Genomic DNA, 56,811 nt, shown 5'->3' on the forward strand with positions numbered 1-56,811 from the left:
GCTGGTAGCGTTCAATTTGCTTATTGAGAATTTCTCTTTTATTTTCTTCAACAAAGAAGATTCGGCTTTCTGTATCTTCACTCATCTTCTCTATTTTCACTTGTCTTTCCCGCATCAAGATCGCCACTTAGGTAATCTCGCCCCTTTGCTGAGATCTGATAACGGCCCCTTCGAACACGAACTATGAAACCGTGCTGTGAGAGTTTACTTAGTCTACGGTTTACTTCTTCTCTACTTTTATCGATGTTCTCTGCAATAATCGTCGGTGAGAGAATCAATTCAGATGAACCAAGAACTTCCAAAATCCGATCGTCAATCGGTAACTGCATCCAGTCACCGGGTCTACGCCTCGAATTAGTCACAGTCACTACCTCTATACAGTAGCTCTACTTATCATATTTCAATCACAACATAGTGACTTTAACCTCACTATGTAGTGAGAAAGAACTATACCACACGACTCCGTGATCCAATATAACGGAAGCACCTTCGCAGACCTATCGCTCTCCGATAGGTTTCGCAGAAGCGGACCTCGCTGCTAGAGACAGCAGGTCCGCGCGGGCTTCCGTGCACATACCACGAAAGCCATGTTCGACTCAACTCTGTGGGGCCTTGAACCCCGTGCACGAGCGCACGCACAGCCGCCGAAGAACCGTTTAGTTTCACTCGCAGAAACGCCCGATTTCGGGGGTACGTCCGGCCAATTCGTTCACTTTCACTTTCAGCCTGCGTACGAGCAAGCGTATTATTACAAAGCGGGTGGCCGCCAAAGTGTGATGACGACTACGCAGGTCATTTGCGATGAGAACCGGACGGACCGCTGGCAGTTCACGTGTCCTCGAGGACACCGTACGTGGGAAGCGGCGCAGAACCACTTCTGGTGCCAGCGGTGCGCGTCCACCAAGGACGTTGACGGCCGGTTCCATCAACTCCGGGATAAGGTGAGCGGCGAGCGACTTTCTCGCGAGGAAGTCGTACTCCAGAGTAACTGCGACGACGACCTCGAGCTGGAGGCCGACGCATGAGCGACGATCTGCAACCACTCTCTCCCGAGGAAGGCGTGGAGATGTACCTCGATCTCCGCGAGGGCGACGTGTCCGAAACGACGCTCATGAACCACGGCTACCGGCTGAACCCGTTCCTCGATTTCTGCGAGGAGCACGATATCGACAATCTGAACGACGTGACCGGCCGGACGCTGTACAAGTACTACAGCTACAAGAAGGGCGCAATCAAGCCGGTCACGCTGGACAACTACCTCACAACACTCCGGGTGGCCCTCGATCCGTGGGCCGATATCGACGCCGTCGAAGAGGGACTTCGCGAGAAGGTGCCGCTTCCGAACCTGAAACCGCAGGACGACGTGCGCGACCGCGTGCTCCGCGGCGACCGCGCGAAGGATATCCTGAACGGGCTGGACACGTTCAACTACGCCTCTCGGGACCACGTTATCATGCTCATCCTGTGGCACACCGGGATACGCACCGGCTCGATCTACTCGCTCGACGTGGAGGACTATGACCCCGAAGAACCGTGTCTGAAACTCCGACACCGTCCCGAGGAGGGAACGCCGCTGAAGAACGAGGAGAACGGGGAGCGCGACGTATCTCTCAGCCCACCCGTGGCCGCGGTCATCGACGATTACCTCCTGAAGAACCACTACGACGTGACCGACGAGTACGGACGCGAGCCGCTTATCTCGTCGTCACAGGGTCGGCTCTCGAAGGGTGCGTACAGAACGACTATCTATGCCGTGACGCGCCCGTGCGAGTGGGGGACGTGTCCGCACGCGGAAGTGGACCCGGACGACTGCAGACCTGCTGCTAGGCGCGATAAGGCGTCTCGCTGTCCTTCGACGGTCTCGCCGCACGACATTCGGCGCGGTGCGATCACCGAGTCGCTGAACGACGGCGTCCCGGTCGAGATCGTGAGCGAGCGGATGAACGTGTCTGTGGACGTGCTCGACAAGCACTACGACAAGCGCACGCACCGTGAGCGGATGGAGGTTCGTCGTCGTGTTCTTCGGGAGGTTCGGCAGTAGAATGTCTCCAGAATGTGGTATGCTGTCGGTATATACCAATAACATTCCGTCGGGTCCGTTTTGTGCCGTTTCGTGTGAACGAGAGGGTTCACCGTGTACCGAACCACCCAACTTCGGTCGGATGCTCACTGCACGCTACCCCCGCCGATAGCCATCAAACGACAGGTTCCGTCGACCACACGAGAACGTGTTGAAAATTAAATAACTGGCTGTCGAAATTCTACAAAACACCACGATATATCGGTTTTGGAGGGGAAATCTCCCGGGAGCAGAATCAACGTTGATAAACGAGCGGCAATTCATTTCACCCCGAAGTCGAAGGGGAGGGGTATGGGAACGCCGACAGCGGACACGCAGAACCGTCGACGCGGTGTGGGGCGGTGGCGACAGCGGCTCCGAGACGCAGTGAGATACGTCCCGCAGGGGGACTCGATTCCGAGCGAGTCGTGGCGGGCGCGTCACCGAAACATCCTCGTCTTCCTCGTGGCGCACGCGCCGCTTTTGTACTTTCTCGGGAACTTCACCGGGTCGGAGCCGTACGTCACGGGTGCGACGCTCACCGCCGCGCCCGCCGAACACGTCTTGCTCGGCGTCGGAGCGGTCGCGGGGTTGGCACTGTTCGCGTGGCTCCCGTGGCTCCCGCGCCGGATGCGGAGCGGCTTCGCATCAATCGGGTTGCTGACGTGTTCGGCTCTGCTCGTCTACTTCTCGGGCGGCTACATCGAGGCGCACTTCCACTTTTTCGTCATCGTGGCCGTCCTCGCGGTCTATGAGGACTGGCTCCCGTTCGTCGTCGGCATCCTGTACGTCGCCATCCAGCACGGCGTCTTCGGCATGGACCACCCGGAAGCGGTGTACAACCACCCCGACGCAATCGCGAACCCGATGGGCTGGGGGCTCGTCCACGCGGTGTTCATCCTCATGCTCGCGTCGGCGTTAGTCACGAACTGGTTCTCTGTCGAGCGCTCCCGCGAGGAGACCAGACAGAAGATGCAGAGCCTCGAAGACAGCGAGGAGGCGAAAGCCGAAGTCGAGCGCCTGAACGAGCAGTTGATGGTGCAGGCCGACGAACTCGCCGCGGCCATGGACGCCGTCTCGGAGGGGGATTTCACCGCGAACCCGCCCGAAGGGTCGGGTATCGAGGCCATCGAAGCCATCAGCGACGCGTTCACGGCGATGAAGCGCGACCTCTCGTCGACTATCGTCGATCTCCGAGCGTTCGCGGCGACCGTCGAGCGAACGACGCAGTCGGTCCACGACGACGCCGAAACGCTCGAACGGACGCAACGACAGCTCGCGGCCGACGTGGGGGCGTTCGCCACGGACGTGCGCGAGCAGGCTCACGACCTCGAATCCACGACGGACGAACTGAGCAGTCTGTCGGCGACAATCGAGGAAATCGCCGCGAACGCCGACCAAGTCTCCGGCGAGGCGAGCGACGCGGCGGAGGCCGCCGAGGCGGGGACGGGGACTGCGACGACGGCCATCGAGGCCATCGAGAACGTCGAACAGAGCGTCGACGAACTCGCGTCGCTGGTCGAGTCGCTCGACGACCGGATGGACGACGTCTCGAAGAGCACCGACCTCATCGAGTCGATCGCCGAACAGACGAACACGCTCGCGCTCAACGCCAACATCGAGGCCGCCCGCGCCTCGGACGGAAGCGAGGGGTTCGCGGTCGTCGCAGAGGAAGTGAAGTCCCTCGCCGACGAGACCCAAGACCACTCGGCGGCCATCGAGCGGACGATAACCGAGACAATCGAAGACGTGGCGCGCGTGCAGGCGGAGATGAAACGGACGAAGGCGCAGCTCGAAACGGGACGGTCGACGACGACCGACGCCGCAGAAGCGTTCGCGGCGGTCTCGGACATCGTCGAAAGCGTCGATATGTCGGTCGACGAGGTCGCCACGGCGACCGACGACGGCGCGCGCACGACCGAGGAGGTGGTCGACGCGATTATCGGCGTCGCCGACCGCTCGCGGGATATCGCGGAACAGAGCGACGCGCTGGCGAGCCAAGCCGAGTCCAGAGCGGCGACGATTTCGGGGGTTCGGGAACAACTCGACGACCTCAGAGGCCAGACCGGCAGCCTGCAAGCACGGCTCGAAACGTTCGACTGCGAGGTTCCGGCCGACGACTGACTTGCCGGCAGTCGCTCGGGGAACGAGTGAGAGCGAAAAAAGCGAGCGGAAAAGTCAGCCGTCAGCCGGCGTCGGTGACCGCGACCGCAGACGCCGCGGCGGTGACCGACTTTGCGCGCCGCAACCGCGACCGAACGCGGCGGGGAGCGCGGTTATTCGAGGTCGAAGCGGTCGTGGCTCATAATCTTGTGCCACGTCGCGACGAAGTCCTCGACGAACTCTTCTTCGCCGTCGTCGCCGCCGTACACTTCCGCGATGGCGCGAAGCCGGGAGTTCGAGCCGAAGACGAGGTCGAAGCGGGTGGCCTCCCACTCGACATCGCCCGTCTCGCGGTCGCGCACTTCGTACAGGTACTGGTCGTCTGAGACCGGCTCCCACTCGTAGTCCATGTCGAGCAGGTTCTCGAAGAAGTCGTTCGTGAGCGTCTCGGGCTCGTCGGTGAGGACGCCGAGGTCGGAGTCCTGGTAGTTCGCGCCCAGCGCTCGCATGCCGCCGACGAGGACGGTCATCTCGTGCGCCGAGAGGTCGAGCAGGTCCGCCTTGTCGACGAGCAGGTCCTCGGGGCGCTCGTCGACGTCGTCCGCGATGTAGTTGCGGAAGCCGTCGGCGTCGGGCTTGAGCATCTCGAAGGACTCGACGTCGGTCTGTTCCTGCGACGCGTCGGTCCGTCCGGGCTCGAACGGCACTTCGACGTCGTAGCCGGCGTCGGCCGCCGCCTCCTCGATGGCCGCAGCGCCGCCCAGCACGATGAGGTCCGCGAGCGAGACGCGGGTGTCGTCGGACCGCGCGCCGTTGAACGACTCCTGAATCTCTTCGAGGGTGCCGAGCACGTCGTCGAGCTGGTCGGGCTCGTTGACTTCCCAGCTACGCTGGGGTTCGAGGCGGATGCGCGCGCCGTTCGCGCCGCCGCGCTTGTCGCTGTCCCGGTAGGTGGACGCCGAGGCCCACGCCGTCTTGACGAGCTGGGAGACAGAAAGATCCGAGTCGAGAAGCTCGGCTTTGAGCTCCGCGACGTCCTCGTCGTCGATGAGGTCGTAGTCGGCGTCCGGGATGGGGTCCTGCCACAGCATCGCTTCGTCCGGGACCTCGGGACCGTAGAGCCGGGACGGCGGGCCCATGTCGCGGTGGAGGAGTTTGTACCACGCCTTGGCGAACGACTCTTGGAACTCCTCGGGGTCCTCTCGGAACTCCTCGAGCACCGCGCGGAAGTCGGGGTCCTTCTTCAGCGCGATGTCGGTGGTGAGCATCATCGGGTCGACGAACTGGTCGGGGAGGTGCGCGTCCGGAGCCGCGTCCGGAATCTTGTCCGCCGGCGACTCGTCGGCCGGCCGCCACTGCCACGCACCGCCGGGGCCCTTGTGCGCCTCCCACTCGTAGTCGAGGAGGTTGGCGACGTAGCCCATGTCCCACTGGGTCGGCGCGCTGGTCCACGGGCCCTCGATGCCGCTGGTGATGGTGTCGGGGCCCTTTCCGGAGCCGTGGTTGTTCTTCCAGCCGAGACCCTGTTCCTCGATGGGAGCCGCCTCGGGCTCTGCTTCGAGGTTGTCGCCGGAGTCCGCGCCGTGAACCTTCCCGAAGGTGTGGCCGCCGGCGATGAGCGCGACGGTCTCCTTGTCGTTCATCGCCATGCCGCTGAACGTCTCGCGGATGTTCTTCGCGGAGCCTTCGAGGTCGGGTTCGCCGTTGGGACCTTCGGGGTTGACGTAGATGAGGCCCATGACGGTGTTGCCGAGCGGCTCTTTGAGATTACCGTCCTCGTCGAAGCGGTCGGGGGAGGTCGTCTCCCACTCGTCTTCGGGACCCCAGCTGGGGGCCTTGTCGCCGACGTAGTCGTCGGCGCGGCCGCCCGCGAAGCCGAACGTCTCGAAGCCCATCGATTCGAGGGCCACGTTGCCGGCGAGGACGATGAGGTCGCCCCACGAGAGCTGATTCCCGTACTTCTTCTTGACGGGCCAGAGGAGTCGGCGCGCCTTGTCGAGGTTCACGTTGTCCGGCCAACTGCTAATCGGCGGGAGACGCTGGTGTCCGCCGGACGCGCCGCCGCGGCCGTCGTGGGCGCGGTACGTCCCGGCGCTGTGCCACGCCATCCGGATAAAGAGGGGACCGTAGTGGCCGTAGTCCGCCGGCCACCAGTCCTGCGAGTCGGTCATCAGCTCTTCGAGGTCGGCTTTCACCTGCTCGTAGTCGAGCTGCTGGAACTCCTCGGCGTAGTCGAACTCCTCGCCCATCGGGTCGGTCTGTTGTGCGTTCTGGTCGAGGATTTCGAGGTCTAACTGGTTTGGCCACCAGTTATGGTCAGAGCCACTCATACACCAACGGTTACCGCTTTTGAGTGATAAAATTGACTGATTTTGAATTAACTCTTGGTTATAGCCAAAGCAATCTTTTTACTTTATGAATAATTCTCAGTCGGGGAGCTCTTGACGGGGACGTATTCGCGATTGTATCGAAATAGTGACTGGTTGTGGACCGTCGATGAGCGACCCGTCGAGTGTTGTTTGTCTGTTGACTGGTCGAGGATGTCGGCCCGCAACCGAGCACGACGAAATGGGTAGCTCGCGCGTGTGACCCCGAGCGCGGCGCGAGCGGCGCGGAATGCCATCGGGGTGGTCCGGCAACCTACTGCCGTGGTGGACGCGGCGGCGCGACGGCGGTCGTCGCCACCGCGCCCATCGCCACGACAGGGTCGACGATAGGTATCGGAGCGTCGGCCCGCGCGTCGGGAATCGCGCCCGACGAGGAGATGCCGGTACAACTCGGCGCGACGACGTCACAGCCGGCGTCGACGAGGCGGTCGACCGCCGCGCGAATCGCCGCTCGCCCGTCGTCGGTCGTGAGGAAGTTCGTCGTCGCCGCGCCCTCCACGACCGTCTCGGCCGCGAGTCGGTCGCCGAGCAGGTCACGGATTGCCGACCCGGCCCCGTTTTCGAGACCGAGCGTCCCGACGCGCTCGCCGCGGGCGGACGCGACGGCCGCCACGCTCGCGCCCGCGCCGACGACCGGGATGTCGAGCGCTTCGCCGAGCGCCTCCACGCCGGGGTCGAGCGCGCAACTGATACAGAGCGCATCGACTTCGGTCGCCATCTCGCGACCGAGCGCCTCGATGTACGGGAGCGCGTCGACCTCGGCGGCCGCGTTCGGAATCCCGTCGGGGTGGTCGGGGATGCACCGCGACAGCGTCGAGACGTGCGGGTAGTGCCGCTCGACGAGTCGCCCGTGGCGGGCGACCTCCTCCGGGTCGTCCAGCGTGAGCACGCGGAGGACGCCGAGTTCGACCATCAGTTGGTACCCCCGCCGTTCCGCTCGGCGTCCGGGTCCGGGTCTGGCGAGTCCGAGTCCGAGTCCGCGTCCGCCGGCTCGTCGATGCCGCGGGCCGCGAAGAAGCCCTGCTGGCGGAGCGCGGCGAGCAGTTCGCCCTCGCGGCGATTCATGAAGCCGTTCGGCCCCCAGTAGCGTTCGAGCGTCTCCTGCCACTCGCGGCGGTCGTCGCCGTAGACGCTGTCGCCGTACATCTCGTTCATCGCGTCGTAGCAGGCGTCGAGTTGCGCCTCGGTGGGGTCGCGGTAGCCGCCTTCGTGGAGCACCGTGTCGAGCGGGACCCGCGGGGCGTTCTCGGTCGCCTCGCCGTGACGCGGGACGCCGAGACAGAGCCCGAAAATCGGCAGGACGCCCGACGGAAGGTCGGCCGTCGCGGCGACCTCGGTGAGATTGTTCAGGATGTTACCGATAGGGCAGACGCCGTAGCCGCGGCTCTCGGCGGCCAGCATGACGCCCATCGCGGCCAGCGAAGCGTCTATCGACCCCTCCAACAGCCCCATCGCGGGCGTCATGCGGAACTCGCGGTCGCGGTGCTTCAACAGCAGTCGAATCCGGCGGACGTCGATACAGACGAGGAGGAAGTGGCTCGCCTCCTCGACCTGCACGGTGCCGCGGCTACACAGCTCGTGAATCCGCTCGCGGCGGTCGGGGTCGCGTATCCAGACGAAGCTGTACATCTGGGTCGTCCCGCTGGTCGGGGCCTTCCGTCCGGCGTCGACCATCGCGCGAACCTCGTCGTCGGGAATCTCGGCGTCGGCGTCGAACTGGCGGACCGTGGCGCGGCGCGCCAACCACGGGGCGAGGTCCGGAACCTCGGCGGCCGCCGCGGCGAGTGCGGGGCGGTCCGTGCGGTCCGGGTGGTCCGGGTGGCCCGGGTGGTCTGCTTGCTCCGAGCGGTCCGTGCCCGCGCGGTCACCGACCGAGGGCGAAGGCGTGCGGTCGCTCACACGCGCACCTCGCCGTCGGCGACGACGACGTCGCCGTCGAGCGAGACCGTCGGTTCGAGGATGACGCCGTCGAGGTGCGAGTCGCAGTCGATGGTCCCGCCGAAGCCGAGGTTGTCCCCGAAGGCGACGTGGCAGGTGCCGTACACCTTCTCGTCTTCGAGGACGGTCCCGATGATGCTCGCCGCGGGGTTCGTCCCGAGGCCGAGTTCGCACACCCGTCGGGCGCAGTCGTCGCCGCTCGTCGCGTCGAGGAACTCGTCGGCGGCCGCGCCCTCGACGGACGTGATGTGCCCCGCGTCGAGTTCGACCGTCAGCGGGTCGTCGAGGACGCCGACGCCCGCGAGGCCGCCGTCGAAGACGAGCGTGCCGGTGGCCGTCCCCTCGACCGGCGCGACGTAGCTCTCGCCGGACGGGAGGTTGCCGGAGTCGCCGGGGTCGGCGATGATGCCGTCGCTCGGGATGCCGTCGCGGCCCGAAAGCGACATCGTCGCCGACGCGCCGCCGGCCTCGATGCGGGCCTCGTCGGCCGCGGTGAGCTTCTCCGTGAGCGCCGCCGTCAGGCGTTCGACCTCCTCGTAGTCGGCCGTAATCGCGCCCGCGCTGAACATCTGGTCCGTGATGCCGGGCATCGTGGCGACGCGAGCGCCGGCCTCGGTCGCGGCCTCTCGCGCTCGCGTGTGGGTCAGCGACGCGCTGGTCGGACAGACCACGACATCGGCCGATTCCATGGCGCGGGCGACCGATTCCGGCGGTTCCATCCCGTTTCGCTCCATCGGCGGAATCTCGAACAGTCCGGAGTCCAAGCCGAGGTCGACCCCCGCCTCGAACAGCGCCCGGCCGATGTGGTTCGTATCGGTATCGGTCACGACGAGGAGCGTCTCACCGGGGGCGGCGTTCATGTTCTCGGTGAGGAGCCGCGTCGCCACCTCGCGATAGTCGGCCATTCAGAGCACCTCCTCGGCGGTCTTCGCCAGCACCGACCGCCCGAGCAGGACGCCCGTACCCGTTAGCTCGCGGACGGTCGCTTTCATCTCGGGCGTGTAGCCCATGCAGTCCATCACGATGAGGTCGGCGTCGGTGCCGATGTCGGCCGCCGCGGCCGACACCTCGTCGTCGTCGGCGTACGGCGAGCCCGCGGCGGTGACGAGGTCGTAGTCGGCCCACTTCTCGAACGTCATGGCCTCCTGTTCCTCCTTGGGCATGATGACGCCGAGGGTCCCCCCGTCGAGGATGGCCGAGACCCACGCCGAAAGCAGGTCGCTCGGCTCGAAGACGGGGACGCTGACGTCGAACGACGGGAAGTGACCCGTACAGAGGACGCCGATGGCCGTCACCTCGGATTCGAGGTCGCGGATGCGCGCTCCGAGGAGTTCGACGACCGACTCGCGGTCGACGGTGACGGCCGTGCCGTCGGCCAGCCGCGAGACGTACACCGGCTGTCCCTCGCGCGGGCCGACCGCGGCCTCGACCTCGGCGGCCGAGTCGAACCGGTCGAGCGCGCCGACCTCGACGATGTCCACCTCGGGCGGGAGCGCCGCCGCGATGTCGGGCGTCACGTCGGTCCGGGGGGCCTGCCCGATGGTCACGAGTCCGAGCGTCGACATCTCAGACGCCCTCGCCCAACGTCTGGAGGCGACCCATCGAACCGTACAGCGACGTGAGGCGGTCGTACTCGGCCTCGTCGTAGAACGACGCGCGGCCGCGGGTGAAGTCCTTGGCCGTCTCGACGACGAACCCGGTCGCGTCGAGCAGGTCGGTGAGGTAGTTCGCGCCGGTCCCGCAGCCGGGGACGGGCGAGACGCTCGTCGTCGCCACGCCCACGACGGGCGCGTCGGTCGCCGTCGCCGGCTGGAGGATGCTGTTGATGTGGTGGACGTCGTTGCCGTAGGGGGTGATGTCCTGCATCGTGAGCGTGAGCGTGCTCGGCGGGCGGCCGGTCGCCCGCTCTTGGATGTCGAGGAGGCTGTCGCTCACCTTCAGCACCCAGCCCTCCTTGACCGTGGGCGTGATGGCGAAGCCGCGCTCGCAGTGGACGCGGTTGCCTTTCGTGGCGTCGACGGAGACGACCGCGTCCATCTCCTCGTCCACCTCGTGTTCGTTCATAGTACGCGTATCGACCGGACTGCCCATGAAGGGCACCGGGTCGTGCGGGGAGGTCGGCGCGTCGGGACAGACGTGCGTGGCGATGCGAACGTCGCCGGCGAGCATGTCGCCGCGCTCGCGCATCTCGCCGAGGTGGAGCGCGACCGCGAGGGCGACGATTGCCCCGTCGGCGTCGGAGACCGGGCCGAGTTCGGCCGGCCGCGCGGCGACCCCGCCGAGGCGACCGACGACGCCGAGGGTCGGCGCGTCCGGGTCGCGGCCGGGGACGACCGTCTTGACGAAGTCGGTCGACCCCTCGTCGGTCGAGATGGTCGTCACCTCGGTGTCGAGGCCGTACGTTTCGAGCGCGTCGCGTACCAGTTCGCCGTCCGCGTCGGGACGGCTGAGGATGTCGTAGGCTTGCTGAATCTTGTCGAACATGAGTGTCGTTAGTTGAATACGTGTGATTTGACCGCTTTTCCGACCGCCTGTTCCACCGGGTCGAAGAGCGCCGGGTCGGCCATCCCCGCGCCCAGAGAGAGGTTCACCGCGGGCGCGACGACGACCGCCACGGACCGCCCCTCCGCGAGTTCCGCCGTCGAGACGGGCATCCCCGTCTCGGCGTCGAGCGTCGTGATGAGGTCCGGGAACGTCGCGAGGCGCTCGCCGTCGAGGTCGAGCGTCATGTACTCGTTCCAGAAGGTGAGTTCGCTCCCCTCGATTTCGACCTCGCCCACGTCGAAGCCGCCGGTCGTTTCGAGCGCGAACGACTCGACGGGACCGACGAGCGAAACTTCGCCGCCGAGCACGTCGGCGACGCGTTCCGCGGCGTCGCGGCCGTCGTCCGCGAACCTGACCGCGCGACCGACCGCCTCGGCCTGGTCGTAGGTGTCGAGCGCCGCGTTGGCCTCGGCGTAGCTTGCCGAGACCGGGTTGCGGGCGACGGCGACGAGGCCGCCGGCGTCTTCGGCCGCGTGTCGCACGAGCGACGCCGCCGTGCCGAGTTCCGCTTCGACGACCGTCTCCAGTCGGCTGGCGGTGCCCGGCACGCCGCCGACCGCCGCCTGCACCGACTCGGCGTCCTGCGACAGCCCGATAGAGCCCATCGGCCCGGTCGGGTGCGCCCGCCCGTTGCAGGCGGCGTCGACGAGCGGGAGGCCCGTGACGGCCGACTGGAGCAGGCCGTTGACGGTGGCGAACCCGCCCATCTCGTTCGTCATCAGCGCGCCGACGGTCGTCCCGTCGGCCGCGAGTCTGTCCACCAACAGTTCGACCGCGCGCACGTAGTCCGCGGGGTCGACGTGGCTCTCGGTCGCGGCGGGCGCGCCCACGCCGCTGACGGTCAACACCACGTCCGTCGGGTCGAGGTCCGCGACCGAGACGATAGTCGGCCGGCCGTACTCGACGGCGAGTTCACCGAACTCGATACCTTTCGAAAGCGAGCCGCCGCCCCCGCCGCCGAGGACCGCGCCGCCGACCGCGATATCTTCGACCCAGTCGGTCGTTATCGCCCGCTCGCCGTCTGTCTGCGCGGGACGTGTGTCGTCCGACTGCGGGCTCTGTGCGTCGTCTGTCGGCGCGGGCTGCGCGCCGTCCGTCTGCGTGTCGTCTGTCGTCATTGGGGTGCCTCGGGGGAGTCTCCGTCGGCGGCCGTCACGCTGAGAAAGGCGTTCGGCCGCTGTCTGTCGGCGTCGCGAAGCGCCGCGGTCCCCCGCGCCCGGAGTCGCTTCATGCCCGCCGCGAGCAGGTGATACGTCTGGTCGCGGCCCATCGATTCGAACAGCCCGTCGGATTTGGCCACCGCCGTGGCGCAGACCTCGTCGTCGCGGCACGGGCGGTCGCAGGCCGAACACGCCGGCTGGGCGGCTTTGAACGCCGCCGGGTCGGACGCGCACGACCGGAGCAGGTCGTCGGTCCACGGGCGGTTCTGCCGCGCCCGCCGGAGGGCGGCGAGGCGGTCCGTGCGCTCTGCGGTCATTCCCACTCCGCGCCCTCCTCGAACCGGTCGTCGTGGAGGAAACACCGCGCGACCTGGTCCGCCCCGCGCTCGTACAGTTCGGGCTCCTCGACCGCGCAGGCGTCGAACTCGTGGGCGCAGCGCGACCGGAACGCACAGCCGCTTGGCTTCTCCCGCGGGTCCGGCACCTCGCCGTCGAGCGTGATTCGGTCGGGTTTCGCCAGTTCGTCCTCCTCGCTGATGGTCGAGATGGCGGAGAGGAGCGCCCGGCTGTACGGGTGTTGCGGCGACCCGAACACCGAATCCACGTCGCCGACCTCCACGAGCCGTCCGAGATACATGACGCCGATTCGGTCGGCGACGTTCTTCAGGAGCGAGAGGTCGTGGGTGATGAACAGGTAGGTGATGCCGAACTCCTCCTGTATCTCTTCGAGGATGTTGATGATGCGGGCCTGCACGCTCACGTCGAGCGCGCTCGTCGGTTCGTCGAGGACGACGAACTTCGGGTTGAGCGCCACGGCGCGGGCGATGCCGACGCGCTGTTTCTGCCCGCCCGAGAGCTGGCCGGGGTAGCGGTACATGAACTCCCGGGGGAGGTCCACCATGTCCAGGAGTTCCTCGACCCGTTCGAGCCGCGCCTCGGAGTCGCCGTAGTCGTGAATCTTCAGGGGTGCCTCGATAATCGACTTGACGCGGTGGCGAGGGTTGAGGCTCGACGACGGGTCTTGGTGGACGATTTGCATGTTCCGACGGAACCGCTTGAGCTCGCCGTCGGAGAGGTCGACGACGTTCTGGCCGTCGATTTCGACCCGCCCGCTCGTCGGCTCCGTCAGGCGGAGCATCGACCGGCCGGTGGTCGTCTTGCCGGACCCCGACTCGCCGACGAGGCCGAACGTCTCGCCCTCCGCGATGGAGAAGCTCACGCCGTCGACGGCGCGGACCTCGCCCGCCTTCTTCTGGAGGATGCCCTCGAACAGCGGGAAGTGTTTCTTGAGGTTCTCGACCGTGACCATCGGGTCGTCGAGGTCGCGGTCGCGCTGTACCCCTGCGGTCGGGTCGGTCGTGTACGCTGAGTCGTTCATTGGTCCGTCCCTCCGTCGGCGGAGATATCGCCGGGCGCGTCGCCGCTCGGGGCGTCGCCACCAGCGGACAACCACGGCGCGGTGCCGATATCGACCCGTTCTGCGGCGAGCGACTCGTGACGCTCGCGGGCCGGGAGCCCGTCGAACAGGTGACACGCGGTCGCGTGGTCGGAGCCGGTCTGTCGCGGGTACGGGTACGCCTCGTGGCAGGCCGGTTCCGCGTGGGGACAGCGGTCAGCGAACCGACAGCCGGCCGGCGGGTCCGTGTAGTCGGGCAGGTGCCCTTCGATGCCGTCTCCGATGCCGGTCGAGAGCGTCGGGATGCTCTCCAACAGCCCGCGGGTGTAGGGGTGCTGCGGGTTCGCGAACAGGTCGGCGGTCGGCGCTTGCTCGACGATTTCGCCCGCGTACATCACGTTGATGCGGTCGCTGACCTCGCGGGCGACGCCGAGGTCGTGGGTGATGTAGAGGACGCTCGTGTCGCGCTCCTCGACGAGTTCGTCGAGGAGGTCGAGCACCTTCGCCTCGGTCGTCACGTCGAGGGCGGTGCCCGGTTCGTCGGCGATGAGCAGGTCCGGCTCCGACAGGAGCGCGATGGCGATGAGGACGCGCTGGCGCATCCCGCCGGAGAGTTCGACCGGGTAGCTCTCGAAGACGCGCTCGGGGGCCGAGATTTCGACCTCGCCGAGCATCTCGATGGCCCGCTTTCTGTGTTCGGCCTTCGAGCCGGTCGACAGCGCGTCGCGGACGAGCTTCGACAGCGACAGGCGCGGTCGCCCCTGCCACTTCAGCACGTCCATCATCTGCTCGCCGACCGTCAGGACGGGGTTGAGACTCGTCATCGGGTCCTGCATGATCATGCTCATCTCCTTGCCGCGCCGCGAGTGGCGCTCGGCGTCGGAGAGCGAGAGCACGTCCTCGCCCTTGTAGCGAATCTCGCCCTCGGGGATGGTCGCCGCGGGGAGCAGGCCCATGATAGATTTCACGGTGACGCTCTTGCCGCAGCCCGTCTCGCCGACGAGCGCCGCGGTCTCGCCGCGGTCGATGGTGAAATCGATGCCGTTTATCACTTCGGCCGTCCCGTCGTGGGTCTCGAAGTGGACGTGGAGGTTCTTCACCTCCAAGATGGGGTCCGCCATCTCAGTCCACCTCCACGTCGAGCACGTCGCGCAGGCCGTCGCCGATGAAGTTGAACCCGAGGACGGCGAAGGAAATCGCCAGCCCGGGGAACACGGCAATCCACCAGAAGCTCGTGACGTAGTTGCGACCCTGTGCAATCATCGCGCCCCACGTCGGCGTCGGCGGCTGCGCGCCGAGGCCGAGGAACGACAGGCCCGCGCCGACGAGGATGACGAAGCCCATGTCGAGGGTCGCCTTGACCGTGATGGGGCTGACGACGTTCGGGAGAATCTCCCTGAACGTCGTCCGCATCCACCCCGACCCGAGCGCCCGGCTCGACTCGATGAACTCGTCTTCCTTTATCGAGAGCACCTCGCCCTGCACGAGGCGGGCGTACCACGACCACCACGAGAAGGCGATGGCGACCATGACGTTGAACAGCGACGCGCCGGTCGCGGCGACCACCGCCATGGCGAGGAGCGTGGGCGGGATGGCGAGGAAGATGTCCGTCACCCGCATGATGACGGTGTTCGTCGTCCCGCCGAGGTAGCCCGCGATGAGGCCGAGCGTCACGCCGATGGAGATGGCGATAGAGAGGACGATGCCGCTCATCAGGAGCGACAGACGCGCGCCGAACAGGACGCGGCTGAAGATGTCGCGACCGGTCGTGTCGGTGCCCATCAGATGCGTCGCGCTCGGCGGCTCGCTCGCCTGGTCGAAGTAGACGCCCGCGCCGGCGTGTTCGGGGAACGGCGCGATGTACGGCGCGAGGAGCGCCGCGGCGACGAGCGTCAGAATCATCGCCAGGCCGACGAGCGAGAGCTTGTTGCCCGCGAAGGTCCGAAAGCCGCGTTTGAGCTGTCGAAGCCGCTCTTTTCGGGCGGCGCTCTCGGTGTCGAGAAACGGGATGGAGGTCTTCGTGGACACGGCTATCCCTCCTCCAGCCGCACCCGCGGGTCGAGGTAGCCGTACAGCAGGTCGACCACGAAGTTGGCGGTCACGAAGCCGATACCGACCACGATGGTGACGCCGACGATGGCGTTGAAGTCCTGATAGAGGATGGCCTGCACGCCGTAGCGCGCCATCCCCGGCCACGCGAAGACGATTTCCACGAGAAACGCGTTCCCGAGGAGGAACCCGAACGCGAGGCCGACCACCGTGAGTGAACTCGTAAAGGCGTTTTGCAGCATGTACTTGTATTCGATGAGGGTGTTCGGAAGGCCGTAGGCCCGCGCGGCGAGGACGTAGTCCTTGCGCTGCTCGTCGATCATGTCCGAGCGGATGAGCCGCATCACCTGCGCCAGCGTGGCGAGGCCGAGCGCGACCGTCGGCAACAGGAGGTGCGTGGCCGCGTCGAGGAACGTCCCGAACTGGCCGGCGATGAGGCTGTCGACCAGATACAGCCCCGTGACCGCCGGCGGGGGAGCCACGCCGTCGCTGAGCCGCCCCGAGAGGGGCAACAGCCCGAGGCTGACGACGAAGACGATTTGGAGGACGATAGCGACCCAGAACCGCGGCATCGACACGCCGAACAGGGCGGTGATGCGCGAGAGGTGGTCCTGCCAGCGGTCCTTGTTGGTGCCGGCGACGACGCCGAACGGAATCGCCAGCAGGACGGCGCAAAACAGCGTGACGACGGTGAGTTCGAGCGTCGCGGGCAGGCGAGCGACGATATCGGAAAAGACGTTGTTGTTCGTCCGCAGCGACATCCCCCAGTCGCCCTGCACGACGCCGACGAGCCAGTCGACGTACTGCATCGGCAGGGGCTGGTCGAGCCCCATCTCGGCCCGCAGCGCCGCGACTTGCTGTTGCGTTGCTTCCGGTCCGAGCGCCAGCCGAACGGGGTCGCCCGGAATCACGCGGGATATCAGGAAGATGAGCACTGATAACCCGAAGATGACGGGGACCGAGTGGATGGCGCGCCGAACGAGGTAATCTACGTATGACATTGGTGAGTTAGGTCGACGCCCCGATTCGGGGCGTCGGAAACCGCCTGGAGACGGTTACTCCGCGCGACCCTCGCCGCTGCGAGTCATCGAGTGGACGTCCCAGTCGAACGACATCACGCCGCGGTACTGCCAGCCCTCGACGTTCTCGTTGATGCCGATGCGGTACGGCGGGTTGGCGATGTAGACGCTGGGCATCCCCTCGACGATGAGCGCCTGCGCCTCCTGGTAGCGCTCCAGACGAGTCTGGAGGTCGGAGGTCTGGCGCGCTTCTTCGAGCGTGGCCGCGATTTCGTCGGTGGAGTACCACGACTGGGAGATGTACGACCCGAACGAGGAGGGGTGGTACATCAGGTAGGTGTGGCTGTCCGGCGACGGCATCTTCGCCGTGTGGAAGATGTTCGTCATGTGGGCGGTCGACTCGGCGCTCGTCGCGCGGTCGGTGAGGCGGGCCCACTGAAGCGGGTTGATTTCGAGGTCGATGCCGAGTTCGTTCAGCCCGGCCTGGTTGAGAAGCCCCATCTGGCGCTGGAGTTCGGTGCCGGCGACGACGACGTGCTCGAGACCGATTTCGTTGATTTCCTCGACGGAGTAGTCCGCCCGGTCGAGGAACTCCTTGGCTCTGTCGAGGTCCTGTTCCATCGGGGCGAGGTCGTCGTTGTGGCCCGCCATCTCGCGGGGGACCGGCCCGGCCGCGACGCCGCCGCCGCCGATGATGTCGTTGACGGCGCTGTCGTAGTCGAAGGCGTAGGCGATGGCCTTCCGGACGTTGATGTCGTCGGTGGGTGCCTTCTGGCAGTTCAGCGGGAAGTGGAACAGCTGCAACTGCGGCACCTCGGGGACGCGGACGTTGTCGTACGAGTCCATCTCGGCGTACGCCTGCGTGCCCATGTACTGGTCGGTCATGTCGCCTTCGCCCTGCTGCATCGTCGTCTTGATGGTGGACTCCTCGGTGATGACCGTCGAGCGGAACGTGTCGAAGCTGTCCTCGCTCCAGCCCTTCCAGTAGTCCTCGTAGGCCGACGCCTCGATGGAGTTGCCCTGCTCCCAGTTGTCGAGGACGTACGCGCCCGACCCGGCGGAGTTGCTCTGGAGGTAGGCGTTCCCGTAGTCGCCGTCCTGCTCGTTCTCCTGAACGACGGCGCTGTTGACGATGTAGAACTGGACGAACGTCGCCAGCGCCGGCCCGTACGCCTGATTGAACTCGAAGGCGACGGTCTGTTCGTCGCGGACGGTGATGTTCGAGGGGTCGAGGTAGTCGAGCCAGAACGACGAGTAGCCGCGCTGGAGTTCCAGCATCCGGGTGAGCGAGTACGCCACGTCGTCGGCGGTCAGCGGCGTGCCGTCGGAGAACGTCACGTCGTCGCGAATCGTGAACACCCAGGTCTGCCCCTCGTCTTCGGTGTCCCAACTCTCCGCGATGTGGGCGGTCGGCTGGAGCGTCTCGGCGTCGACCGTGATGAGTTCGTCGTAGAGGTTCTGCGCCGCGAGCCCCTGCGTGTAGTCGACCTGCTCTGCGGGGTCGAGCGTCCCGAACACCTGCCCGGCGATGAAGTGGAAGTCGTTGCCGCCGCTCCCACCGCTTCCGCCGTCGCTCGTCTGTTCGGTCGCGGTCGAGTCGCTCCCGGAACTCCCGTCGGTCGTCTCGGTCTGCTGTGCCCCCTGACAGCCAGCGAGGGCGACGCTCGTCGCTCCCGCGCCGATGAGCTTCAGCAGTTTTCTGCGTTCTATGTTGCCGGTTGGCATGGAGGGTTGTGGATAGCCCATTCGTATAAACCTTTCCTAGTGAATAAACATATCGTCGATAGATTAAGTTGATTCATCTAATTATATATTCGTAATAATTGTAGAGAGGGCCGAGAACACGGGTACATAGACGAATGGGCATATCAGAAAGCGATAGATACTGATTCAGTCTATTCTCGCTCAATAGAGCACAGAGATACACAGCTAACTGTGAGATTTGTGGACAGGACTCGGCGTGCCAATCGCGAGAACGTCGCGGCGAGCGCGGTCGAGACCGGGGCGGAATCAGCGACCCCGCGGGCAGTTACTGCGGGAGAAACAGGTCGGGTTCGGGGTGTCGGAACGAACAGTGGCGACTGTTTCCGAGGTCGCTCACCGTCGTTCGAATCTCGGATTCGGTCCGGAGCGTTTCGACGAACGAAGAGTCAGTATCAGCGTCGTAAAACACGGGATAGAGGACCGCTTCCATCGTTTTCTCGGATTTCACGACGACGACGAAGATGCGAACGTTCGTGTCGCGGGCGCGGTAGACCTCGAACTGGTCGAACTCCGTATCAGCCCCCGAAACGGTCGATTCGAGCGCTTCGAGTTCGGAATCCGGAACGAGGAGCCGGAATCCGGAATCGGCGGCCGCCGCCGCGTCCGTCGTGGAAACATCCCCCGGGTGAAGGACGAGCGTCTCCCAGCCGGACTCTTCGAGCCCCGCCGAGACCTCGTCGATTTCAGTGAGGACGTCGGCCCAATCCGCGAGAGCCTTGTTCGTTCGATTGATTTTTCCGCGAACCATGTCGTCACCCTCCGTGAACGCGGAGTAAAAGTGTTTGGGGGCCGAAACGCGCGTTCTCTCGACGGCCTGCGATTTCAGTCGTCCGCCGGTCCGAATCGAATAAACGATTCGTTCACCTATTGCATCCAATTCGGAGATTTCGAAGAAACATTCATATATATGAAGCTAAGCGGTATAACCGTGAGACTAGCAATGCCCGATTCGCAGGAGTGGATGGAGGACCCGCGCGTTGTCGAGCTTCTCGAAGACCGGATGGACAAAAAGGACGTTCTCATCTTCCGCGAGCTAAACAAAGACGGGCGAATCTCGGACACGGAGCTAGCCGACCGCGTCGGGCTCTCGCGGACGGCCGCGCGGCGGCGGCGCAAGATGCTCCAAGAAGACGGCATTCTCGAAATCTTCGCGCTGTTGGTCTTTCGGGCGGCCAACTACCCCTACGCGGAAGTCCACATCTCCTACGATAACCACGCCACGAACGACGAAATCACGGCGTTCATCGAACGACTCCTCGACGAGGGGCTGGTGTACGAGGTCGCCGAATGTATCGGTGAGTACGACCTGCTGATTCGCGTCTGGCAGTCTTCTTTGAGCAGCATCAACAGCTACGTCCGCGAACTCCTCCAAGACAGCGACGTTGCCGACAGCTACACCGTCGTCCCCATCACCGACTCGTACAAGATGTTCCACCGGACGTTCTACCGGCCGGGCGAAGAGGCACCCGACGCGTCGTGACCGAGTCGCGGGACACCGCGTTCGAGAATTGGGTGTAATCCGAACGGAGTTCGGCCGGAGTTCGGTCGGTGTTGTCCCGAAATTCGGACAAGCGCTATGTCACCGTTAGCTCATGCAATAGACGGGGAACAGAACTCCCCGCCCTGTGACGGACCCCGTCGCCGGCGCGCCGCGTCCGCCGAGCACTGCCCCCTCGGTCGCTCGGCCGGTCGTCGGCCGCCGCGTTCCCCGTCTCCCCTACCGGCCCGGACCTCCGCACCGCCTCGGACCCGGTTGCCCTGCCACACCGGGCCGGAATCCCACCAATATTCTTTTGCGCCGCCGCCAGTCAAGCGCCTCGCAACTCAGTCGGCGGGCTCGACGTACCACGAGGTGCTGCGGGCGTACCCCCACCGCGAGATGTGGAGACCCTCCGCCTCACGCTGGAGCAACTCGACGAGCGACCCGATTTCCTTCGAAGACAGTCCGACCTCGTCGGTGATGTGTCTGCTCTTGAAGTAGAACGCGCCCTCCGAGGCGCGCGCCGAGAGGTACTGTTCGAGTCGGTCCCGCTTGGAGGGGGCACTATCGGAACTCATAGTTCGGGGTGCGGGCCGTGAGGTGAAATTCGGTTTCCGAACTTACGGCCAATTCGGGACCAGATGAGGCACAACTCTCACCGACTTTGCGCTGCGAGGGCGCCTGCGACGGGAGACGGGTTCAGGCGTCTTCGTCTCCGAGTTCGGTCTGCTCTGCGATGTCGTCCAAGAGGTCGAGATTGTCGTCCATCGCCGGCGTCAGAAAGAACAGCTTACCGTACTCCTCGCCGCTGGTGGTGAGAACCTCGTTTTCCGTGAGCATCTCCAGGTGGTGCTGGACGGTCTTGTAGTTCAGGTCGAGTTCGTTCGAGAGCTGGTTCGTGTTCATCGGACGCTCGTGCAGCGCGCGGATGATTCTGAGGCGGTTTCTCCCGCCGCGAGTCCCGCCGACGAGCCACCACAGCAGCTGCCTCATCTGCGTTCCCGCCTTGCTCCGCCGGTGTTCGTGACGTGCATCTGTCGTCGTCTGCTGGAGCGCCTGCGTTCTCGTGGCGTGGTTCGTCATGTCCGTGCGACCGGCGCGGTCGTCCCGCGGCCGACCATCGAGGGCGTGTTCGTCCCGCAGTTCGTCGAGTGCGTCATCTATCGAAGCTACTCTCGGAGCGGCGGATAATGGTTCCCCGAACTCGACGCAGAGTTGCCCCCGAGAGAGGCACAAATTAGACCCAAATTCGGGGGTGACAGCGAGCGTCACGACCGCCGTCGAACGGGAGACACCGACAGAGACCGCGCCACGGGAACGGACCGGCGGGAGGCGAGACGGTTCGCAGAACGGAGCCGGACGCGGCGGCGGGCGACGCGACTCGCCGCTCCGCGGACCGCCCGAACCAATACGTTTTAGGCCTACCTAAACAATGTGTCGAGCAAGCGACGAACGGACCGCGGGACGGCGACGGCCCGCGAACCAACGCACTGAGACATCATGGTCGGCACGACACTCACCCAGATTCGGACCCACATCGAATCGCTCGCGAGCGACGACGGGACGTACGAGCTCGTCTGCGGACGGACCGGAGAGCGACCCGTTCCGGTCGACGGCCTCCGGTTCGAGGACCGCGAGACCGCCGAGGCCGCCGCACGCGCGGCGAGGAAGTATCGCTCCGCACTCCGGCGGTACGACCCGAACGTCCCGTACTACGATCTCATCGTCTCGGAGCACAACAGCCACTCCGGCTTCGGCGGCGCGACCGCGACCGCGGAGGGCTGGGCGACCGCCGGGGCGACGCCCGGGCTCCCCGAGCCACCCTGCGACCTCGGAACCGACGCGGGCGGCCGAACGGAGTGCGCGGCCGACGGAGACCGCTCCGAACGGGTCGAGTTCTGTCACCGGGTCGCGGCGGCGGTGTTCGAGGCGCTCGTGGACGCCGACCACCGGGCGGTCGAGACCGCGGTGATGGACGCGTACTTCGACCTCGCGGAGACGATGTCCAGCGCGGACGACCTCTGTCTGCGCCTGTTGGAGAGCATGGCGACCGCGCTCCACGTCCACCTCGCGTCGGCCGAACAGGCGGACGTGCTGGAGCGCGCCGCCTCGAACCTCGCGTCGCGGCCCGACGCGACGAAGACGCTGGCGGCGACGCTGGCGGAGATGGAACGGCTCGACCTCGTCGAATCGTACACCTGTTCTGCGTGGCGGTCCGGCCCGGACGCGACGACGAGGGCCGCGGAACTGACCCTCGAAGGCTACGCGCTCTCGGCGCGCGAGGGGCGGCTTCCGGTGCTCCCGGTCGTCCTCGAACTCTACCGGCGGACGTCGTCGTGGAGGCCCGTCTCCCTGCACGTCACGTCAACCGAGGGCGGCTGGCACGCGACGCTGTCGGTGTCCTCCGCGTCGAGCGCGGTCGGGCTGGCGAGCGTCCCCATCCACGAACACGCCGCCGACTGACTCGTTTTTCTCTCCTCACCTCTCCACTCGTCTCACGCCGCCGCGACGGGGGGCCGGGGGTGGTCAGTGCGCCTCAGGCCCGGACGCCGCGGAGGAACCCGGTTGCGACGCCGCCGCAGCCGAGCGAGACGAGGAGTTCGAACGTCCGCACGACGAGCACCGCCGCGGTCGCCCCCGCGGCCGGCGCGCCCGTCGTGAGGCTGAGCGCGCCCGCGAGGAGCACGTCGTAGGCGCCGAGACTCCCGGGAACGGGGACGACGCTCGCCGCCTGCGGGAGCGGGATGACGGCGACGATGGGGATGAGCGCCACCGTCGTGCCGGTGCCGGCGAGCGCGACCCAGAGCGCGAGCGACGTGAGCAGTTGCTCGAAGACGCCGCTGAGCGCGATGACGCCGAGGAGTTCCGGCGCGTCTCGAAACTGGACGACGCGCTCCCAGAAGCGTTCGACCGCGTCGACGACGGCGTCGCGGCCGAGCGGGGTTCGGCGGGTGACGCCCGTGACGACGCGAACGACCGGCGTCAGAGCCGCGACGACGACCATCGACAGCGCGCCCCGCGCCCAGACGAGCGCCGCGCCGACGACCACCAGCGCGGCGACCGCGCCAGCGAGCGTCACGAGGACGAACCGGGACGCCGGCGCGTCGAGAAAGAGGACGCCGACGAGCGCGACCGACAGGAAAAGCTGCGCCGCGGATTTGACGTACTTGGCGACGCCGCGGACGCCGAGGGCCTCGCTGTAACTCGTCTCGGTCGCGACGCCGAAGAACTGCGCCATGATAGGCTCCGAACTCACCGGCCCGGCGGGGCTGAGCACGTCGAAGAAGTCGCCGGCGAACGCGAACTGGACGCTCGCCCGCGCCGAGAGCCCGCCTCGGAGGGGCCGCACCGACGCCCAGACGCCGAGGCCGTCGACGGTCGCCTCGGCGAGCATCAGAACGCAGACGGCAGCGACGGCCCACGGGGCGACGGCCGCGACGCGCGAGCCGACTTCCTCCGGGCCGACGTACCAGAGGTACGCCGCGAGCGCTCCGATGCCGAGTCCCGCGCCGACGACGAACCGAACCCCGCGTCTCACACCCGAAGCAAGCGAGGCCCGCTACAAAACCGCCGCGGCTCGCGGCCGCGCTCGGTCGTCCCCGTCACACGCCGATTCGAGGACTAAACCACGACGAGACGGCCGGTGGCCGTGGATTTATGCTCGCGAGTTCCTACTAGCCCCGATGTGGACTCCCCGTTCGAGACGCTCGGCATCGACCCGGACGCAGACGAGGACGAACTCGTCGACGCGTACCGTCGGCGGGTGAAGTCGGCCCACCCGGACCACGGCGGGTCGGCGGAGGAATTTCAGGCGGTTCGGACGGCATACGAGGCGATTCGGGGCGGCTACGAACCCGGCGACGAACTCGAACCCGTCGACACGGACGGCCGCCGACCGACCGACGAGGAGGCGACCCGAAATGGACAGCACGACGCCGATGCCGCTCGGAACGGCCACGCCGGAAGCGGGGCCGAAACCGGCGGCGAGGGCGCTGGCGGCGACGCCGGCTCGGAGCCAGAACCCGAACGGCGTGGGGCGCGAGTCGAGTTCCTCGATTACGACGTGGTCACCGAGCGCGGCTGGTCGCTCACCGACGACGACCTCTTCGAGAAAGCCGCCGAAAGCGGCCTCGACGGCGACGCCTACGGCGAGGTGTTCGTCGAGCCGCGGACCAACCTCCTGAAGGCCGCCGAGGACGCCGGCCACAGTTGGCCGTTCGCCTGCCGCGGCGGGGCGTGTGCGAACTGCGCGGTGGCGGTCGTCGCAGGCGAGGTGAAGATGCCCTCGAACCACATCCTCTCCGAGGAGATGCTGGACCAAGGCGTCCGGCTGTCGTGTATCAGCCTCCCGGTGACCGACGACCTGCAAGTCGTCTACAACATCGAACACCTCCCCGGCCTCGACGAGCTTCGGCTCCCCCCGCAGCACGCCCGGAAGATGAGTACGGGGCGGTGACGCGAACCCCCGGTGGGATGCCTCGATGACGACTTTTATGCGCGTCCTCCGCCGACCCCCGCTATGGCAATCGAGTCGGGAGACCGCGTCGCGCTCGCGTACGTCGGACGCTTCGAAGACGGGACCGTCTTCAACACCTCGCGGTACGAGGTGGCGGTCGAACACGGCCTGTTCGAGGCCCAAGAGAAGGACCGCGACGACTACGCCCCCCAGACGTTCGTCGTCGGCGCGGGCCAGATTATTCCGGGGCTGGACGAGGCCGTCGTCGGGATGTCGGCCGGCGAGGAAGCGACCGTGACCGTCCCGCCGGAAGACGCCTACGGCGAGTTCGACCCCGACCGAATCCGAACCTACGACGCCGAGACGTTCGAGGGGATGGTCGGTGAGACGCCCGAGGTCGGCCTGCACGTCCACGCCGAAAACGGGCTTCACGGCGACGTGACCGCCGTCCGCGACGACGAGGTCGAAGTCGACTTCAACCACGAACTCGCGGGGAAGACGCTCGTCTTCGACATCGAAATCGTCGCCGTCCAGTAGGCGCACCGGGCGGTCGGGGTAGTCGTGACGAGGCGATAGAACTGAACTGAACTGAGCGGCGAGAAAGAGCGTCGAACCGTTACAGCGAGCGCTTCGGGACGATTTCCGGGTCGGGCGAGTAGTTGACCGCGGCCTCGACGCGGAACACGTCGGCGAGGAGTTCCTCGGTGACGACCTCGCGCGGCGGCCCCCAGTCGTACAGTTCACCGTCCTGCATGGCGACGAGGTAGTCCGCGAACCGCGCGGCCTGCGCGATGTCGTGGAGGACGACCGCGACCGTCACGTCGCGTTCCTCGTTGAGTTGGCGGACCGTCTCCAGCACGCGGAGCTGGTGGTGTAAGTCGAGGTACGTCGTCGGCTCGTCGAGGAGGAGCACGTCGGTGTCCTGTGCGAGCACCATCGCAATCCACGCGAGTTGGCTCTGGCCGCCCGAGAGGTTGCCAATCTGCTTGTCGCGGATGTGCTCGACGCCCGCGAGGTCGATTGCGCGCTCGACCGCCTCGTGGTCGTCGTCGCTGACCTGCTCGAAGAAGCTCCGGTGGGGGTACCGGCCGTGGTAGACGAGGTCCTCGACGGTGAGCGACGTGGGCGAGTCGTGCTGTTGGGAGAGCATCCCCAACTCGCGGGCGAACGCCTTGTCGTCGTACTCGCTGATGGATTTCCCGTCGAGGTAGACGCTGCCGCTGTCGGGCGAGAGCTGTTTGGCGAGCGACTTCAGAAGCGTGCTCTTGCCGGAGCCGTTCGGCCCGACGAGCGCCGTGATTTCGCCGCGCGGGATGTCGATGCGGTCGCACTCGACGACCGGTTCCTCGCTCGTCGGATACGAGAGTTCGAGGGCGTCGCCGGCGAGCGCGCTCTCGCGGTCGGAGTCGCTTTCGACGCGCTCGTTTCCGCTCGTATTCGCGTCTGTTTCACCGTGTTGTGCCATCTGTTGGGGGTTCTCTGGTTGCTGGTTCGACATCACACTTCACCGATGTTCTGCTGTTTGCGCATGAGGTAGAGGAAGTACGGCCCGCCGACGAGGCCCGTGACGACGCCGACCGGGAGCTGAATCGGGTTGAGCGCGAGGCGCGCGCCCACGTCGGCGGCGACCATCAGCGCCGGGCCGGCGAACAGACAGCCGACGACGAGGCGCTTGTAGTCGCTGCCGACCACGTTCCGCACGAGGTGCGGGACGACGAGGCCGACGAAGCCGACGATGCCGGCGACGGCGATGCTCGCCGCGGCCGCGAGGACCGCGACGCCCGAGAGGGCGAATCTGACCTTCTCGATGGACATCCCGAGCGAGCGGGCGGTCTGCTCGCCCAGAAGCAGGACGTTGAGCTGGCGGGAGCTTCCGAGCGCGAGGCCGACGGCGATGATGGACCACGGGAGGGCCATGCGGACCTGCTCCCAGTCGGTGCCGGTGAGCGACCCGGTCGTCCACGCGATAGCGGACTGGACGACGCCGATATCGTCGACGAAGAAGAACAGCCCCGTCTGGAGGCTCTGGAAGACGGTGCCGACGATGACGCCCGCGAGGACGAGCCTGACCGGCGAGGTGCCGTTCTTCCACGCGATGAGGTAGACGAGGACGAACGCGAACATCCCGCCGAGCGCCGCCAGAAGCGGGAGGTACGCCGCGAGCCCCGAGAAGACGACGAGCGTGAGGAGAATGAGCAGCCCGGCCCCCGACGAGACGCCGAGGATGAACGGACTCGCCAGTTCGTTCCGGGTGACCGCCTGGAAAATCGCGCCGGAAATCGCGAGGTTCGCGCCGACGAGGATGGCGACGAACACCCGCGGGAGCCGGATGTTCCAGACGATGAGCGTCCGGCGACCGAGTTCGGGAAGTTCGCCGCCGAGGAGGAACACCTGCCAGACCTGCGGGTCGAAGATGACCGCCGGGTCGAAGACGGCGCGCCACGCCTCGCCGATGGTCATCGAGAACGCGCCGAAGCTGACCTGCACGAGGCCGCCGGCCACGACGACGACGAGGCTGGCGAGACAAAGCGACACGAGCGAGCCGTCAATCCACCCGAACAGCCGGGTCAGCACCGACCCGGAAGACTGTTCGGTCGGCGTCGTCCCGCTCACTGCTCGACACCTCCGAGTTCGCTCCCGTCGAGGTAGTCAGCGAGCGCCTCGTCGGGAAGCGCGTCGAGGACGCGCTCGGTGCCGATGGTCTCGACGAGTCGCCGGATGCCGCGGGGCTCCGCGGCCTCGACCTCGTGGTCGGTCCGGCGGGTGTCGAACGCCCGGTCGATGTAGGACTCGCGGAGTTCCGCGAGGCGCTCGTCGTCGAGGTCGGCGTCGTCCGGGACCTCGCCGTCGAACCACTCGCGCCAGCGGTCGCGGTCGCCCCACTCGCCGTGGAACTCGGTGTCGGCGCGGAGCCAGTCGTAGTGGGCCGCGAGGTCGCCGGGGAAGCCGCGCTCGCGCCGGCGGTCCTCGATGAGACACCGGGCGACGTGACCGCCCTGTCCGGCGGCGATGCCGACCTGCGCGTTCCGGTCGCCCGAGGGCGCGGCGACGTACAGTCCGTCGACGGGAGTCCGCCCGTCGTCGTCGGCGTAGTCGGAATCGAACTGCTCGTGGACCTCGCCGTGGTGGTCGTGCTCCTCGAACATCGCGTCGTCGTCGTCGAGGCCGCGGAGGTAGTCGCCGTCGTACCACGCGGCGGCGACGACGTGGTCGGCCTCGACCCGGCGACCCTCCTGCGTGCGGACGACGAAGCGCCGAGCGTCGGCGTCGAACGCGCCCGACTCGCCCTCGCTCGCGGCCGCGACTTCACTCTCGTCGCCCGGTCGCTCGACCGAGACGACCATGTCGGCGACGTAGTCCGCGCCGACCTCGGCGAGGTGTTCGTGCATGAGCGCGGTGAACGTGTCCACGCCGATGCCGGCGGGGAAGCCGAGGTAGTTTTCGAGGTACGCACACCGACGCAAGGCGGCGTTCCCCCGGTCGAACACGACGGTGTCGAGGCCGTACCGCGCGGTGAAGACGGCCGCGGCGCATCCCGAGGGACCGCCGCCGACGACGACCACGTCCGCCGAGTCGAGTTCAGTGCCTTGGTCGGTCACGGCGCAGACCGCCCCCGTGAGAACAACCCGCGAGCGACGTGGTCGAAGTCGGCTCCGTCTTCGTTCATACGTTTTAGGCGTCCCTAATACAATAAACCACTTTCGGATTTTAGGGACTCCTAAATCCACCGGCACGCTAAAACCGGTTCGAAGAGGCCTGAGACGCGGGAATCTTCGGAAACACTGTCCGAGAGAAACGGTAGCCGAGCGCGGCCGGAACGCCCCCTCAGCCGAGGAGGTACCGGAGCTTCGGTCGCTGGCGGACGAACTCCGTCTCTTCGAGGTACGCGTCGAGGCCGAGGATGCGGCCCGTCGCGAGCGCGCCGACCACGAGGAACATCACGAGCCCCAGCAGGTCGCCGTTGACGAGGCCGTGGCCCCACTCGGCGTTGCCGAGGTAGAAGAACGTCATGAGGAACGCGCCCCCGGCGGCGGCGAGGCGGACCGCGGCTCCGACGACGAGCCCGAGGCCGATGAGCGTCTCGCCCAACGGGACCATGAGGTTCGTGAATTCGAGCAGCACCGGCGTCTGGCCGACCCACGCGAGGAACGCGTGGACAGGGCCGGGCGCGCCCGCGGTGCCGTTGACGAGCCAGCCGGCCGCGTTAAACGGCTCGGCGCCGAGGTACTTCGTCACCCCCGCGTGGAGGAACCAGTACCCCGTGACGAGGCGGGCGAACACGAGCACGTAGCCGGTGACGCCCTCGGCGTAGTCGAACTCCATCCGGTTCCCCAGCATCTCGATTTCGCCGGTTGCGGCCATTGTCCGTCACCTCACATGTGAAGCGTGGACCGCCGGGACGTTATAAATCCGGACCGGTTTTCGAATCCTCGGAAACTGGGAATCGGCGGCCGCCCTCAAGGGTCGCGCTCGCGCCGTTCCCGTATGGGAGAGACGGACGTTGACCGGCCGAACGGCGCGAGTGGGTCCGACGGCTTCTGGGACGCGAGTCGGTGCGTCGGGACGCCGCAGTGTCCCCCTCGGTGCCCGCGGTTCGTCAGCAAAGACGGTCGTGGCCTCGTCGTCCGCCCGTACGACGACGCCGACCGAGACGCCCTCGCTGAGATGTACCGCGACTACGACCCCGACGCCCGGTCGATGGGGCTGCCGCCGACGGACGAGGCGCACATCACCGAGTGGCTCTCGAACCTCGTCGACCGCGGCCGCAACTTCGTCGCCGTCGCCGACCGAGGTATCGTCGGCCACGCCGCGTACGTGGCGAGCGACGACCCGGAGCCGGAGCTCGCGGTGTTCGTCCATCAGGACAGCCACGACCGCGGCATCGGGACCGAACTATGTCGCCACGTCGTCGCGGACGCCGCCGACGCCGGGCGCGAGGCGCTCGTCCTCCACGTCGCTCCCGATAATCAGCGGGCCGTCCACGTCTACCGCGAACTCGGGTTCGAGACGGTCAGCTCGGACGGCGCGGACACGAAGATGCGTCTCGACCTGACGCCGCCGGTCCCGCCGGCCGCACGGCCGACGACCGGCACCGAAAGCCGAGGGTGACCGGACTCCCGGCGAACCTCACTCGGGCGCGATGACGACGCCGTCCTCGTCGGCGTGGTCCATCGACACCTCGTGTCGCGTGTGTCGGGTGTGCGTGCGGGCCCACCGGCGGGCGCTGGCCTCGGAGAGGAACTGTTCGCCGTCGGGACACTGTCGACAGCTGACGACCCACGGCGAAACGTCGTCCGGGAAGTGTCCGGTGTGGCGGCGGTGGTCGAGCGCGAACTGCTCGACCGACTGGTTTCCCAGTTGTAGCTCGTCGAGTTCGTAGGAGAGGTCCCACTCCTCGCCGCACCGCGAACACGAGACGGTGGGCGTGTCGTCTATCGGGTCCGTCGGGGAGTGCGTGCGAAAGTCGTCGTCGCTCGGTGGAGACACAGGCGGGGTTAGAACCGCGGCCTCTTGTAACCGTCTGCACCCGAAGCGAGAGACAACGGACTGATATGTTTCGGAACCGACGCGGACGGGGGTCGCCGTCCGAGGCGCTCAGTCCGCGTTCGTCTCCCAGTCTCTGACCAGCGCGACGGCGAAGACGGTTAGCAGGGCGGCGATACCGGCGTTCCGCGCGAAGTCGCCGGTGTCGCCGGCGGCGAGTCGAACGACGCCGAGCGCGAGGAGGAGTCCGATGACGAGCGCGAACAGGACAGTCGCCCACGACCGCGCGTGCATGGTCGAGCAGTAGCGGGTCGCCGGCTAAAACGGTTCAGGTCGGCGCGTCGAACCGACGCGTCGGTCGCGCCGTCCGGTCGTTCGGGTCTTCCGCTCGCGCGGACCGGCCCAACTCGTCCGAGTTCAGGCGCTCGCGTCGTAGCCCGCGTCTTCGACGGCCGCGACGAGGGCGTCGGTGTCGGCGTCGCCCTCGACGGTCGCGCGCTCCGCCTCGCGGTCGGCGGTCGCGTCTTCGACGCCATCGACGCCGGCGAGGGCGTCGGCGACGCGCTGTTCGCAGTGTTCGCAAGTCATTCCGGTGACGGTGAGCGTAGTCGACATACGGTTCGACGTAGGGGCTTCTCGATTTAGTGGATTGTCCTTTCGGGAGTTCGATTACCGCTCCGATCCGACTTTCGAATCGAAAGCCGAGCGCGAGGAACACCTATGACATCGTGGTCCCTATCGGGATGCATGCGCGCGCTCGACGAAACCGACCTCCACATCCTCGAACTCCTCGCCGAAGACGCCCGTCGCCCGTTCAGCGACATCTCCGCCGAAGTCGGTCTCTCCGCGCCGGCGGTCTCCGACCGCATCGACCGCCTCCGCGAGGAGGGCATCATCCGCCGCTTCACCGTCGACCTCGACCAGTCGACGCTGTCGGGCGGGACGCCCGTCCTCGTCAGACTCTCCGTCCGCCCGGAGTTCGTCGACGAGGTCCGCGACGCCCTCCGCGCGGCCGACCCGGTCCAACACCTGTTCGTCGCAGCGGACGGGGAGGTGACCACCCACGCCCGACTCGACGGGGGGTCCGTCCGCGCCCAGTTAGACGAACTGGTCGACCTCTCGCGGGTCCGCGACTACGAGGTGAGCCTCGTGGAGTCCGCCGAGTGGACGCCGACGGTCAACGGAACCGGTTTCGCCCTCGAATGCGCCGAGTGCGGCAACACGGTGACCAGCGAGGGCGAGAGCGCCCGCATCGGCGGGTCGCTCTACCACTTCTGCTGTTCGTCCTGTCTCGGCCGGTTCGAAGACCGATACGACCGCCTCGAAGCCGGCGCGAACGACGACTGACCGGGCGGGCGGCGGTCGGGTGACGCTGGCGGCGACTGAGTGTCGGAATCGGCGCTTTCGAATCCAAAGTTCCGCCCCGCTCTGACGTTCGGTTCTGAAGGGGAAATCGAGGTAAGCGAGGGGCACGTACGTCTAGGTGAGATGAGTAGCCGAACGGCCCACTTAGACATCCGCGGAATGAGTTGCGCGAACTGCTCGCGCACCGTCGGCGAGGCGTTGGAGGCGCTCGACGGCGTGACGAGCGCCAGCGTCAACTTCGCCACCGACGAGGGGTCGGTGGAGTACGACCCCGAGGAAGTATCGCTCCGCGAGCTATACGACGCCATCGAGGACGCCGGCTACGAGGCGCTCTCGGAGACCCGAACCATCGGCATCACCGGGATGAGCTGTGCGAACTGCGCCGACGCCAACCAAAAGTCGCTGGAGTCGGTCCCGGGCGTCGTCGCCGCCGAGGTCAACTTCGCCACCGACGAGGCGCACGTCACCTACAACCCCGCCGACGCGAGCCTCGACGACATGTACCGGGCGGTCGAAGACGCCGGCTACACGCCCATCCGCGAGGACGACGACGACGAGGAATCCGCCGAGGACGCCCGCGACACCGCCCGAAACGAGGAGATTCGCCGGCAGAAGCGCCTGACGCTGTTCGGCGCGGCGCTGTCGCTCCCGCTCCTCGCGATGCTCGCGGTCGAACTGTTCGGCGGCGGCCTTCCCGAGACGATTCCCGGCACGGGCGTCCCCGTCGGCTGGGTCGGCTTCGCGTTCGCCACGCCGGTGCAGGTCTTCCTCGGCCGCGAGTTCTACGAGAACTCCTACACGGCGCTCGTGCGGAACCGCACCGCCAACATGGACGTGCTCATCGCCATGGGGTCGTCCACCGCGTACGTCTACTCCGTCGCCGTCCTCGTGGGACTGCTCGCCGGCAGTCTCTACTTCGACACCGCCGCGCTCATCTTGGTGTTCATCACGCTCGGGAACTACCTCGAAGCGCGCTCGAAGGGACAGGCCTCCGAGGCGCTCCGGACGCTCCTCGAACTCGAAGCCGACACCGCGACGCTCGTCGACGACGACGGGACCGAACGCGAAGTCCCCCTCGACGAGGTCGAAGTCGGCGACCGCATGAAGGTCCGCCCCGGCGAGAAGATTCCGACCGACGGCGTCGTCGTCGACGGCGACTCCGCGGTCGACGAATCCATGGTCACGGGCGAGTCCGTCCCCGTCTCGAAGGCCGACGGCGACGAGGTCGTCGGTTCGACGGTGAACCAAAACGGCGTCCTCGTGGTCGAAGCGACCAAGGTCGGCTCCGAGACCGCAATCCAGCAGATAGTCTCGCTCGTCAAGGAGGCCCAAGGCCGCCAGCCCGAGATTCAGAACCTCGCGGACCGCATCTCGGCGTACTTCGTTCCCGCGGTCATCGCCAACGCCCTCCTGTGGGGCGTCGTCTGGTTCCTCTTCCCCGAGGCGCTCGCGGGCTTCATCCGGTCGCTCCCGCTGTGGGGGCTCGTCGCTGGCGGCCCCGTCGCCGCCGGCGGCGCGGTCTCGACGTTCGAGTTCGCCGTCGTCGTTTTCGCGTCGGCCGTGCTCATCGCCTGCCCCTGCGCGCTCGGCCTCGCCACCCCCGCCGCGACGATGGTCGGGACGGCAATCGGCGCGCAAAACGGCGTCCTGTTCAAGGGCGGCGACGTGCTCGAACGCGTCAAAGACGTGGAGACCGTCGTCTTCGACAAGACCGGCACGCTCACCAAAGGCGAGATGACGCTGACCGACGTGGTCGCCGTCGGCCCCGCCGCCGACGGCTCCGGCGTCGTCACCGCCGACGACGAGACGCTCGACGAAGACGCCGTGCTCCGGTACGCCGCCTCGGCCGAGCGCAACAGCGAACACCCGCTTGCCCGCGCCATCGTCGCCGGCGCGGCAGACCGCGGCCTCGACCTCGCGGAGCCGGACGACTTCGAGAACGTCCCCGGCCACGGGATTCGCGCGACCGTCGACGGGAAACCCGTCCTCGTCGGCAACCGCAAACTCCTCTCGGACGCGGGCGTCGACCCCGCGCCGGCCGAGGACGCGCTCCGCGACCTCGAAGGAGAGGGCAAAACCGCGATGCTCGTCGCGGTCGACGGCGACCTCGCGGGCGTCGTCGCCGACGCGGACGAAATCAAGGAGTCGGCCGCCGAGGCCGTCGCCGCGCTCCGCGACCGCGGCGCGACCGTCCACATGATTACCGGCGACAACGAGCGCACCGCCCGCGCCGTCGCCGAGCAGGTCGGTATCGACCCCGACAACGTCAGCGCCGGCGTCCTCCCCGAGGACAAGGCCGACGCCGTCGAGTCCCTGCAAGCCGACGGCACGAGAGTCATGATGGTCGGTGACGGCGTCAACGACGCGCCCGCGCTCGCCGCCGCGTACGTCGGCACGGCGCTCGGCTCCGGCACCGACGTGGCTATCGAGGCCGCCGACGTGACGCTCATGCGCGACGACCCGCTCGACGTGGTGAAAGCCATCCGCATCTCCGCGGGGACGCTCGCCAAAATCAAGCAGAACCTGTTCTGGGCGCTCGGCTACAACACCGCGATGATTCCGCTCGCGTCGCTCGGCCTCCTCCAGCCGGTGTTCGCCGCGGGCGCGATGGCGCTGTCGTCGGTGTCCGTCCTCACGAACAGCCTCCTGTTCCGGAGCTACACGCCGGACCACGACTACCGCTTCCTCGACTTCCTGCGGCGGTAGGACAGGGCTCGTTCGACGCGTGCGAGTCCCAACACCGTCCGCCTCGCCCCACAGTTCCGAACCGTTCCGCCGCCTCATTCCGTGCCGCCGGTTCGCCGTCTGGCTTTTCCCCTCGCGCACCGAGTCTCTCGGATGATGAGTCGTCGACCCCTCGCGTGGACGGCGTCGTGGCTCCCGCTGGCCGTCGGCGCGTTCCTCGCCCTCGTCGGTGTCGGAACGCTCGTGGGAGCCCCGTGGCGCTACGCCGCCAGCGAGTCGGTTGTCGTCGTCGCGGCGTTCCAGATACTCGGGTCGCTGTCGGCTATCGCCGTCGGACTCGGAGTCGCGTGGCTCGAAGCGAGCGGGGCGCGCGAAAAACGGTGACGGACGTGGCGTTCAGTACCGCGACGGGAGGAACGCCATCCCGGTGAGGAGAACCACCGTGGTGAACGAGACGATAGTGACGCCCCAGAGGCCGTTTTCGGTCTCGTGGAAGCGGTCGATTTCTGACAGCTGCGTCTGGTAGCTGTCGTAGTTCTGCGTCAGGACGAGCGTCTCGCCGTCCGGGAAGTACGCGAGGTACTGCTGGTCCGAAATCGTCACGTTCGCCTCGTTGTCGACGGCGACCGTGTTCTCCTCGGGGGCGAACCACTCGATGGTCACGCCGGAGGTCTCGACGGCGGCGACGGTGACAGACTGGTTGTTGTAGTCGAAGGAGTCACCCTCGGCGACGGTGCGCGTCTCGTTGGCCGGGAAGTACTCGTCGACCGAGACGAGCGTCGAGTCGTTGACGACGACGTAGCGCTCGCCGTTACGGGTGACGGTCTCGTTGTCGGCGTTCGAGTCCGCCTGGAGGATTGCAGTCTCGTTGTACAGTTCGACCAGCGTCGCCTCGCTGGGGTCCGAGACGTTGGCGATTTCGACACGGTAGTCCGTGCCGTCGAGCGTGACGGTGCTCTCGTTGTCCCACGTCTCCGTGTACCGGGCCGAATCGTTCACGTACGTGAGTTCACCGGAGCGGACCAGCGTGGTCCCACCACCGTGGCCGCCCGACTCCTCCTCTTCGGTTATCGACGACACTGTGTACGTCTGGTCGCTACCGGGGACGGAGAACTCGTCTCCCTGTGCCAGCGAGTACTCTGGGTTCTCGAAACTGACCGACGGCGTCGATGCAGTCGCGATGAGCGAGTATGCACCGGCACCGATGACCAGGAAGAACACGACGGAGATGACCGCGGCGCGTCGTTGCATGGTTTCGGCATGGGCCACGCGGCGTATAACGATTACTTTTCCTCGGAGCGTGTCACCGCGTCGCGCGACCGTCGGCGGCGACTCTCACCCTCAATACAGTGGGCCGGCGGGCACTCGCGGTCGCGGATTGACGCGACTTTTTGAATCTGTCGGCCGAACGGGCGTGTCACGAGTTACGGACCAGCCGTCCGGCGACGCCGAACCGGGCGGAGGCCGTGACGCGCGAGGAGACTACGCGATAGAGCGGTGGGAGCTCGCCTCCGGTTCGACTTCCTTGACGCGCTCGACGGCGCGTGTTCCGACACCGTGACCTGACCGCCGCGCCCCTCGTCTTCGATGGCTGCCTACACCACGCCGCTGACGGGCCGACGGTTCTCCCCGTTTCGCGCCGCCCGCGACGCTGGACGTGCTCAAGAGATGTTCGACGACCCGCGAACGAGCGGCGACACGGTGATGAGCAGAAGGGACTCACGAAGATGACTCTCAGAGACGTGTGCAGTCGGAAAAACCGACGGCGGACGCTCGTATCTCACGACGGCAGCCGAGTCCGTACCGACGGCGGTGCTCGAAGGTCGATGTCACCGACAGCGCGCCGGGTCACTCCGCGGAGTCGAGAACGCAACCGAGGCGCTCGCCTAACTCCGGCGCGCTACTACGTGTGTTTCGTCCGTCGAACCAAGGGTTCGAGCGGGGAAAACGCCACTCGACGCCCTTGAGGTCGTACGCGAACTGGGCGACGATGACGCGGTCGACGCCCTCGAAACACGACTCGTGCGATAGCATCGCCACTCACTGATTCGATGCCGGGACGCGTCGCTCCGGGGCGTAACGTCCGAAAGGAAAAGCCAAGGGCCGGATTTGAACCGGCGGGGGTTCCGCTCTGCAGGCGGATGCGTTGGGCCGAACTCTGCCACCTTGGCGCAGTTACTGGTATCCCGGTCTTGTGCTTAAGCCTGACGGTGTGCGACCTGAGTCGGGCGTTTTCGAGACTCTGCCCGACGCAGTCGCTCTGTGTATGCGTGTGCGAGCGGCCGTGCGTGCCGCTCTGCATAAAATGAACAAAGCCCACTGGACACCGCGTCCAGTAGGCTTTGTGAAGTATGAATGGGGGCGGCGAACTGGATTTCCCAGAGGATCGCTCACTCCAGTACTGACCAGAACGCAGGTGAGCTTAACTTCCGTGTTCGGGATGGGTACGGGTGGAACCTCACCGCTCTGGCCGCCTTAATGCCGACCAACGGAATCGAACCGTTGCCATACCAATATCGGTCGGGCCGTCTTACCAATGTGTCCGTGCAATCCAGTTTGCGCCTGGACCCGTTCTCGGGTCTCAGTGCGTATGAATGTGGCTTGGACTGTTAGTGCTCGCGGGCTTAACAACTCGTTGCCTCGTTGCGCACACCCCGAGTCTATCGAACTCGTCTTCTACGAGTGTCCTCAGTGGAACTTCTTTTCCGTGTGGGTTTCGAGCTTAGATGCGTTCAGCTCTTACCCCGTGGTGCGTAGCTGCCCGGCATCTGCCCTCTCGGACAACCGGTACACCAGTGGCACCCATTCGTAGTTCCTCTCGTACTATACGAACGTTCACGTCAAGTTCCTTAACACCCCCAATAGATAGCAGCCGACCTGTCTCACGACGGTCTAAACCCAGCTCACGACCTCCTTTAATAGGCGAACAACCTCACCCTTGCCTGCTTCTGCACAGGCAGGATGGAGGGAACCGACATCGAGGTAGCAAGCCACCGGGTCGATATGTGCTCTTGCCGGTGACGACTCTGTTATCCCTAAGGTAGCTTTTCTGTCATCTACGGGTCCCATGAATGAACCTCGTAGGTTCGCTAGACCACGCTTTCGCGTCAGCGACACTCGTTGGGAATGTCACTGTCAGACTTCCGTTTGCTCTTGCGCTCTTCCACGAGTTCCCGACTCGCGTGAGGAAATCTTTGGGCGCGCTCGATATCTTTTCGAGCGCGTACCGCCCCAGTCAAACTGCCCGGCTACCGGTGTCCTCCGCCAGGAGTGAGAGTCGCAGTCACTAACGGGTAGTATTTCAATGCTGCCTCGGTGGCCCGCTGGCGCGGGTACCTGTGTAACGGCTCCTACCTATGCTGCACATTAGCGACCACGTCTCAGCGACAGCCTGCAGTAAAGCTCTATAGGGTCTTCGCTTCCCCTTGGGGGTCTCCAGACTCCGCACTGGAACGTACTGTTCACCGGGCCCAACGTTGGGACAGTGACGCTCTCGTTGATCCATTCATGCAAGCCGCTACTGAAGCGGCAAGGTACTACGCTACCTTAAGAGGGTCATAGTTACCCCCGCCGTTGACGGGTCCTTCGTCCTATTGTACTAGGTGTTCAGATACCCGCACTGGGCAGGATTCAGTGACCGTACGAGTCCTTGCGGATTTGCGGTCACCTATGTTGTTACTAGACAGTCGGAGCGTCCGAGTCACTGCGACCTGCTCGGTCAAGAGCAGGCATCCCTTATCGCGAACTTACGGGACTAACTTGCCGAATTCCCTAACGTCGGTTGATCCCGACAGGCCTTGGCTTGCTCTGCCAGCGCACCTGTGTCGGATCTCGGTACGAGCTTCTTGCTTGTCTTTTCACGGGCTCTAGGTACCGCCGAGTTTCCCTATCTCACCATTCGTTCGCTTCGTGCCGTTACGGCTTCCACGAATTTCGGTGATTCGACGGGGCGAAGGCCCCGCTCGGTGTTTCCTAAAGCGTCGACGTTTAGTGCAAGAAGGTACTGGAATATTAACCAGTTTCCCTTTCATCTATTTCGAATTACGGATAGACTTAGGATCGACTAACCCTCGGCTGATTGACAGTGCCGAGGAACCCTTGCGCGTAAGGCCGTCGGGGTTCACACCCGACTCTCGCTGCTACTGAGACCATGATTTTCGTTGCTGCACGGTCCACACGAGTTCTCACCCGTGCTTCCACCCATGCAGTATGCCAACCTACGGAATCGTGTCGTGTGACACGCCGCCAGGTCTCGGAGGTGGATTTGAGTCCCGATCATTTTCGACGCCTCGAACCTCGGCCGGTAAGCTGTTACGCTATTCTTAGAGGGTAGCTGCTTCTAAGCTCACCTCCCGGCTGTTTAGGGCTCGAGACAATCTTCAATCACACTTAATCCACACTTTGGGTCCTTAACCTGGCTCTGGGTTGTCTCCCTCACGGTGCACAAGCTTACCCCGCACACCGGACTCCCTGAGTCTACGACGTTCGTAAGTTCGGAGTTTGACAGGGAAGCGAACTCCTCTCGGAGTCCGGATTCCCAATCGGTCGCTCTACCTCACGAACTATCTCATCAGAGGTCATGCTTCGACATGTTTCGGTTGGAACCAGCTGTTGCCAAGTTCGATGGGCCTTTCACCCCTACACCAGAGTCACGAGAGGGTATTGTAGGACACCAACTCTAACGGGCCTCCACGCAGCTTTCGCCACGCTTCGCCCTGCTCCGGCGTAGATCACTTGGTTTCGGGTCGCATCCGGTTGGCTCCCCGCCCTTGAAGACGGTGGCCCTGGTCAAAGACTGCGGCCGTATCGGTTTCCCTATGCCTCCGGGGGTTCACCCCTTAGACTCGCCAGTCAGATGCACTCCATGGTTCGTTTTTCAAAACGCACGACGTAACATCGGCTTCACTCGAGTCATACTACGGGATCGCTCCCAGTTCTTTCGTCGAGTGACCTTGTATGCCACGTCGCTCTATCGCCAACTGATTTCAAGCCCTATTGCACCGCCCTGTTCGGGGTGCTTTTCAGCGTTCGCTCACGCTACTTGTTCGCTATCGGTCTCGAGGAGTGTTTAGTCTTCGCAGTTGATGCCTGCGAAATTCACGAGGGATATCCAACCCCCGCTATTCTGGAACAACCCCGGGATCTGGTTCTTATGTTACGGGGTTTTCACCCTGTATCACGCTCCGTTCCAGGAGACTTCACATAAGATCCAGGTCCGTTATGGGTAGTCCGTACACCACATTGCCCGAAGGCTTCGGTTTGGACTGTATCGCGTTCACTCGCCGTTACTAACGACATCGCGGATTGCTTTCTTTTCCTGTTCCTACTAAGATGTTTCAATTCGGAACGTTCCCCATTGCGCGAGGCAATTGCGTGGGGATTCCCATTCGGAGATCCTCAGTTCTTTCCCTCCATGCGGGTCCCTGAGGCTTATCGCAGCTTGGCACGTCCGTCATCGGCTCTCGAGCCGAGCTATCCACCAGCTGGCACAGTAGCCAGTTGATATAGTCACTGTGACCCGGAGAACGGGTCCAGTGGACGCCTGGATTGCACGTACACACGGTTTCATCAAATCCCCTCGGTGACGACCCGAGGCGAATTTTCGACCCTTCCCAACCTCGCTTGCGCGGGATGGTGCATCTGTCGTCAGTATCCATTCAGTCGAAACGTCTTGCCACACTTAAGGGGCACGATCGTTTCGGAGTGGAGTACTGCTTACCATGGACCCACAGGGATTCGAACCCTGGGCATCCTCCTTGCAAAGGAGGCACTCTACCACTGAGCTATGGGCCCGTGTTAGCCCTAGTAGTTCTAAGGTGTCCGAACGGGTGTCATTGGTGAACTCGGAAGATCGCGTGTGAGCCACCCCGTCGGGGTGGTCTCGGTCGTTAGGAGGTGATCCAGCCGCAGATTCCCCTACGGCTACCTTGTTACGACTTAAGCCCCCTTGCGAAGCCCAGATTCGACCACCGTGTGGTGGCCTCATCCGGACCTCACTCGGGTGCTTTGACGGGCGGTGTGTGCAAGGAGCAGGGACGTATTCACCGCACTCTATTGAAATGCGATTACTACCGAATCCAGCTTCATGAGGGCGAGTTTCAGCCCTCAATCCGAACTACGATCGAGTTTAGGAGATTAGCGTTCTCTTTCGAGATAGCAACCCATTGTCTCGACCATTGTAGCCCGCGTGTAGCCCAGCTCATTCGGGGCATACTGACCTACCGTTGCCCGTTCCTTCCTCCGCTTTAGCAGCGGCAGTCCTTCTAATGTACCCAGCCAGTCGAAACTGCTGCTGGCAATTAGAAGTGCGGGTCTCGCTCGTTGCCTGACTTAACAGGACGCCTCACGGTACGAGCTGACGGCGGCCATGCACCTCCTCTCTACAGCGTCGTGATAAGGTCATCAACCTGATCGTCATCACTGTAGTCGGAGCTGGTGAGATGTCCGGCGTTGAGTCCAATTAAACCGCAGGCTCCTCCGGTTGTAGTGCTCCCCCGCCAATTCCTTTAAGTTTCATCCTTGCGGACGTACTTCCCAGGCGGCTCGCTTCTCGGCTTCCCTACGGCACAACACAGGCTCGTAGCCTGTGTCACACCTAGCGAGCATCGTTTACAGCTAGGACTACCCGGGTATCTAATCCGGTTCGAGACCCTAGCTTTCGTCCCTCACCGTCGGATCCGTCTTCTCGAGGTGCTTTCGCCATCGGTGGTCCGTCCAGGATTACGGGATTTCACTCCTACCCCGGACGTACCCCTCGAGCCTTCCGGTCCCAAGCCACGTGGTTTTCACCGGACGCCCGCCAGTTGAGCTGGCGGATTTCCCGATGAACCTTCGTGGCCGGCTACGGACGCTTTAGGCCCAATAATATCGGTCATCACTTGAGCTGCCGGTATTACCGCGGCGGCTGGCACCGGTCTTGCCCAGCTCTTATTCCACGACCGCCTTACAGTCGTGAAAAGCGAGGACTATATGCCCTCGCACTTGGGGTCCCCTTATCGCACTTGCGTGCAGTGTAAAGGTTTCGCGCCTGCTGCGCCCCGTAGGGCCCGGAATCTTGTCTCAGATTCCGTCTCCGGGCTCTTGCTCTCACAACCCGTACCGATTATCGGCACGGTGGGCCGTTACCCCACCGTCTACCTAATCGGCCGCAGCCACATCCTACAGCGCCTGAGCGTTTCGGGGAGTCGGCATTCCAGCATGACTCCCGTATGAACTATTAGCCTCAGTTTCCCGAGGTTATCGTTCTCTGTAGGGTAGTTTGGCCACGTGTTACTGAGCTTTTCGCCACGAGTATGAACTCGTGCAACTAGCATGGCTAAATCGGACCCCAATAGCAATGACCTCCGGCAGGATCAACCGGAATGGGTCGCGACCATTTAAACCTGGTCGCGGGGTGTTGGCGGGTGAATGGCAGCGTAATGCTGTCAAATCACCGTTCAAAGGTCCGAGTTCGCGTGACATCCGTTCGGATGTCACCGAACTACTAGGGCTAACATCAGATACCGTCTTGCGGCGTACCGCAGGGGCGGAATCCTCATTTCCTTCGGACCTGAATCGAAGCGATTCGAGGGTATAAACCCTTCGAACCCCGTTCGGTTCGGGTCCGGTGAGGCAGGACGCGTTGAATCGCCCTGCAATCGCGGTGTGTCGTTCGCATTCATCCGAAATGCCTTGGACCACTTAAGGCCGTCGTATCGTGGCGACCCCCGGGAAGGTGTGTCATCCCGGTGAGCGCCTGACGACCTTGGGGTCGGGGGCGTTCGGTGGAAGCTTTCGGGGGGAGTACCCCCGTGCGCTTCTTCGCATTAATCCGAATGCCCGGGATACATAAAAGGCCGTCGAACCGATGGCGCTTCGTCATGCGGTTTCATGGCGGGGTTACTCATAAAATGATGACAGACTGTCGGGGAGAGCGATGAGTCTCGAAGGGATAGATATCGCGCGACTGGAGGCCGGTCGGTCATCCCCCGCGTCGCACGTGCGGTCTGACCGGGTGTCGGTCGCGCAAGCAGACGCTGGCGGCGCTATCTGAAAGGCGTATCGACTGCACTACGACTCGGATGCTACACGTGCGTGCGCACGATAAGAATGTGAACGTCGGTCGGATTACTCGTCGAGGTGCTCGATTCCCTTCTTGGAAACGTTTCCTTTGGTAATCTTCCCCTCCATCCAGCCGGGCTTGTCCTCGGGGGCGCTGCTGTTCCACGCCCACGCGTCGAAGATGTGGACTTTATCAGTCCCTTTCTCCCGGAGTCGAATCTCGACCGCGTCCGACTTCGCGTCGTCCTCGGAGCCGGCGGGGTCGAGTCGTCGGGCCGCCTTGAGCGCCGCCTGTCTCGGCATGCTGCCCGAAAACACACTCGTCTCTGTACCGTCCTCCTCTCGGAGCACGAAGTTTCGCTTACCGTCCTCGCGTACCATGATTTTCCACCTCTATGGCAATGAACCACATGGCACATGATAAATATATCGCCGGATTTCGACCGACGACGCCGTGATACTTATAAACTCGACCGATTTGCCGGGCCGCCGACCCCACCGAGGTGGCGACGAGTTTCGATGCGAGACGATCCGGTTGCGGCGAAAATCACCACTCCACGGAGAGACGGAGACAACACTTATGTATCCCCTGCGGCGAACCAACGGATAGACCCCCAGATGGTCCGGAAAAAGAAGCTCAGTCCGAGTGGCGCCAAAGACGAGAACGGCGAGTACCACAACGTCCACGTCAACCTCCACGAAGACGAACTCGCGGTCGCCGGGATGGAGATCGGAGACGAGGTGTTCGTCCGCGTTCGGGACGGCAAAATCATCATCCAGAAAGCGGACCCAGACCAGGTCGAACACGACTTCTAAGCGCGTGACCCGTATCGTCTCGAACCGACTCGCCCCCAGCGGACGGCCCGACAGACAGCAATGAACCCCTACCGACTCGCCAAACCGCTCCTGTTTTCGCTCCCGCCCGAGACCGCCCACCGGACCATTCACGGCCTGCTCGCGGCCGCGCGCGGCACGCCCGCCGAACCGCTCTTGGAGCGGCGCTACCGCGTCGACGACGCGCGGCTCGCCACGCGCGCGTTCGGCCTCGACTTCCCGAACCCGGTCGGCGTCGCGGCCGGCTTCGACAAGAACGCCGAGATACCCACCGTCCTCTCGGCGCTCGGGTTCGGCCACGTCGAGGTCGGCGGCGTCACCGCGGAGCCGCAGCCCGGAAACCCGCGCCCGCGGATGTTCCGCCTCCCCGAAGACGAGGCGCTCATCAACCGTATGGGCCTCAACAACGAGGGCGCGGACGCGGTCGGAGAGCGCCTCGCCGCCGGACCGCACCCCGATATCCCGGTCGGTGTCAACCTCGCGCTCTCGGAGGTGACGCCCACCGAGGAGGCCCCCGAGGACTACCGGTACACCTACGAGCGCGTTGCCGACGGCGCGGACTACTTCGTCGTCAACGTCTCGTGTCCCAACAGCGAGGGGTTCCGCGACTTGCAGAACCGCGACTCCCTCGAAGCGATTCTCGGGACGCTCGTCGACGCCGGTGCCGACCCGCTGCTCGTGAAACTCTCGCCGGACCTCCCGGACCCCGCCGTGGAGGACGCGCTCGAAGTCGTCGACGACCTCGGGCTCGACGGCGTTATCGCCAGCAACACGACCACCTCGCGGCCCGACACTCTTCGGAACCCGAACCGAGCAGAACGCGGCGGCCTCTCCGGGAAACCCATCGAGGCCGAGGCCACGAACATGATTCGCTTCATCGCCGAGCGGACCGACGTGCCCGTGGTGGGCGTCGGCGGCGTTTCGGACGCCGAAAGCGCCTATCGGAAGATTCGCGCCGGGGCCGAGATGGTCCAACTCTACACGGGTATGGTGTACGAGGGGCCGTCTATCGCTCGCGACATCAACCGCGGCCTCCTCGACCTGCTCGACCGCGACGGCTTCGACGACGTGGCCGACGCCGTCGGGTCGGGACTGTAACGTTCGCCCGCGACGACCGCTCACCGCGAGAACCGACCGCCCGCGTCTCGGTTCCGAACCGAAGACTGATTTTCCGCCCGGTCGCTTGACAAATCGTGCGCCCGCCCTCCACTCGTGTCTCCGGCGTGCTCGCGGTTCTCGTCTCGAACGCCGTCGCGCCGCTCGGCGTCCTGTTTCTCGGTTGGGCACCGGCCGCGCTCTTCGGCGTGTTCGTCGCCGAAATCGCCGCCGTGCTGTGGTGGACGCTCGTGAAGATACCCTTCGCGGCCAAGCGCCCCAACAACGCCATCGGCGACGGGGACCGGCTGTTCGGCCCGTTGCAGGCCAAACGAGGGTCGGTTTCGCTGCCCGGACCGCTCCCGCCGGGCTATCTTCGGAACGTCCCGACGCTCCTCATCGCGGCGTTCCTGCTCGTCCCGCTCGAACTCGCCGTCGCCTTCGTCGCCTTCGGCCTGACCGACCCGGTCGTCACCGACGAGGTCGCCGGACAAATCCTGCTGGGCGGCGCGGGCGTGTTCGTCGGGCGGGGTGTCGAAACGGTTACCAAATACTTCGCCGCGGGCGGCTACCGCGACCACTCCGCGCGGTCGGTGTTGCTTCCCCCGTTCAAGTTCCTGTTCGCCGCCGGACTGCTGATGTTCGTCTTCGGGCCGTTCGCGGTCGAACTCGAAAACGACGTGTTCCTCGTGGTTCTCGTCGGCCTGAAACTCCTCTACGACCTCCGCGCGCTCCAGCTCGAACGGAGCGAAACGCGAGGCGTCTTCTACCGCCTCTACGGCAGCGAAGAGACCGAGATAGAACCGATTCCGGTCGAGGAGCCGACGGGAGCGCCGACCTATCGAACCGCGCCCGCCCGCGCGGTCGCCCTCACCGATGCGGTCTACCAGAGCCTCCGGTACACGGTCACCAGCGGCGTGCTGTGGTGCTACGGCGTCGCCGCCGCGCTCGTCTTCTTCGGCGCGTGGACGTTCGCGCTCGCGCCGCTCGCCCTCGCCGCCGCGTTCGGGACCCTCCGGGGAGTCTCCCGCTATCTCGAAACCGGCCCCGTCGAGTTCCGGTGCTACGGCGACGTACTCGTCGCCCACGACGCGCTGTTAGACGAGCCGCAAGCCCGCCTCGAACGCGACGCGGTCACCGAGGTCGGCGTGTCCACCCACGCCGTCGACCGCCTGTTCGGCACGGAGACGGTGCGGTTCGAGACCGACGTGGACACGACACCGGACGTGCAACTCACGGTCCCCGACCCCGAGGAGGTCCGCACCGACGACGCGAACGCGAACCACCCGATGACGGTTCCCCACATCCAAGACGCGGCCGCGGTGCTGGCCGCCTTCGACGGCGGCGGCGAAACTGAGGCTGAAGCTGAGTCGGAGGCGGAGACGGAAGCTGAGACCGAGACAGAAGCCGAAACCGAGGCCGAGAGCGAGACACCAGTGCCGAGCCGCGACGGCTGACGAGCCGCGGGCTGGGCGACCGGGTACCGAGAAAAGAGCGAACGAAGCCGACCGAACGACCCCTCAGTCGGCGTGCTGGACGATGACGATGGCGTCGCCGGCTTCGAGCATGTCGCCGTCGCCGACGTACTCGCGGGACTCCTCGATGGTGAACATCTCGGGGTCGAGTTCGACGCCCGCGACGTGCATCACGCCGTCTTCGACCTCGTAGTCGTCGCCTTCGAGCGCGGCCTCGATGTCCGGGACCTGCGCGCCGTACTCGGGGCCGACGAGCGAGTAATCGAGGTCGACGCCGGTCACGACCGACTCGATTTCGGGCTCCTCGTCGAGGAGCTCGAGTTTCTCGATGTGCATCACGCCGCTCACGTCCTCCTCGAAGCCGTGGATGTCGCCGTACACTTCCACGAGGTCGACCGGGGCGTTCATCGAGAGCTGGTTGTCGCTTTTGTACTTACGGAGCGCGCCGACGACGGCCATCGCCGTCTCGCCGGCCGCCACGTCGGCGTCGAGGCCGAGCGGTTCGGGCCACGACTGGTCGTGGACACTCGCCTCGTCGTACATGTCGCGCCAGAGTTCCTCCGTGACGTGCGCGAGGATGGGCGCGAAGCAGGCCAGGAACCGCTTGTGGGCGGTCTGGAGCGTGTACGCCGCCGAGGGGTCGTCGCCCTCGCGGACGCGCTGTTTGGCGATTTCGAGGTAGTCGTCGCAGAACGTGTGCCAGAAGAAACTGCGCAGGCGGTCGCGCGCCTTCGAGAACTCGCGGTTCTCCAGTTTCTCCGTGACGAACTCGAGTTCGCGGTCGAGCGACGCGAGCAGCCAGCGGTCGATGGCCTTCAGGTCGTCGTGGTCGAACTCGGCGGGCGCGTCCTCGGTGAGGCTCTCGACGAGCTTCGAGGCGTTCCAGAGCTTCCGCATGAGCTTCTCGCCCGCGACGAGACCCTTCTCCTGATACGGGAGGTCGTCCCCGACGGCGCTCCCGGCGGCCCAGTAGCGGGCGGCGTCGACCGGGAACTTCTCTAGAACCTCGTCGGGAGAGACGACGTTGCCGACGGACTTCGACATCTTCTCGCGGTTCTCGTCGAGGACCATCCCGTTTATCATGACGCTGTCGAACGGGACCTCGCCGGTGTGCTCGTAGCACTTGACGACCGTGTGGAACAGCCAAAAGGAGATGATGTCGTGGCCCTGCGGGCGCATATCGAACGGGTAGAGTTCGGGCCGGTCGAGTTCCATCGCCTCCGTCTCGGGGTTCCAGTCCCACCCGGCGTTGATGAGGGGCGTGAGCGACGAAGTGGCCCAGGTGTCGAACACGTCGTCCTCGGCGGCGAACTCGTCGTGGCCGCACTCGGGACAGGCGTCGACCGGCGGGTCGTCGGAAAGCGGGTCGACCGGCAGGTCTTCGCGGTCGGCCACGACGACGTGCTCGCAGTCCTCGCAGTACCAGACGGGGAACGGAATCCCCGAGGAGCGCTGCCGCGAGATGGCCCAGTCCCACTGGAGCCCCTCTATCCAGTTCTTGTACCGCGTGAACATCTTCTCGGGGTACCAGTCCATCTGCTCGCCGGCTTCGAGGTACTCCTCGCGCTTGTCGAGCAGTTTGATGTACCACTGGTCCTTGACGAGGAACTCGACGCTCGTGCCGCAGCGCTCGTGGACGTTGACCGTGTGCGTGATGGCGCGCTTGTCGAGGAGCGCCCCGGCGTCGTCGAGGTCGGAGACGATGGCCTCCCGCGCCTCGTCGGCGGAGAGCCCGGCGTAGTCGTCGGCCTCCTCGGTCATCGTGCCGGACTCGTCGATGGCGACGCGGAGCGGCAGGTCGTGGGCCTGATACCACTCGATGTCGGTCTGGTCACCGAAGGTACAGCACATGACGAGGCCCGTGCCCGTTTCGAGGTCGACGCGCTCGTCTTCGAGGATGGGGACTCGCTGGCCGAACAGCGGAATCTCGGCTTCCTGGCCGACGAGGTGCGCGTTGTCGTCGTCGTCGGGGTGGACGAAGACGGCGACGCAGGCGGGGAGCAGTTCGGGCCGCGTCGTGGAGATGACGAACGACTCCTCGGAATCGGCCACGCCGAACTCGATGTCGTGGAAGTGCGAGCCCTGTTCGTCGTCTTCGGTCTCGACCTGCGAGATAGCGGTCTCGCACTCGGGACACCAGATGGCGGGCGCGCGCTGGCGGTACTGCCGGCCCTTCTCGTAGAGGTCGACGAAAGAGAGCTGCGAGACGCGCTGGACCTCGGGCGAAATCGTCTGGTACGTCTGGTCCCAGTCGATGGAGATACCGAGGTTCTGCATCTTCTCCGTGAACTCGCTTTCGTACTCCGCCGTGACCTCGCGGCAGAGCTTCTGGAACTCGCGTCGCTCGTAGTCCTGGTGTTTGATGCCGAGTTGGTCCTCGGTCAGGAGCTCCGACGCGATGCCGTTGTCGTCGTAACCGAACGGGAAGTACACCTCGTCGCCGCGCATCCGGTTGAACCGGGCGACGAAGTCCTGGAGGGTGAAGCCGTAGACGTGGCCCCAATGCAAGCTTCCGGACACCGTCGGCGGCGGTGAGTCGATGGAGAAGACGGTGTCGGGGTCTACCGCACGCTCCGGGTACGCGTACAGGTCTTCGTCGACCCACCTCTCTTGCCACTTCGCCTCGACGGTTTCCGGGTCGTATTCTCCGCTCGGCATTGCGTTGGCGTACCTACAACCGGGCGGACTGTTAAACGCCTCGGTTAAGTGCCCGAGGGGACGGAATTCGGCCGTGCGAGCCCCGGACTCCTCAGAGGACCGACAGCGCCGACGCGAGGTCCGAGCGCAGGTCGTCGACGTGCTCGACGCCCACCGACAGCCGCAACAGCGAATCGGAGATGCCGAGCGCGTCGCGTTCGGTCTGCGAGAGCGGCGAGTGCGTCATCGTCGCCGGATGCTCGATGAGGCTCTCGACGCCGCCGAGGCTGACCGCCAGCGGGAACTCCCGGAGTGCGCCGAGGAACTCGGCGGTCCCGTCGAGGTCGGTGTCGAGTTCGAACGACAACACGCCGCCGAAGCCGGACTGCTGGCGGGCCGCGAGGTCGTGCTGCGGATGGGACTCCAGCCCCGGATACAGCACCCGCGTCACCGCCTCGTGGGAGTCGAGGAATTCGGCGATTTCCATCGCGTTGGTCTCGTGCTGGCGCATCCGCAGGGGGAGCGTCTTGATGCCCCGGAGCGTCAGGTAGGAGTCGAACGGTGAGAGCATCGACCCCATCCCGACGCGCTGGAGGAACGTGAGCTCCTCCAGTACGTCCTCGCGGTCGGTGACGACCGCGCCGCCGATGGAGTCCGAATGGCCGTTGAGGTACTTCGTGGTGCTGTGGACGACCACGTCGGCCCCGAGCGACAGCGGGTTCTGGAACTGCGGGCTGAGGAACGTGTTGTCCACGCCGAAGACCGCGTCGCCCTCGTCGGCGATGGCCGCGATGGCCTCGATGTCGCAGAGGTGCATGAGCGGGTTCGTCGGCGTCTCCATCCAGACGAGCGCCGTCTCCTCGCGCATCGCGGCCGCGACGTTCTCGGGGTCGGTGGCGTCCACGAACGACACGTCCACGTTCAGCCGGTCGGCGAACAGCCGGGTGAGCATCGTCTTCGTCCCGCCGTAGAGGTCCTCGAACGCGACGATGTGGTCGCCCGGCCGGACCACCGCGGTCATCGTCGCCGCGATGGCCGCCGTGCCGGAGACGAACGCCAGCGCGTGGTCCGCACCTTCGAGCGCCGCGAGCCGGTGTTCCAGCGCGTTCCGCGTCGGATTCGACAGCCGCGAGTAGAGGTACTCGCCCGCGTCGGGGTCGAGCGTCTCCAAGTCCGCGTCGGGGTCGATGCTCGGCACCGCGTAGGTCGACGAGAGGTGGACCGGAACGACGACGTCCTCGACGCCCGGGGCCGGGGCCTGCCCGCGCTCGCCGTGGGTCACCGCCAGCGTCTCGCGACGAACATCATTATCGTTCATACAGAAAAAGCGACGACTCGCGTCCTAAAGGTTTCTATCGCGTTCTGACCAAATGCATGAAAAGAATTACTGGAGGCCTGGAATTACCCGAAGTTATCAAATCTCGGTTCGTGGACTCTCAAAAATCCGGACCAAAAATAATCGCTAAACGACTACGCCAGCGCCGACAGGTCGAAGCTCCCACCTTTTTCCGCGACTCGCATCGCTCGTCGCGCAAAAATCTGGACCAAAAATAATCGCCAAACGACTACGCCAGCGCCGACAGGTCGAAGCTCCCACCTTTTTCCGCGACTCGCATCGCTCGTCGCGCAAAAATCTGGACCAAAAACAACCGCCGGAAGCTCTACGCCAGCGACGACAGGTCGAACTCGAACGCCGCGACCGGCAGTTCGAGGTCGTGCTCGACGATGACCTTCGGGTGGAGTTCCCCGACGACGCCGACTTCCTCGCCGTCGATGACGACCGCGGCGGTGCGGCCGTCGATGAACGACGGGTGGTCGGTCGCGGGCGTCTCCAGGTCCGCGCCGAAGTCGCGGCAGAGCGCCGCGAGGCGGGCCTTCGCGTCCTCGTAGGTCGCGTCGTGACGGGCGAGAACGGCCGCGACGTGGCGGGCCTCGGCGACGCGGGTGTTCTCGTCGTCGTCGCGGTGGGCCACGTGGCCGATTTCCGCGAGGTCCTGCGGGTACGCCCGGTGGGTGTTGTTCTCCAGCACCATCGTCAGCGAGGGCAACACCCACGTCCGGAGCATGGTGTAGTCCTCGCTGTACGGTTCGGTGATGGAGGCGGGTTCGCCGCCGCCGAGATACTCGGAACCGACCTCGACGTCCATGCGCTCGTAGTTCTCCTCCTCCGAAATCATGTGGAAGTTGAGCAGGTCCTCGAAGCCGAGGCCGACGAGCGAGGTGCGGACGGCGTCTTCGAGTCGGGAGCGCTCGTGGCGCTGGCCGACCGTCCCCACGTCAGGGTAGCGCGGTTCGAGCTCGTTGAAGCCGTAGGCGCGGCCCACGTCGTCGACGAGGTCGAGCGGGTGGAGCACGTCGACGCGGTACGGCGGAATGGAGACCTCGTAGACGGTTTCTTCGCCCAGTTCGGCGTTCGCGTCGAGGCCGGAGCGCTCGAACAGGTCGATAACCTCGTCCAGCTCCAACTCGACGCCGAGGACCGTCTCGATGCGGTCGTGGGAGACGTGTTTCGTCTCGACTTCGAAGTCGGGCTTCGTGACGGTGCCCGTCTCGTACTGGACCTCGACGTCCTCGATGGTCGCCCCGCGGGCGGCCAGCGCGTAGCAGATGATGTTGCACATCCGGTCGATGGTCCACTGGTCGGTGCCGGTGAGTTCGACGAGCAGGTCGCGGGAGTCCGTCGAAACCTCGGTCCGGCGGCCGTTGATGACCGGCGGGAACGAAAACAGGCCGATTTCGTCGTAGATGGCCGGGTAGCGGTCGTATTCGCTCACGAGGTCGGCGTACTTCCGACCCGTCGCGTGCTGTTCGAGCACCTCGGCGGGCGTGAGTTCGTCGTTGGAGTCGAGCGCGACGAACGTGTCGCCGTCGGGTTCGATACCGGTGTACGTGATGGAGTTGCCGGAGGCGTTCTCCGAGAGCACGTCGCCTTTCAGCATCGTGAGGTCGTGGATGCCGATGGCTCCCTTGGCGCGCTTGCGGCCCATCGTCGCGTGGAGTTTCTCCTGCAACTGGATGAGCGAGTCGAGCGCCGCGTCGTCCAAGTCGACCCCGCGGACGACCGCGCCCGTGACGTAGGGGCGCTCGTCGGGCACGTCGTCGTCGACGACGAACGTCCAGTCGGGGTCGTTCGTGTTCGGCACGGAGACGCCGCGGGCGTCGCCGTACTGGTAGCGAAGCGAGCGGGCGACGCCTTCGACCGACAGGCGGTCGAGGCGGTCGGGACCGAACTCCAGTTGGAACGCCCCGTCGTCGGTGACGCCCTCGAACTCCAGTCCGAGCGCGAACAGGTCGTCTTTGAACTCCTCGTCGGACTTGTCTTCGTGGCCGGTCAGGCGGCGCAGTTCGTCGGGTTGAACGTCGACTACGGGCATTACTTGAGCACCTCCGTCTCGCGGAGCAGGTCGAGGTCGCAGAGCGTTCCGTGCACGTCGCGGATGTCGTCGAAGCCGTACATGAGCATCAGCAGGCGCTCTAAGGCGAGGCCCCACGCCATCACGTCGCACTCGACGCCGAGGGGGCGGAGCACCTCCTCGCGGAACATCCCCGAATTCCCTATCTCGATGAGTTCGCCCGTCTCGGGGTGTCGGCCGAACAGCTCGAACGACGGCTCCGTGTAGGGGTTGTAGTGCGGCTTGAACTGGATGTCCGTGATGCCGAAGTGGGAGTAGAACTCCTCGAACGTACCCATCAGGTCGCGCACCGAGAGGTCCTCGGCCATCACCCAGCCCTCGATTTGGTAGAACTCCAAGAGATGCGTCGGGTCGAGCGTGTCGTTGCGGTACACCTTCTCGACCGAGAAGTACCGCTGCGGCGGCTCTAACTCCCCGACCTCGTGACCCGAGAGGTAGCGCATCGACAGCGACGTGGTGTGGCCGCGGAGCGCGATAGCCCGCGCGAAGTCCTCGGACCACGGCGAGTGGTAGCCGTCGCCGTCGTCGCCGACGCCCTCCAAGTGGGCGTCGCGGACGCGGTCGATGAGGTCCTCGGGGATGTCCTCCATCGGCGGCACGTCGAGGGCGAAGCGGTCCCAGTGGGTGCGCGCCGGGTGGTCCTGGGGCATGAACAGGCAGTCGTTGATCCAGAAGTCCGCGTCGGCGTGCGGGCCTTCCATCTCCGCGAAGCCCATGCCGGTGAGCACGTCCTTCACGCGGTCGGCGGTCTGCCGGAGGATGTGCTTTTTGCCGCCGCGGGCCTCGGGCGCGTCGGCCTCGACGTTGTACTCGGTGAACTCCACGTCCTCCCACTCGCCGGAGGTGAGCATCTCGGGGGTGAGGCGGTCGACCGTCTCCGCCGCCTCGACGCCCTCCATCAGCGCCGTGACGCCCTCGTCTGTGAGGGTGACGGCGCGGATGGTGCGCTCGTGGCGGACCACGAGGTTCCGCGATTCGAGCTGGTCGAGCACGTCGCCGTCGACGGACTCGCCCGCGGAGAGGGCCGCGAGCGCGGCGGCCTCCTCGTCGGCGTCGGGGTCGGCGTCCGCGTCGGGCGCGAGTTCGCCCGAGTCGATGTGCCCGTAGCCCTTGCGCGCGAAGTTCGACAGCGCGATATCGACCTGCGGGCCGCCGAGGGAGGACGCGCCGATGACCTGTCCCATCGGGACCGCGTCGCCGTCGCCCGCGTCGAGCGCGGCGCGGTAGAGCCGGACCTCGGGGAGGCCCTCGTCGGCGTACTCGACGCCCTCGTCTGTCAGTTCGACGGACTCCGCCGTGGTCTCTGCGACCGAGACGAGTCCCTCGTCGCGGAGGTCGAAGACCGCGCCCGTCACCGTCTCGGGCTTCTGGTCTGTCGCCTCCGCGAGCTGTGCAATCGTTCGTTCGTCCGTGGCGCTCGCGGCGTTCAACACCGCGACCTGTGATTCCGGAAGTCGCATCTGGTTCGTTGTGGCGTTAGCCGTCTGGTGGTCGGTTAGCAGTTTCGAAGCCTCGCCGCGCTGGCGGGGCTGACCGGCGGGGTCGGTTTCGTCCGGCGGGCGCGGTGACGCCCGGCCGGAGTCCGCCGACCTCAGGCGGTCAGAAAGAAAACTCCGAACCCGTCGGTGGTCGGTTCGCTCGCTCGCGCCCCGCGCTTGGGTTCGGATACCATATGCGACCGATTGTGAGTGCCGAGTAAAAACGTTCCGCGTCGGCGCCGCGCCGCCCGACGAGCGCTCCTACGCGACGTTCCGCTCGCGGAGCGTCTCGCCCGACTTGAACCGGTCGAGCGACAGCGCCGACACGTCCACCTCGCAGGCGTCCTCGCCGAGACACAGGTCGGCGACGGCCTCGCCGGTCGCGGGCGCGTGCTGGAAGCCGTGGCCCGAAAAGCCCGCGGCGACGACGAGACCGGGGGCCGCCTCGTCCAGAATCGCGTGGTGGTCGGGCGTCACGGCGTACAGCCCGGCCCAACCGTTCCGAATCCGCGTCTCCGGGCCGAAGTAAGCCGCGGCGTCGTCGGCCCGCTCGGTCGCCTCGACCGCCCACTCCACGTCCATCGACTCGTCGAATCGGTCGGGGTCCACGTCGGGGTCCGACGCCGAGAAGTGCCCGCCGACGATGGCGGTCCCCTCCCGTTCCGGCCGGAAGTACGCCCCCGTGTCGAGGTCGATGGTGAGCGGGGCGTCCGCGGGGAGGTCGCCCTCGGGTTCCACGACGGCTATCTGGCGGCGGCGCGGCGCGAGTGGGAGGTCAACCCCCACGAGCGCCGCGACCCGGGCGGACCACGCGCCCGCCGCGACGACCACGGCGTCGGCGTCGATGGAACCGTCCGGCGTCTCGGCGCGCCAGCCGCCGGCGTCGGGAGTGGCTCCCGCATCGACCGAGCCACCGCCGTCACCGACGCGAGCGAGGTCGGTCACGGGCGTCTTCGTCCGAACGTCGACGCCGGCGGCGCGGACCGCGTCCGAGTAGCCCTGCACCGCGGAGTGCGGGTCTGCGACGCCGTCGGCCGCCGAGAACGTCGCCGCGACGAACGACTCGGTTCGGAGCTCCGGGAGGTACTCGGCGGCCTCCGCGGGCGAGAGGACGCGACTCGGCGCGCCCGCGTCGGTCTGCATGGCGACGTTTTCGCGGAACGCCGCGGCGGTCGCCTCGGTCCGGGCGAGAAAGAGGTAGCCCGAACGCCGGTAGTCGATGTCGACGCCGAACTCGTCCGCGAAGGACTCCCAGACTGGGACGCTTGCGAGCGAGAGGTCGACGTTCACGCGCGTCGAAAACTGCGTTCGGATGCCGCCCGCCGCGCGACCCGTGCTACCGCCGCCGAGCGTCCCCGCCTCGCAGACGGTGACCTCGGCCCCGCGACCGGCCAGCGCGTGGGCGCAGGCGAGTCCGACGACCCCGCCGCCGACGATGAGGACGTGCATGGTCGTGTCTGATTCGCCACCGACATGAGTGTGTCTGTCACATACTGTCGAGGGACACTGTTTTCACGCGGCCGCGGAGAGTAGTTCGGGTATGGTCCGTATTCTCTCCGCCGACGCCGTCGGCGAGTTACTCTCGCTCGCGGAGCTGTTCCCGGTCGTCGAGGAGGCGTTCGTCAAGCAGGGCCGCGGCGAGGTCGAACGCCCGCCACGGCCGCACTTTCCGGTGGGTATCGATATCGACAGAGTCCGGGACGGGACGAACGGAAACGGCGTCGCGGGCGCGGGAACGGAAACGCGCTCGGGTTCGGAACCGACGGAGCAGGACGGCCCGCTCGGCACCGGCCTCACCATGCCGGCGTACATCCACGGCCGCGAGGTGTACGCGACGAAGCTCGCGGCCGTCCACCCGGAAAACTGCGCTCACGGCCTTCCGACGGTGAACGCGCAGGTCGTCCTCACCGACGCGACGACCGGTCTCCCGCTCGCGCTCCTCGACGGGACGACGATTACCAGCGCCCGGACGGGCTGTATCGGCGGGCTCGCCGCGGAGTCCCTCGGGACCGACCCGGTCCGCCTGGGCGTCCTCGGCGCGGGCGCGCAGGCCCGCTGGCAGAGCCGCGCTATCGCCGTCGGCTCCGCAGTCGAGTCGGTGAACGTCTACTCCCCGAGCGACTCCCGCGAGGCGTGCGCCGCCGACCTCCGCGAGGACGGCATCCCCGCCGAGGCCGTCGATACCCCCGAAGCGGCCGTCTCCGGCGCGAACGTCGTCGTCACCGCGACGACCAGCGAGACGCCCGTCTTCGACGGCTCGTGGCTCGACCCCGGAACGCTCGTCGTCGCCGTCGGAGCCTACACGCCCGAGACGCGCGAACTCGACGCCGAGACGTTCGAGCGAGCCGCGCGGGTGTTCGCCGACGTGCCCGAGGAAGTGGCCGACATCGGTGACGTTCGCGGGGCCGGCATCGACGAATCCGACCTGCTTCCGCTCTCGGCCGTCTTCGAGGGCGACGCCGGCCGCGAGAGCGACGACGAGATTCTGGTGGTCGAGAGCGTCGGGTCGGCGGTGCTCGACGCCGCGACCGCCGAGTACCTCTACGAGAAGTCGAACGCCCGCGGCGTGGGAGAAGAAGTGGGGTTGTGAGCGGTCGGTAGTGTTGCCGCCTCACTAATGTTCGGCGGCCACGCCCCGTCGCTCCGTCTCGAGGTCGATATCCAGCGAGTCGAGGAGTTCCTCGGCCTCCTCGCGCTTTTCGTGGTGGTCTTCGAGGAACTCGCGCATCATCGTCGCCGCCTGCTCCTTACAGCCGCCGCAGAGGCGCTCGCCGCCGAGGCACTCGTCGTAGACCTCCTTTGCGAGTTCGTCGTCGTCGCCCGTCAGCAGGTAGGCGTACAGCTCGTACACCGGACATTTGTCGGCCTCGCCGCCGAGTTCGCGCTGCTGTTCGGCCGTGTCGCGGCCGCCGGTCGTGGCGGACTTGACCTTGTCGTAACCCTCCTCGGGCGCGTCGAGCAGCGAAATGTGGCTCGCCGGAATCGACGACGACATCTTGCCGCCGGTGAGGCCGGTCATGAAGCGGTGGTAGATGGACGACGGCGGGATGAAGCCGTAGCCGCCGTGGTTGGCTTCGACCTCGCGGGCGAGTTCCTCGGCCTCGTCGACGCCCATGTCGAACGCGTCGATGTGCTGGTCGTACCGCCGCTTTTCGCCGTCAATCTCCTCGATGAGCGCCTCGAACGCCTCGTCGGTCGCCTGTCGGGCGAAGAAGCGAATCCGCGGGCGGAGCGGTTCCATCCCGGCGTTTTCGAGCTTCTCGACCGCAGAGTCGCGGACCGACTCGGAGACGAGCACGCCCGCCGCGTCGAGGTCGGCGTCGTCGAGCCAGTCGGCCGCCTCGCCGCACCGCGGCATGTCGGCGTCCTCGGCGTACGCCTCGCGGGCGTCGTGGGCTGCCGCGACGAGCGGGCGCTCGGCGTCGTCGAGTTCGAAGCTCGCGAACGCCTCCGTCACCTTGAAGAATCGCATCCGGGTGGCGAGGTCGCGGGCGAACCGGACGTGGGGGTCCTGGTCGGGGCCGACCGGGATGACCGTCGGCTTGGGGTCGTCCAACTGCGGGTAGAGGATGTCGGCCATCTGCGTGACGACCGACTGCATGTGCGAGACGTTGGTCTCGCCGTCGAAGCCGTAGATGGACTGGAACTCCGAGAAGTTGGCCTTCCCGCCGAGTTCGAACGCGAGCCGCTGGAGGCGGTCGTTGTCCGACTGCCGGTAGAGTTCGCCCGCCTCGGGGTCGAACCCGAGCGCGATGAGCGACAGCAGGTAGTCGCGGCTGTGCTCGTTGATTTCGTCCCACGGGATGCCGCGGGCGGAGTGCGCCTCCATGTCCGCGATGAGGCCGTAGGCGTCGCCGCCCTGCTGTTGATGCCAGATTATCTCGTCGAAGACGAGCTTGTGGCCGATGTGGGGGTCGCCCGTCGGCATGAACCCCGAGAGGACGGCGAAG

At 65.9% G+C, this 56,811-nt stretch carries 50 protein-coding genes, 2 tRNA genes and 3 rRNA genes (2 of these 55 only partly in view); 15 read left to right on the forward strand and 40 right to left on the reverse strand.

What is annotated here, in order from left to right:
- Together DEQ67_RS14295 and DEQ67_RS14300 are read right to left on the reverse strand one after the other, a co-directional pair.
- Positions 1-85: the start of a hypothetical protein gene (locus tag DEQ67_RS14295; protein WP_152419052.1), read on the reverse strand. Its footprint begins 944 nt before the window's first position; 85 of the gene's 1,029 nt are visible here — the first part of the coding sequence; the start codon lies at positions 83-85; its stop codon lies beyond the left edge, outside the window.
- Positions 78-329 carry a winged-helix domain-containing protein gene (locus DEQ67_RS14300; RefSeq protein ID WP_081606166.1) on the reverse strand — a complete coding sequence of 84 codons (252 nt, stop codon included), beginning with the start codon at positions 327-329 and terminating at the stop codon, positions 78-80. The genes DEQ67_RS14295 and DEQ67_RS14300 overlap by 8 nt, the downstream gene beginning before the upstream one ends.
- Before the next feature lie 447 nt (positions 330-776).
- Between DEQ67_RS14300 and DEQ67_RS14305 the strand changes: the two genes are divergently transcribed.
- From DEQ67_RS14305 to DEQ67_RS14315, 3 genes are all read left to right on the forward strand, one after another.
- Positions 777-1,025: a hypothetical protein gene (locus DEQ67_RS14305; protein ID WP_006601067.1), complete on the forward strand. Its 249-nt coding sequence runs from the start codon at positions 777-779 to the stop codon at positions 1,023-1,025.
- Positions 1,022-2,041, forward strand: coding sequence for a tyrosine-type recombinase/integrase (locus DEQ67_RS14310; protein WP_115861281.1), 1,020 nt, complete (start codon positions 1,022-1,024; stop codon positions 2,039-2,041). The genes DEQ67_RS14305 and DEQ67_RS14310 overlap by 4 nt, the downstream gene beginning before the upstream one ends.
- A 405-nt stretch (positions 2,042-2,446) precedes the next feature.
- Positions 2,447-4,183, forward strand: a complete 1,737-nt coding sequence (locus DEQ67_RS14315; protein ID WP_115804002.1) for a methyl-accepting chemotaxis protein — start codon at positions 2,447-2,449, stop codon at positions 4,181-4,183.
- A gap of 152 nt (positions 4,184-4,335) precedes the next feature.
- Here DEQ67_RS14315 and katG read toward each other — a convergent pair whose 3' ends face one another.
- The 14 genes from katG to DEQ67_RS14385 form a co-directional block, all read right to left on the reverse strand.
- On the reverse strand, positions 4,336-6,492 hold the full coding sequence (gene katG, locus DEQ67_RS14320; protein ID WP_115861283.1) for a catalase/peroxidase HPI: 2,157 nt from the start codon (positions 6,490-6,492) through the stop codon (positions 4,336-4,338).
- A gap of 310 nt (positions 6,493-6,802) precedes the next feature.
- Positions 6,803-7,462: an aspartate/glutamate racemase family protein gene (locus DEQ67_RS14325; RefSeq protein WP_424020151.1), complete on the reverse strand. Its 660-nt coding sequence runs from the start codon at positions 7,460-7,462 to the stop codon at positions 6,803-6,805.
- Positions 7,462-8,448 (reverse strand): nitroreductase family protein, encoded by a 987-nt coding sequence (locus tag DEQ67_RS14330; protein ID WP_115861287.1) that lies wholly within the window; start codon positions 8,446-8,448, stop codon positions 7,462-7,464. Before DEQ67_RS14330 ends, DEQ67_RS14325 begins: the two co-directional genes overlap by 1 nt.
- The gene (locus tag DEQ67_RS14335) at positions 8,445-9,392 is read right to left on the reverse strand and encodes an aminopeptidase (protein WP_004041656.1); all 948 of its coding nucleotides are present in this window, start codon (positions 9,390-9,392) and stop codon (positions 8,445-8,447) included. Before DEQ67_RS14335 ends, DEQ67_RS14330 begins: the two co-directional genes overlap by 4 nt.
- Entirely contained in the window at positions 9,393-10,052 is a 660-nt protein-coding gene (locus DEQ67_RS14340) for an AroM family protein (RefSeq protein WP_008607954.1), read from the reverse strand. It abuts the gene before it with no gap.
- 1 nt (position 10,053) lies between these two features.
- Positions 10,054-10,971 carry a DUF1177 domain-containing protein gene (locus DEQ67_RS14345; protein WP_115861289.1) on the reverse strand — a complete coding sequence of 306 codons (918 nt, stop codon included), beginning with the start codon at positions 10,969-10,971 and terminating at the stop codon, positions 10,054-10,056.
- An 8-nt stretch (positions 10,972-10,979) separates the two neighbouring features.
- A complete protein-coding gene (locus tag DEQ67_RS14350) occupies positions 10,980-12,149 on the reverse strand; it encodes a DUF917 domain-containing protein (protein WP_424020152.1) in 1,170 nt (389 codons plus the stop codon).
- Positions 12,146-12,508 (reverse strand): hypothetical protein, encoded by a 363-nt coding sequence (locus DEQ67_RS14355; RefSeq protein ID WP_424020153.1) that lies wholly within the window; start codon positions 12,506-12,508, stop codon positions 12,146-12,148. Before DEQ67_RS14355 ends, DEQ67_RS14350 begins: the two co-directional genes overlap by 4 nt.
- Entirely contained in the window at positions 12,505-13,569 is a 1,065-nt protein-coding gene (locus DEQ67_RS14360; RefSeq protein WP_004063091.1) for an ABC transporter ATP-binding protein, read from the reverse strand. The genes DEQ67_RS14355 and DEQ67_RS14360 overlap by 4 nt, the downstream gene beginning before the upstream one ends.
- Positions 13,566-14,708, reverse strand: a complete 1,143-nt coding sequence (locus DEQ67_RS14365) for an ABC transporter ATP-binding protein (protein WP_115861292.1) — start codon at positions 14,706-14,708, stop codon at positions 13,566-13,568. The genes DEQ67_RS14360 and DEQ67_RS14365 overlap by 4 nt, the downstream gene beginning before the upstream one ends.
- A 1-nt stretch (position 14,709) precedes the next feature.
- Positions 14,710-15,615 (reverse strand): ABC transporter permease, encoded by a 906-nt coding sequence (locus tag DEQ67_RS14370; RefSeq protein WP_115803995.1) that lies wholly within the window; start codon positions 15,613-15,615, stop codon positions 14,710-14,712.
- A 2-nt stretch (positions 15,616-15,617) separates the two neighbouring features.
- The gene (locus tag DEQ67_RS14375) at positions 15,618-16,637 is read right to left on the reverse strand and encodes an ABC transporter permease (RefSeq protein ID WP_004063094.1); all 1,020 of its coding nucleotides are present in this window, start codon (positions 16,635-16,637) and stop codon (positions 15,618-15,620) included.
- Between the two features lie 54 nt (positions 16,638-16,691).
- The gene (locus DEQ67_RS14380; RefSeq protein WP_115803994.1) at positions 16,692-18,380 is read right to left on the reverse strand and encodes an ABC transporter substrate-binding protein; all 1,689 of its coding nucleotides are present in this window, start codon (positions 18,378-18,380) and stop codon (positions 16,692-16,694) included.
- 304 nt (positions 18,381-18,684) lie between these two features.
- On the reverse strand, positions 18,685-19,167 hold the full coding sequence (locus tag DEQ67_RS14385) for a DUF7529 family protein (protein ID WP_049916532.1): 483 nt from the start codon (positions 19,165-19,167) through the stop codon (positions 18,685-18,687).
- A gap of 192 nt (positions 19,168-19,359) precedes the next feature.
- Here DEQ67_RS14385 and DEQ67_RS14390 point away from each other — a divergent pair, with 192 nt between their 5' ends.
- Positions 19,360-19,899, forward strand: coding sequence for an Lrp/AsnC family transcriptional regulator (locus tag DEQ67_RS14390; protein WP_008577827.1), 540 nt, complete (start codon positions 19,360-19,362; stop codon positions 19,897-19,899).
- 344 nt (positions 19,900-20,243) lie between these two features.
- On the opposite strand, the gene DEQ67_RS14395 is transcribed toward DEQ67_RS14390, so the two are convergent.
- Positions 20,244-20,477, reverse strand: a complete 234-nt coding sequence (locus DEQ67_RS14395) for a DUF7123 family protein (protein ID WP_004063098.1) — start codon at positions 20,475-20,477, stop codon at positions 20,244-20,246.
- 121 nt (positions 20,478-20,598) lie between these two features.
- The gene (locus DEQ67_RS14400) at positions 20,599-20,892 is read right to left on the reverse strand and encodes an ArsR/SmtB family transcription factor (protein WP_013035243.1); all 294 of its coding nucleotides are present in this window, start codon (positions 20,890-20,892) and stop codon (positions 20,599-20,601) included.
- Between the two features lie 507 nt (positions 20,893-21,399).
- On the opposite strand from DEQ67_RS14400, the gene DEQ67_RS14405 reads away from it, so the two are divergent.
- Positions 21,400-22,362, forward strand: a complete 963-nt coding sequence (locus DEQ67_RS14405) for a DUF7551 domain-containing protein (protein WP_144858773.1) — start codon at positions 21,400-21,402, stop codon at positions 22,360-22,362.
- A 73-nt stretch (positions 22,363-22,435) separates the two neighbouring features.
- Here DEQ67_RS14405 and DEQ67_RS14410 read toward each other — a convergent pair whose 3' ends face one another.
- Positions 22,436-23,437, reverse strand: a complete 1,002-nt coding sequence (locus tag DEQ67_RS14410) for a lysylphosphatidylglycerol synthase domain-containing protein (protein ID WP_115803991.1) — start codon at positions 23,435-23,437, stop codon at positions 22,436-22,438.
- A gap of 147 nt (positions 23,438-23,584) precedes the next feature.
- Here DEQ67_RS14410 and fer point away from each other — a divergent pair, with 147 nt between their 5' ends.
- Positions 23,585-24,355 (forward strand): ferredoxin Fer, encoded by a 771-nt coding sequence (gene fer / locus DEQ67_RS14415; RefSeq protein WP_004063102.1) that lies wholly within the window; start codon positions 23,585-23,587, stop codon positions 24,353-24,355.
- A gap of 63 nt (positions 24,356-24,418) precedes the next feature.
- Positions 24,419-24,892, forward strand: a complete 474-nt coding sequence (locus DEQ67_RS14420; RefSeq protein WP_004041644.1) for an FKBP-type peptidyl-prolyl cis-trans isomerase — start codon at positions 24,419-24,421, stop codon at positions 24,890-24,892.
- Between the two features lie 79 nt (positions 24,893-24,971).
- On the opposite strand, the gene DEQ67_RS14425 is transcribed toward DEQ67_RS14420, so the two are convergent.
- From DEQ67_RS14425 to DEQ67_RS14440, 4 genes are all read right to left on the reverse strand, one after another.
- Entirely contained in the window at positions 24,972-25,853 is an 882-nt protein-coding gene (locus DEQ67_RS14425) for an ABC transporter ATP-binding protein (RefSeq protein ID WP_115861293.1), read from the reverse strand.
- Positions 25,853-26,968 carry a FecCD family ABC transporter permease gene (locus DEQ67_RS14430; RefSeq protein ID WP_004063103.1) on the reverse strand — a complete coding sequence of 372 codons (1,116 nt, stop codon included), beginning with the start codon at positions 26,966-26,968 and terminating at the stop codon, positions 25,853-25,855. Before DEQ67_RS14430 ends, DEQ67_RS14425 begins: the two co-directional genes overlap by 1 nt.
- Positions 26,965-27,954, reverse strand: a complete 990-nt coding sequence (locus tag DEQ67_RS14435; protein WP_115861294.1) for an FAD-dependent oxidoreductase — start codon at positions 27,952-27,954, stop codon at positions 26,965-26,967. The genes DEQ67_RS14430 and DEQ67_RS14435 overlap by 4 nt, the downstream gene beginning before the upstream one ends.
- 226 nt (positions 27,955-28,180) lie before the next feature.
- Positions 28,181-28,717 carry a DoxX family membrane protein gene (locus tag DEQ67_RS14440; protein ID WP_004041640.1) on the reverse strand — a complete coding sequence of 179 codons (537 nt, stop codon included), beginning with the start codon at positions 28,715-28,717 and terminating at the stop codon, positions 28,181-28,183.
- A 123-nt stretch (positions 28,718-28,840) separates the two neighbouring features.
- Here DEQ67_RS14440 and DEQ67_RS14445 point away from each other — a divergent pair, with 123 nt between their 5' ends.
- Complete coding sequence (locus tag DEQ67_RS14445) at positions 28,841-29,464, forward strand: GNAT family N-acetyltransferase (protein WP_004041639.1); 624 nt, start codon at positions 28,841-28,843, stop codon at positions 29,462-29,464.
- Positions 29,465-29,482: 18 nt separating this feature from the next.
- Here the strand turns inward: DEQ67_RS14445 and DEQ67_RS14450 are convergent, their stop codons facing one another.
- The 3 genes from DEQ67_RS14450 to DEQ67_RS14460 form a co-directional block, all read right to left on the reverse strand.
- Positions 29,483-29,842, reverse strand: a complete 360-nt coding sequence (locus DEQ67_RS14450; protein ID WP_115861295.1) for a hypothetical protein — start codon at positions 29,840-29,842, stop codon at positions 29,483-29,485.
- A 108-nt stretch (positions 29,843-29,950) separates the two neighbouring features.
- On the reverse strand, positions 29,951-30,133 hold the full coding sequence (locus DEQ67_RS14455) for a hypothetical protein (protein ID WP_004041637.1): 183 nt from the start codon (positions 30,131-30,133) through the stop codon (positions 29,951-29,953).
- A gap of 123 nt (positions 30,134-30,256) precedes the next feature.
- Positions 30,257-30,454, reverse strand: a complete 198-nt coding sequence (locus tag DEQ67_RS14460; RefSeq protein ID WP_004063107.1) for a CopZ family metallochaperone — start codon at positions 30,452-30,454, stop codon at positions 30,257-30,259.
- 132 nt (positions 30,455-30,586) lie between these two features.
- Between DEQ67_RS14460 and DEQ67_RS14465 the strand changes: the two genes are divergently transcribed.
- The 3 genes from DEQ67_RS14465 (at position 30,587) to DEQ67_RS14475 (ending at position 34,273) form a co-directional block, all read left to right on the forward strand.
- Positions 30,587-31,186, forward strand: a complete 600-nt coding sequence (locus tag DEQ67_RS14465) for an AsnC family transcriptional regulator (protein ID WP_006601050.1) — start codon at positions 30,587-30,589, stop codon at positions 31,184-31,186.
- A gap of 141 nt (positions 31,187-31,327) precedes the next feature.
- Positions 31,328-33,910 (forward strand): heavy metal translocating P-type ATPase, encoded by a 2,583-nt coding sequence (locus DEQ67_RS14470; protein WP_115861297.1) that lies wholly within the window; start codon positions 31,328-31,330, stop codon positions 33,908-33,910.
- A 132-nt stretch (positions 33,911-34,042) separates the two neighbouring features.
- Complete coding sequence (locus tag DEQ67_RS14475; protein ID WP_004063110.1) at positions 34,043-34,273, forward strand: hypothetical protein; 231 nt, start codon at positions 34,043-34,045, stop codon at positions 34,271-34,273.
- A 12-nt stretch (positions 34,274-34,285) separates the two neighbouring features.
- Here DEQ67_RS14475 and DEQ67_RS14480 read toward each other — a convergent pair whose 3' ends face one another.
- From DEQ67_RS14480 to DEQ67_RS14515, 8 genes are all read right to left on the reverse strand, one after another.
- Positions 34,286-35,140, reverse strand: a complete 855-nt coding sequence (locus DEQ67_RS14480) for a hypothetical protein (protein WP_004063111.1) — start codon at positions 35,138-35,140, stop codon at positions 34,286-34,288.
- Positions 35,141-35,737: 597 nt separating this feature from the next.
- Positions 35,738-35,923: a hypothetical protein gene (locus DEQ67_RS14485; RefSeq protein WP_004041631.1), complete on the reverse strand. Its 186-nt coding sequence runs from the start codon at positions 35,921-35,923 to the stop codon at positions 35,738-35,740.
- A 60-nt stretch (positions 35,924-35,983) separates the two neighbouring features.
- Positions 35,984-36,060: transfer RNA gene (locus tag DEQ67_RS14490), tRNA-Cys, on the reverse strand.
- Positions 36,061-36,245: 185 nt separating this feature from the next.
- Positions 36,246-36,367 (reverse strand): 5S ribosomal RNA (gene rrf, locus DEQ67_RS14495).
- Between the two features lie 113 nt (positions 36,368-36,480).
- Positions 36,481-39,393 (reverse strand): 23S ribosomal RNA (locus tag DEQ67_RS14500).
- Between the two features lie 217 nt (positions 39,394-39,610).
- Positions 39,611-39,682, reverse strand: a tRNA-Ala gene (locus tag DEQ67_RS14505).
- A 97-nt stretch (positions 39,683-39,779) separates the two neighbouring features.
- Positions 39,780-41,252 (reverse strand): 16S ribosomal RNA (locus tag DEQ67_RS14510).
- Together the 16S, 23S and 5S rRNA genes with 2 tRNA genes alongside form the textbook arrangement of a ribosomal RNA operon.
- A 743-nt stretch (positions 41,253-41,995) precedes the next feature.
- Positions 41,996-42,310 (reverse strand): non-histone chromosomal MC1 family protein, encoded by a 315-nt coding sequence (locus DEQ67_RS14515; protein WP_004044781.1) that lies wholly within the window; start codon positions 42,308-42,310, stop codon positions 41,996-41,998.
- A gap of 237 nt (positions 42,311-42,547) precedes the next feature.
- Between DEQ67_RS14515 and DEQ67_RS14520 the strand changes: the two genes are divergently transcribed.
- From DEQ67_RS14520 to DEQ67_RS14530, 3 genes are all read left to right on the forward strand, one after another.
- Positions 42,548-42,745: a hypothetical protein gene (locus tag DEQ67_RS14520; RefSeq protein ID WP_004044784.1), complete on the forward strand. Its 198-nt coding sequence runs from the start codon at positions 42,548-42,550 to the stop codon at positions 42,743-42,745.
- Between the two features lie 60 nt (positions 42,746-42,805).
- Positions 42,806-43,861 (forward strand): quinone-dependent dihydroorotate dehydrogenase, encoded by a 1,056-nt coding sequence (locus DEQ67_RS14525; RefSeq protein WP_115891789.1) that lies wholly within the window; start codon positions 42,806-42,808, stop codon positions 43,859-43,861.
- A gap of 95 nt (positions 43,862-43,956) precedes the next feature.
- Complete coding sequence (locus tag DEQ67_RS14530) at positions 43,957-45,315, forward strand: DUF6498-containing protein (RefSeq protein ID WP_255418830.1); 1,359 nt, start codon at positions 43,957-43,959, stop codon at positions 45,313-45,315.
- A gap of 63 nt (positions 45,316-45,378) precedes the next feature.
- Here DEQ67_RS14530 and DEQ67_RS14535 read toward each other — a convergent pair whose 3' ends face one another.
- The 5 genes from DEQ67_RS14535 to DEQ67_RS14555 all read right to left on the reverse strand — a co-directional run bounded on the left by DEQ67_RS14535 (position 45,379) and on the right by DEQ67_RS14555 (position 54,310).
- A complete protein-coding gene (locus DEQ67_RS14535) occupies positions 45,379-47,991 on the reverse strand; it encodes a valine--tRNA ligase (protein WP_115860765.1) in 2,613 nt (870 codons plus the stop codon).
- Between the two features lie 91 nt (positions 47,992-48,082).
- Entirely contained in the window at positions 48,083-49,288 is a 1,206-nt protein-coding gene (locus DEQ67_RS14540) for a trans-sulfuration enzyme family protein (protein WP_115801923.1), read from the reverse strand.
- 343 nt (positions 49,289-49,631) lie between these two features.
- Positions 49,632-51,344 (reverse strand): phenylalanine--tRNA ligase subunit beta, encoded by a 1,713-nt coding sequence (gene pheT / locus DEQ67_RS14545; protein WP_115860763.1) that lies wholly within the window; start codon positions 51,342-51,344, stop codon positions 49,632-49,634.
- Complete coding sequence (locus DEQ67_RS14550) at positions 51,344-52,843, reverse strand: phenylalanine--tRNA ligase subunit alpha (protein WP_115801925.1); 1,500 nt, start codon at positions 52,841-52,843, stop codon at positions 51,344-51,346. The genes pheT and DEQ67_RS14550 overlap by 1 nt, the downstream gene beginning before the upstream one ends.
- 279 nt (positions 52,844-53,122) lie before the next feature.
- Positions 53,123-54,310, reverse strand: a complete 1,188-nt coding sequence (locus tag DEQ67_RS14555; RefSeq protein WP_115801926.1) for an NAD(P)/FAD-dependent oxidoreductase — start codon at positions 54,308-54,310, stop codon at positions 53,123-53,125.
- Positions 54,311-54,401: 91 nt separating this feature from the next.
- On the opposite strand from DEQ67_RS14555, the gene DEQ67_RS14560 reads away from it, so the two are divergent.
- Positions 54,402-55,451: an ornithine cyclodeaminase family protein gene (locus DEQ67_RS14560; RefSeq protein WP_006600894.1), complete on the forward strand. Its 1,050-nt coding sequence runs from the start codon at positions 54,402-54,404 to the stop codon at positions 55,449-55,451.
- Between the two features lie 24 nt (positions 55,452-55,475).
- Here DEQ67_RS14560 and DEQ67_RS14565 read toward each other — a convergent pair whose 3' ends face one another.
- On the reverse strand, positions 55,476-56,811 hold the 3' portion of the coding sequence (locus tag DEQ67_RS14565; RefSeq protein ID WP_115860761.1) for a tryptophan--tRNA ligase. Its footprint extends 254 nt past the window's final position; the window shows 1,336 of its 1,590 coding nt (coding positions 255-1,590); its start codon lies beyond the right edge, outside the window; its stop codon occupies positions 55,476-55,478.

The organism is Haloferax sp. Atlit-48N (assembly GCF_003383015.2).
Classification (GTDB): Archaea; Halobacteriota; Halobacteria; order Halobacteriales; family Haloferacaceae; genus Haloferax; species Haloferax volcanii.

Bases quoted from the DNA above. Each gene is read 5' to 3' on its own strand.
- DEQ67_RS14355 (WP_424020153.1), bottom strand. From the start codon at position 12,508: ATGACCGCAGAGCGCACGGACCGCCTCGCCGCCCTCCGGCGGGCGCGG.
- DEQ67_RS14360 (WP_004063091.1), bottom strand. From the start codon at position 13,569: ATGAACGACTCAGCGTACACGACCGACCCGACCGCAGGGGTACAGCGC.
- DEQ67_RS14375 (WP_004063094.1), bottom strand. From the start codon at position 16,637: ATGTCATACGTAGATTACCTCGTTCGGCGCGCCATCCACTCGGTCCCC.
- katG (WP_115861283.1), bottom strand. From the start codon at position 6,492: ATGAGTGGCTCTGACCATAACTGGTGGCCAAACCAGTTAGACCTCGAA.
- DEQ67_RS14525 (WP_115891789.1), top strand. From the start codon at position 42,806: ATGAACCCCTACCGACTCGCCAAACCGCTCCTGTTTTCGCTCCCGCCC.
- DEQ67_RS14365 (WP_115861292.1), bottom strand. From the start codon at position 14,708: ATGGCGGACCCCATCTTGGAGGTGAAGAACCTCCACGTCCACTTCGAG.
- DEQ67_RS14515 (WP_004044781.1), bottom strand. From the start codon at position 42,310: ATGGTACGCGAGGACGGTAAGCGAAACTTCGTGCTCCGAGAGGAGGAC.
- DEQ67_RS14420 (WP_004041644.1), top strand. From the start codon at position 24,419: ATGGCAATCGAGTCGGGAGACCGCGTCGCGCTCGCGTACGTCGGACGC.
- DEQ67_RS14305 (WP_006601067.1), top strand. From the start codon at position 777: ATGACGACTACGCAGGTCATTTGCGATGAGAACCGGACGGACCGCTGG.
- DEQ67_RS14555 (WP_115801926.1), bottom strand. From the start codon at position 54,310: ATGCACGTCCTCATCGTCGGCGGCGGGGTCGTCGGACTCGCCTGCGCC.
- DEQ67_RS14445 (WP_004041639.1), top strand. From the start codon at position 28,841: ATGGGAGAGACGGACGTTGACCGGCCGAACGGCGCGAGTGGGTCCGAC.
- DEQ67_RS14425 (WP_115861293.1), bottom strand. From the start codon at position 25,853: ATGTCGAACCAGCAACCAGAGAACCCCCAACAGATGGCACAACACGGT.
- DEQ67_RS14380 (WP_115803994.1), bottom strand. From the start codon at position 18,380: ATGCCAACCGGCAACATAGAACGCAGAAAACTGCTGAAGCTCATCGGC.
- DEQ67_RS14475 (WP_004063110.1), top strand. From the start codon at position 34,043: ATGATGAGTCGTCGACCCCTCGCGTGGACGGCGTCGTGGCTCCCGCTG.
- DEQ67_RS14335 (WP_004041656.1), bottom strand. From the start codon at position 9,392: ATGGCCGACTATCGCGAGGTGGCGACGCGGCTCCTCACCGAGAACATG.
- DEQ67_RS14325 (WP_424020151.1), bottom strand. From the start codon at position 7,462: ATGGTCGAACTCGGCGTCCTCCGCGTGCTCACGCTGGACGACCCGGAG.
- DEQ67_RS14350 (WP_424020152.1), bottom strand. From the start codon at position 12,149: ATGACGACAGACGACACGCAGACGGACGGCGCGCAGCCCGCGCCGACA.
- DEQ67_RS14470 (WP_115861297.1), top strand. From the start codon at position 31,328: ATGAGTAGCCGAACGGCCCACTTAGACATCCGCGGAATGAGTTGCGCG.
- pheT (WP_115860763.1), bottom strand. From the start codon at position 51,344: ATGCCCGTAGTCGACGTTCAACCCGACGAACTGCGCCGCCTGACCGGC.
- DEQ67_RS14300 (WP_081606166.1), bottom strand. From the start codon at position 329: ATGCAGTTACCGATTGACGATCGGATTTTGGAAGTTCTTGGTTCATCT.
- DEQ67_RS14550 (WP_115801925.1), bottom strand. From the start codon at position 52,843: ATGCGACTTCCGGAATCACAGGTCGCGGTGTTGAACGCCGCGAGCGCC.
- DEQ67_RS14310 (WP_115861281.1), top strand. From the start codon at position 1,022: ATGAGCGACGATCTGCAACCACTCTCTCCCGAGGAAGGCGTGGAGATG.
- DEQ67_RS14400 (WP_013035243.1), bottom strand. From the start codon at position 20,892: ATGAGGCAGCTGCTGTGGTGGCTCGTCGGCGGGACTCGCGGCGGGAGA.
- DEQ67_RS14465 (WP_006601050.1), top strand. From the start codon at position 30,587: ATGCGCGCGCTCGACGAAACCGACCTCCACATCCTCGAACTCCTCGCC.
- DEQ67_RS14540 (WP_115801923.1), bottom strand. From the start codon at position 49,288: ATGAACGATAATGATGTTCGTCGCGAGACGCTGGCGGTGACCCACGGC.
- DEQ67_RS14535 (WP_115860765.1), bottom strand. From the start codon at position 47,991: ATGCCGAGCGGAGAATACGACCCGGAAACCGTCGAGGCGAAGTGGCAA.
- DEQ67_RS14560 (WP_006600894.1), top strand. From the start codon at position 54,402: ATGGTCCGTATTCTCTCCGCCGACGCCGTCGGCGAGTTACTCTCGCTC.
- DEQ67_RS14440 (WP_004041640.1), bottom strand. From the start codon at position 28,717: ATGGCCGCAACCGGCGAAATCGAGATGCTGGGGAACCGGATGGAGTTC.
- DEQ67_RS14485 (WP_004041631.1), bottom strand. From the start codon at position 35,923: ATGCTATCGCACGAGTCGTGTTTCGAGGGCGTCGACCGCGTCATCGTC.
- DEQ67_RS14395 (WP_004063098.1), bottom strand. From the start codon at position 20,477: ATGAGTTCCGATAGTGCCCCCTCCAAGCGGGACCGACTCGAACAGTAC.
- DEQ67_RS14385 (WP_049916532.1), bottom strand. From the start codon at position 19,167: ATGGTTCGCGGAAAAATCAATCGAACGAACAAGGCTCTCGCGGATTGG.
- DEQ67_RS14460 (WP_004063107.1), bottom strand. From the start codon at position 30,454: ATGTCGACTACGCTCACCGTCACCGGAATGACTTGCGAACACTGCGAA.
- DEQ67_RS14345 (WP_115861289.1), bottom strand. From the start codon at position 10,971: ATGTTCGACAAGATTCAGCAAGCCTACGACATCCTCAGCCGTCCCGAC.
- DEQ67_RS14340 (WP_008607954.1), bottom strand. From the start codon at position 10,052: ATGTCGACGCTCGGACTCGTGACCATCGGGCAGGCCCCCCGGACCGAC.
- DEQ67_RS14405 (WP_144858773.1), top strand. From the start codon at position 21,400: ATGGTCGGCACGACACTCACCCAGATTCGGACCCACATCGAATCGCTC.
- DEQ67_RS14520 (WP_004044784.1), top strand. From the start codon at position 42,548: ATGGTCCGGAAAAAGAAGCTCAGTCCGAGTGGCGCCAAAGACGAGAAC.
- DEQ67_RS14390 (WP_008577827.1), top strand. From the start codon at position 19,360: ATGCCCGATTCGCAGGAGTGGATGGAGGACCCGCGCGTTGTCGAGCTT.
- DEQ67_RS14455 (WP_004041637.1), bottom strand. From the start codon at position 30,133: ATGCACGCGCGGTCGTGGGCGACTGTCCTGTTCGCGCTCGTCATCGGA.
- DEQ67_RS14480 (WP_004063111.1), bottom strand. From the start codon at position 35,140: ATGCAACGACGCGCCGCGGTCATCTCCGTCGTGTTCTTCCTGGTCATC.